The sequence below is a fragment of the Nocardia transvalensis genome (assembly GCF_015477765.1).
Classification (GTDB): domain Bacteria; phylum Actinomycetota; class Actinomycetes; order Mycobacteriales; family Mycobacteriaceae; genus Nocardia; species Nocardia transvalensis_A.
This window is the reverse complement of sequence record NZ_JADLQQ010000010.1, coordinates 1-56,735: the sequence shown is the minus strand read 5'-3', so window position 1 is coordinate 56,735 and position 56,735 is coordinate 1. Positions and strand designations below refer to the sequence as shown.

The following is a 56,735-nucleotide window of genomic DNA, read 5'->3' as shown; positions in this document are numbered from 1 at the left end:
TCGCTGTCCAGGTCGAACAGAACCGTGCCGAAGGCGAACGGGTCGCCGACGGCGAACCCGGGTACCCGCAGCACCGGAACGTTCTTGGTGAACGACAGCGGGCCGACCAACTGCGCGTTCTCCAGTTCACCCGGGGTGAACCGGGTGACCATGTGCGTTGGCATCAGGGTGTGCTCGAACAACGGCGCATTGCCTGGCGCGGCGGGAGCCCGCAGATACACGTACCGCCCGTCGGTGACGTTGACGTGCCCGCCGAAGACTCCGAACAGCGCGCCAACCCGGTGCCGGTCCGGGGCTGGATGCCGCAACAACGGCAGCAGGGACCGTCCCTGCATGTCCGCGGTGGGCTGAAGGCCGAAGAAATCCAGCAGGGTGGGGCCGAAGTCGATGGTCTGCACCAGTTCCCGGCAGGTGCCCGCTTTCGTCCTGGCAACCGGATCCCAAAGGAACAGCGGCGTGTGAATGTTCTCGTCGTACCACGGCTGCACGTTCTTTCCCCACCAACCGTGCTCACCCAGCAGGAACCCGTGGTCGGTGCACACGATCAGCAACGTGTCGTCCCACAGTCCCAGCTCGTCGAAGACATCCAGGACGCGACCGAGCGACGCGTCGCACATCGTCAGCAGCGCGGCGTACTCGGCCCGCGTACGGTGCACGGTTTCCGAATCTTCCTCCACCCGTTTGTAATCGGGCCACGCCGTGGACTCGCTCGCCGCCTCCAGCGCGGGATAGTGGCGTTGGTGGTCGCGGTGGGAGAAGTACGGTTCGTGTGGGTCGAAGCACTCGATTTGCACGAACCACGCGTCCTCGGCGTGATTGGTCCTGATGAACTCGAGACCGGCGTTCACCGTTCGGACCTGCGGGTGATCGGCCGGTTCGGTCAGATACTTCCGGTTGACCAGGTCCTGCCGCCACAGGTGGTGGCGAACCCGGCGCACGCTCTGCGGTTGCGGTGGATCGGCGACCTGCCCCTTCCACGCGTCGCCCTCCTGGCCACGGAAGAACTCGAAGGTACGGAATCGACTGTGGTACGTCGCTCCGCCGTCCTCCCAATAGTGTGGATGGTCGGTGACCAGATGCGGATATATCCCCGCCGCGGACAGCATCTCCGGCACGGAATCGTCGAAGGGTTCCAAGGGACCCCAGGAACGATGCAGAAAGTTGTGGCGGCCGGTGTGCATCTCGCGGCGGGCGGGCATGCACGGCATCGAGCCGCCGTAGCAATTGTCGAACCGCACAGTGTGCGCGGCGAGCCGGATGAAGTTCGGCGCGTGCACCCACTCGGCGCCGTACGGCGGCAGTAGCCGGCGGTTGAGACTGTCGAACAACATCAGGACCGCGCGCATCAGTTGCCCGCCTTGCGAATCCCGGCCTGCCCGGCCTCGACGGTGGCCGCGCGGGCCTCCAATTTCTCCAGCAACTCCTCGAGCCACGCGATCCAGCCGTCGATCTGCCGCTCGCCCTGGCGCCGGATCTGTCGTGCGATGAAATCCAGGGCCTCGGCATCGATTTCGGCCCGATCGTCGTCGGCCTCGGTGTCGTACGGGCGGTTTCGGTTGAGCCGCACCTGCTCGCGCCGCGCCGCCAGTTCTTCCCGCACGAGATCGAGCGTGCCTGGCTCGCCGAGCATCATGCTCACGCGCAGCCGGAACGCGAACTCCGGATCCTGGAAACGGCGCGGCGGCATGTACGAGGAGCGCACCCAGCGCCGCAGCCGCGCCATCCCGGCCTCGGTGACGGAGTAGATCTTCGCGTCCGGCCCGCCGTCGCGGGGATCGGTCCGCCACACGACGGAGCCCTCGACCTGCATGCGGTTCAGCTCGCGGTAGATCTGGCTGGCATGGCGGTCCAGGCCGACGAACTTGCCTTCGACATAGCACCACCGCTTGATGTCGTAGCCGCTCATCGCCCGGGCCGCCAGCAACCCAAGCAGAGGGTATTCGAGCTTCATCGAGCCCTTCCTGATGTAGGTGCAAAAGCACTAGGTGCAAAATCCTATAGCTTGAGCGCCGGTTCGTCGGCTTTTCGGTGCGAAATCCCTTACCGCCCAAGGCACCAGCCATACTCAAGCCCTGGTTTGTCACCTCGCCGCGAAGGCGATTTCGGGGGTCCAGGACAGTGCGTTGCCCATCGCGCTGAGGTACATCGAACGCGGCGTCAGCCACACGAGGCCGTTGCGGAACGCGACCTTCAGCGGATTGCGCCACTGCGCAACCCGTCCTGACGAGGCCGCGACCCGCGCCAGTTCCTGGGTCCGCGGACGCCGCGTCAGGTCGTAGTCGGCTGCCAGGGATTCCGCGGTCGACGCTTTCGCGGCGAGCCCACCGAATGTCGCGGCGTCCTCCAGTGCCTGTGCCGCTCCCTGCCCGAGATCGGGTGTGCTCGCGTGCGCGGCGTCACCGAGCAGGACCACCCGGCCGCGGGTATAGGTGGGCAGCGCTGTCTCCAGGGAATAGATGTCGTGGCGTAGTAGTGATTTCGGCGGGGTGGCGGCGAGCAGCCGCGGGATCGGGTCGTGCCAGTCGCGGAAACGTCGCGCGACCGCCTCGATGCTGTCGTGCGGGTGGGAGTTCGGCGGGGCCGACAGCGTCGCGTACCAGTACACCCGCCCATCGGTCAGCGGCATAATGCCGAACCGCTTGCCCCGCCCCCAGCTTTCGATCAACGAGCGGCCCACCTCGATGTCGGCGGCGGCCTCGGCTGGTACCACGCCGCGCCAGGTGAGGTACCCGGCGTAGACCGGCCCAGGGTGCCCGGGGAACAGTTGCGCTCTTGTCGGACTGTCGAGGCCGTCCGCGGCGACGACGAGGTCCGCTCTGAGAGTTGCGGACTCGCCGGATGGACGCTGGAACGTCACGGTGCCCGTTTCGGGATCGACACCGGTCACCCGGTGGCCGGTTTGCAGGTGGGCGTGCTCCAGCGCCCCGATAAGCATGGCGTGTGCGTCGGCCCGGTGCAGCATGTACCCGGAGACACCGAACCGGCGCCGGACCTCTGTTACGTCCCCCCGCAACAGCCACCGTCCGGATGCGGTCCGAACTCCCGTGGCGCCCTGCGCGGTATCCAACTCCCGGAGCCGGTCCGCAAGTCCCAGCCAGTTCAGCGCGCGCACCGCGTTGGGTGCCAGCATCAGCCCCGCGCCGACCGGCCGGAACTCCTGCGCGCGTTCCAGCACCGTCACCTTCCAGCCGGCGCGCTCCAGGCCGAGCGCCGCGCTCAACCCGCCGATTCCGCCACCGACCACCACTGCCCTGCTCATGTCTATCTGCTCCCGGTCTCGCGCGCGGAAACACCCGCGCCGCTAGGCAACAGGGACGCAGGCACGGGCTGCTCGATAGCGGGCAGTCGTTGCGAGTAGCGGGCGAGAACGATCATGACCGCGGGGAAGAGCAGGTCGCAGACCAGCACTCCACCGGTATTGCCGGGAGCATGGTCGCCATTGGCGGACCACTGGTAGACGTGGCCGATCGCCGCACCCCACAGGAACATGCCGGCGCCGAGGCCGATGGTGATGCGCTCGCGGGCGGTGGCCGAGGCGGCGCGGAATCCCATGACAGCGAGCCCGAGGTTGGCGAAGGCGATCTCGAACTGAAACGGGGTCCGGTCGAAGCCGATCGCGGTAGCCATCACGTCCGGGACGGTCAGGAAGGCGATCGTCATCCACAGGCTGCCGCAGCCGAGCGTGGCGATGGCCCACCACCGCTGCCAGGTTTCCAGGGCGGCTGCACGGGAGGCGCTGTGCCGTGTCCGGATCAGTGCGCCGACAACCGCGATCAGTATCCAGACCAGAGGGAAAGCTGACTGGGCGAGGTAGGACATCTCGTTCACGACCTCGAGTGTTGCATGGTTAATATTAACCAGTCAAGACTATTGTTCGTCGAGGTAGAAACATCCGAGGTGCCGGATCGAGCTATCGACGTGGCTCGAGAAGCTTGGCCAGCGTGGCAGTGTCGTGCAGGTAGCGTTCGTACGGAAAGCCCGCTTCGAGCAGCGCATCGCGCAGCTCGTTCTGCAGCGGCCTATCGCTGCCGTGGAAGGCGTTGCGGCCGGCTTCGGTGGTGCTGACCAGTCGTCGCCGTGCGTGCTCGGGGTCGGGCTCGACCGCGACGAATCCGGCTGTTTCCAGTGGGCGTAAGGCCCGGCTGACTGCCGGGTCCGACACTGCCAGCGCCTGCGCCAGCTGATGCTGGGTCACCGGCTCGATTTCTTCCAACGTCCCCAGCAGGCGTATCTGGCTGTAGGTCAGCGCACCGGAGTCGTCCACGCGTCGCCGCGCGGCCTCTCCGAGCAGGTACACCACGCGATGCAGCAGGTCCCCGAGTCCATCGTCCACAAGTCGAACGCATCAGAATCTTGCCCGGTTAACATTCATGGTTCGCCAGCCAGAAGTTTCGCCGTACCCTCGGGAGCCTCGACCTGGAAATGGTGGCTGGCCAGATTGATGAGCACGATCTCGAGGCGGTCCCCGTAGCGGTCGATTGTTTCTTGTGTCACCAGATCACCTATCGCGAACACGGTGATCGGCTGCTTCGTCTCGCGCAGCGCTGCGTCCATGTCCCAGCGGATCAAACCCTCGATGGCGCGCCGACCGGCGGGCTGGCGCACTGCGACCATCTTCTCGAAGTACGAATCCATGCGAACCGGGTCGGTCCCGGCCGGCGAACCACCCTCGACGAGACCCCCGTACCGCTGCGGCGAAGTCGTCATTGGTTTTGTCCGTGAATCACGACACCGTTCATCGGTGAATCTCGACACCACTCCTGCGCCGGAAGTTGTTGGTATCCGCGAATTTTGACACCACCTGACGGGTTCCGGTGGCAAGATCATCGTGCTATCAATCTGCAACGGCCCGTAGGAGTGGACCCGTGCCGCCGAACCAATCCAAGGCGCAGCTGTTTGCGGCGATCCGCCGGGACTCGCGAGCGGGCATGTCGGGCCGGGAGCTACGGGCCAAGTACAACGTCGGCTACCGCACGGTCAACGCCGCGCTGACCTCAGCGTTCCCTGAGAAGCGCAAGGAGTATCCGGCGCGGGCCTCGAAGCTGGATCCGTTCAAGGGGTTCATCGACGAGATGCTGCGCACGGATCTGGACGCGCCGCGCAAGCAGCGGCACACGATCAAACGGATCTACGAACGGCTGATCGACGAGCACGAGATGCAAGACGTGTCCTATCAGCGGGTCCGCGACTACGTCGACAAACGCAAGCCGCAGATCAGGGTCGAGGCCGGCCGCGAACCGCCGCAGGTGTTCATCCCGCAGACCCACCGGCCAGGCGAGGAAGCAGAAGTCGACTTCGGTGAGGTGACCGTCGAGCTAGCCGGTGAGCGGATGGTGCTCTGGCTGTTCTCGCTGCGAATGTCGTTGTCGGGCCGCTCTGTTCAGCGAGTGTCGGCTTCGGGCGGGCAGGAAGCGTTCCTGGAGGGCCACGTTCACGCGTTCACCGTGCTCGGCGGGGTGCCGCACGGGAAGATCCGCTACGACAATTTGAAGGCCGCGGTGGTGAAGGTTCTCGGGTTGAGCAGGGCCAGAACCGAATCCGAGCGCTGGACCGCGTTCCGCAGCCATTACGGCATAGAGGATCCGTTCTACTGCCTCCCGGGCATCGAGGGCGCACACGAGAAGGGTGGTGTCGAAGGCCAGATCGGGTACTACCGGCGCAACCACTTCGTCCCCGTCCCGAAAGTCGAGTCCCTCGAGGAACTGAACTCACTCGTCGAGCAGTGGGACACAGGCGATCTGGCGCGGCGGATCGGGGCGCGAGCGCGCACGATCGGCGAGCATTTCGCGCTGGAGGCGCCGACGCTGAAACGGCTGCCGGCCGAGGAATTCGAGACCGGGTCGTGGCTGCCCACGCGGGTGGATCGGTATTCGATGGTCGCGGCGCGGACAAGCCCGCCAGAGCGGGAAGTTCACCAAGAGCCACGACGCGTGGTGGGCCGCGGTCCGCAAAGCCCACGGCGAACGTGACGGAACTCGCGCGATCATCGAAGTTCTTCTGCTGCACCGCAGTATGCCCCATGACCAGGTCGCGGGCCTGGCCGCCGCGCTGCGCGCGGGAGCGCTGACCGCGGACGCGGTCGCGCTCGAGGCCCGCAAGGCCGCCGAAGCCACACCGCGGCTGGCCAACGTGGTCGATCTCGACGAACCCGACCCTGATCCTGATCCGGTTGCGTCGCTGACCGCGCGGCGCCTGGCGCACCTACCGCCCGACACTCGGCCCCCGCCGTCGGTCGCGATCTATGACCAGTTGCTTCGCATCACCAAACCGAGAACCGCAGAAGGGAATCCATAGAAATGACCAGCCCTACCCCGCGCCGCCACGGCATGACCGACCAGGCCGCCGACACTGCTGTCGACCAGGCATGCCGGATGCTGCGGCTGCCCAGTATCCGCACCCAGTTCAACGACATCGTCGAAACCGCGACCCGCGACCAGATGAGCTATCGAGCGTTCCTGGCCGAGCTGCTGCTCGTCGAATGCGACGACCGGGCGCGGCGCCGCTCCGAACGCCGCATCCGCGCCGCCGGATTCCCGCGCGATAAATCGTTGCGGGCCTTCGACTTCGACGCCAACCCCAACATCGACCCCGCCGTGGTCAACACCCTCGCCAATTGTGATTGGGTGTGTAAGGGCACCCGCTCTGCCTGATCGGTGACTCCGGGACCGGCAAGAGCCACCTGCTGATCGCGTTGGGCACCGAAGCCGCGATGCGCGGCTACCGCGTGAAATACACTCTGGCAACGAAACTGGTGAACGAGCTGGTCGAAGCCGCCGACGAGAAGGTGCTGGCCAAGACGATCGCCCGCTACGGGCGAGTCGATCTTCTTTGTATTGACGAACTCGGATATGGAGCTCGACAAGCGCGGCGCCGAGCTGTTGTTCCAGGTATTGACCGAGCGCGAGGAAAAGAACTCTGTCGCGATCGCCTCGAACGAGGCGTTCTCCGGCTGGTCGAACACGTTTCCCGAACCGCGGCTCTGCGCCGCGATCGTCGACAGGCTCACCTTCGGTGGGAAGATCATCGAAACCGGAACCGACAGTTACCGACTCACCCGCACCGCCGCACTCAACACCGCTACCACCACTGCGCAGGCGCCGACGCCGACGCCGACGCAACCGGTATTCACCGATGCTCAGCAGTCACTGGAAGTCGTGCCCTGACCAGCATTCTATCGGCGAATTGCGACACCACCCGGCGCCCGAACGCAGGCCAGCACCCGAAGGCACAACACCCCGTGACCACACCAGACTCTCATGACCAGGCCAGCCCCGCTCTTTTCCGGTCTCACCGTCGACGACGCGATCGAACTCGTCGAGATGCTGACTTTCATCGACAATTGGTTAACCAGCAGCGACCAGACCGTCGCGCAGTCCTTCCATGCCTTCGTCGGCGCGGAAGGCTACGCACTCACCGACCTACGAGGCGACCTGAACCGGTTCGCCACCCTGCTGGGCGGCCTCGAGATCCCGGGCCACGACCTCCACACCGAGCCTTTCTGACACCCTCAGCGACCGGACACACCGACCAGGGTGACGTCGAAATTCACCGATAAGTGGTATCAGGATTCGCACTTACGGCCACGTCATCGAACATCCGCAGCATCGCCTCGGCCTGTTCTTCGCTCATCGCCGGGAACAAAGAAAGGTAGTGCAGCGCGTCGAGTGCGACGCACCCGAACCACTCTCGCGCACAAAAACCCCGACCGCGGCGACACAAGCACACCGGCCGACACCCTGCGTGCCGATACGCACCTGCCCCGGCTGCGGATTGCCCGAGAGCTCGAGGGGATCCATTGGCCGATCGCCGCGGCCGGGCTGGCGAAGGCGACCGGTGAGCTCAGATCGACGAGGTGCCGCCGTCGACGGCCAGTTCCATGCCGTTGACATAGGATGAGTCGTCCGAGGCGAGGAACAGCGCGACCGAGGCGATCTCCTCGGGTCGGCCCATCTTTCCCCGCGGGATCAAGGCTTCGAACTGTGCCTTGGTCTCCGCGTCGAACAACTGCTCCTGGATCGGCGTGGCGATCTGGCCCGGGCTCAGTACGTTGACCCGGATCTGCCGGTCCTTCAGCTCGTACAGCCACACTCGGGCGAGTGCGTGCAGCGCGGCCTTGCTCGCCGCGTAGACGCTGTAGTCGGGCCAGCCCTTGACCGAGGCGATCGATCCGGTCATGAAGATCGAGCCGCCGTCGTTGAACAGCGGCAGCGCCTTCTGCACCGTGAACAGCGTGCCGCGGGTGTTCAGCCCGAATGTGGTGTCGAAGTGCGCTTCGGTGATCTCGCCGAGTTTGGCCGCCCCCGCGGTCCCGGCACTCGCGAACAGCACGTCGATGCTGCCCTTCTCCCGTTCGACCGTCTCGAACAGGCGGTCCAAGTCGGTCAGGTCGGAAGCATCACCCTGCACGCCGGTCACATTGCGCCCGATCAGCTCGACGGCCTCGTCCAGAGCTTCTTTCCGTCGGCCGGTGATGTAGACGTAGGCACCCTCCTCGACGAACAGTTTGGCGCTCGCGAGCGCCATGCCGCTGGATCCTCCCGTGATTACCGCGACCTTGCCATCGAGCTTTCCCATGATCATTCCTTCATTTCGCATTCCGTGACGCAGGACAGGTCTGCTCCAGCGTTCTTGCCGCCGACGCACTTCGCGTTGTCGGCGAACGTCATTCGGCAGGCTCTCGCCTGCACGAATCGTTCTATGTAAACAGAACGGTGTACGTAAGCTAGCAATCCGCCGACCGGCATGCAAGCTACGTACACCGACCGTTACCCCGGGCGGTAGGATGGTCTGGTGACCGAGCTGGAGAAGGGACCTCAGGGCCAACGGCGCGGCCGGGGCGCACGCGAGCGGATCCTCGGCGCCGCACGGCGGCTGTTCCGTGAACAGGGCATCAACAACACCGGCATGGACCAGATCTGCTCGGTGGCACAGGTGTCGAAAAGGACTGCATACCAGCACTTCACCAGCAAAGATGAGCTCGTTGCCGAGTACCTGCGCCGACACGATCCCGACACCATGCCCGAAGTGTTCGACCGTACTGATCTCACCCCCCGCGAACGGCTCCTCGCCGCCTTCGGTAAGCCGCAGTCCGTCCGGTCGCACGAGGCGACACCGCTGTGCCCCTTCATCGCGGCCGCTGTCGAGATCGCCGACCCGCACCACCCGGCACGCCGCCGCGCATACGACTACAAGACATCCGTCGCCGCCCGCTTCGCCGAAACCGCCCGCCAAGCCGGCGCCACCGACCCCGTGCAACTCGGCGAACAACTGGCGCTGCTTCTAGACGGGGCCACGGCCCGCACCCGCGCGCTCGACACCGAGGCCCTCCCGACCGCAGCCTCCATCGCCACGCTGCTCATCGACGACGCCCTCCCCACAGAGCCGCAGGAAGCACCGTTAACTCCGGTCCAACCGTGGGGCCGGAACCGACTGCCGACACTCACGACAAACGGCCAACCTGCGTAAGACATTGCCGACGAATGGGGCGTGTCTATGACGCACGATCCCCTTAACCGTTCGCTCATCGGCATTATGGTGCGCTCCCGACGCGCATGCAGGCAGGATTCACGGCGTCGTCATAGCCTCCCATGACGGCGCACGGATCGCTGCCGCAACCAGAAGGTCGAGCGGCGTGTCGCCTGGCGTAGTGCAGTGAAGTCGATGCCGCCCTCGACTGTGCCACGCGGTGCTGGTGCGGTGTCGATTAAACCGTTTGTCCCACATCGATATTCGCATCGGTGAGGTGATCCGCCGCTATGAGCATCCGCATCCGGGTCGCTGATTCACGTCGATGTCAAGAAGTTGGGCAACATCCCGGCCGAGGGCGGTTGGCGGTTCGTCGGATGTGCCACCGGCCGCCGGCACCGCTCGGCCACCCCCGGCGTCGCCCGCAACCGATACCGCAATCCTGTGATGGGAAACGCGTTTGTGCACACGGTGATCGATGATCACTCCCGTTTGGCCTACGCCGAGATCCACGACGACGAGACCGCGCTGACCGCGGTCGGTGTCCTGCAGCTAGCGGTGAGCTGGTTTGCGGCTCGCGGGGTCACTGTTGAACGAGTCTGTCCGACAACGGCAGCTGTTATCGCTCGAAACTGTGGGCAGCGACCTGCACCGAGCTGGGCATCAAGGTCAAACACACGCGTCCTTACCGACCTCAAACCAACAGCAAGATCGAACGATTCCACCGCACCCTGGCCGCGGAATGGGCCTTCACCCGCCACTACCAGTCAGAACTCGTGTCGGTGGACAGTTCCTCGGCGGTGTCCGTTTCGCGATCAAGCAGCGGTGCGTACCGGACGGTACCGGTGGACTCTTCGGTGCCCGCGGGTGCGGAGGGCCGGTCGATGGCGGGCGGGGCCCGGGTATGCCGCACCTGCGAGAGAACACCTGTCTCATCGCGCGCCCGAGCCTCTCCCACCGGCCCGGACACCGGCTTGACCTGCGCGGGCTCACCAGCGGCGCCACCCACCGCCCGCACCGCAGCTGTCGAGCCCGCGGCGGGATGGGTGGTGTCGATGGTGTCGCTCAGGTCGGCTGACTCCGTGGCCACTGGTCGGCCAACCTGTACTCCGGCCGAAGGTCCGGATCTTGCCGAAGGTCCGGCCCCTTGGCTCGTGATGGGCACAGCAGGTGGTGCGGTGGCGGAACCGAAGGCGAAGAGTGTGCCGGTGCCGCGGATCGACAGGAACCCGAATTTGGTCAGATGCGCGGCATCCAGGGTCAGAGTGCGGTCCGGGGCGTAGGTCAGGCCGTCCATCGTCTGCGGCACCGTCGGGTTGTCTTTATGCGGATTTCTCAGCACGAGCGCGATGCCTCCGGTGTCCGAGGAACGCACATCCACCAGTGAATACGGTCTAGCAGGCACCGAGCCCACCGAGCAACAGCGCCAGGCCGCGGCCACGCTGGTCGAGGCCGCGGAAGCTGACCGCCTTGTTCGATCACGGCGACAATATCGACGGTGCCATGTATCAGCTGTCACTGGCCGGCCTCACCCTCACCGACCCGAACCGATGCCCCCAGCATCACGATCATACTGGTGCGCGAATACCTCCTCGACCTCGGCATCGACACCACCGGCTACCCACTCGACCAACTCGTCGCCGACCGCCTCGAGGTCGGCTGGATGGTGTTCGTGCCGACCGAACCCGGCGAGATCGCCATCGGTCGCGCGATCTTCTACATCGCCGACGACGGAGTCATCGAACAATCCTCCTCATCGACACCACCCTCTCGCTACTCCGAAGGATTCGAAGAGCGTTTCCGGTATCACGCGTCGGCACCGATTTCGTAGCTGCGCGAAGAAGGGCAGCGATCGACCAGCTTCGACGCCGACAGGCCACGTCGATCTTGTCGACGGTGGCTATGCCGATCCGGCGTGCGTGCGGCGATATTCGGCCGCCCTTGCCAGATAGTTCTTGTGCTCCTGGGCGTGGTCCGGGGGCGGGGGTGTGGTGGCGAAGAACCGCGTGAGGGCGGTGTTCGAGCTGACGGCAAGTTCGCCGGATCGCGGGAGCATCGCTGTCTCGTAGCGGGAGATCGCGTCGTCGAGACTGTTCTCTTTGTTGATCGCGTGGGCGAGCTCGGCGCCGTCGAGCAAGGCGAGGTTGGTGCCGTGGCCACCGAAGGGCGCCATCAGGTGGGCCGCGTCGCCGAGCAGGGTGACGCCGGGAACGTGGTCCCAGGTCAGTGGGGCGGGTAGCGCCCAGAAGCTGCGCGGCAAGTAGTCGCTGTCGTTGTCGGTGATCAGCGGGCGCATGATCGGGGACCATCCACTGAATTCCCGCAATAGGTAGGACCGGACGGCCTCGCGGTCGGTGACGTCCACGCCTGCGGTGACATCCCAGTCGAGTTCGGCGCGGAAGGCCACGTAGCCGCGGACCACGCCGTTGCTGTTGCGTTGCACGATCACCGCCCGGCCGTCGCCGTCGGTCGAGAACATGTGACCGTCACCGACGATCGCGGCGATCTCGGGGTGGCGGGTGTCCACGTCATCGAAGCGGGCATCGAGAAAGCAGACGCCGAGATACTGCGGCACCGCATCGGTGAGCAGTCGGCGAATCGGTGACCATGCGCCGTCGGCGCCGATGACGAGATCGGCTTCCGCGCTGACGCCGTTGGCGAACTCCAGCCGGTGGACCCCACCGCCGAGTGGGATCGCCTGGCGGAGTTTGTGTCCCCAGCGGACCGTGCCGGGCCGCAGGTGCTCGTAGAGCATGGTCCGCAGTTGGCCGCGGTCGATCTCGGGCGCCGTCTCATCGCCAGCGGCGGGAACGAACTCGGCCAGGACGGTGCCGTGCTGGTCCCGGCGGCTTTTGGCCTGGCCCTCGACCCGGGCCAACGCCCGGAACGCGTCCATCAGCCCGGCGTCCTCCAAGGCGATCTGGCCGGCGTCGGCGTGCAGGTCGAGCGTCCCGCCCGGGTCACGGGAGTCCACGGCGGTGTCCGCGTCGTACACCGTCGACTCGATGGCATGTCCTTGCAGGACACGCGCACACATCAGGCCGGCGGGGCCGCCGCCGATGATGGCGATACGGGGTGTGGTCATGAGGGTGGACCTTTCCGAACTTTGTGCGGCGGTGCGGTTCTCGCCGCCGGGTGCGGGCCGGACGGCCCCACCCCACACAGCATGACTGAATCCGTTCGAAAAGTAAATCGACTCTGCTTTTTTATCTGTTTCACCTATGCGTGAGGGTGGGAACATGACCATGCCAGGACGCCGGGAGCGCAGGAAGGCCATCAACCGCCAAGCCCTGCCGATGCCAGTGATGTCAACTGGATCAGCGGTTGTTCGTGGTGCAGCCGAGAACTGTTGTGGAGTGCCGAATCGGCACTCCACAATGTGTCCGGGCGATAGTGCCAGTCGGAGTCGGCGAGGCCGCTCCGCCGACGGACGGCTTCGGGGATTCACCGATCGGGGTCGGTCGTTGTGGCGGTCCATCCGATGTCGAGGAGGGTGAAGATGCGGTCGAGGGCGGACTCGGCGTCGTCTCGTCCGTAGACGAGGGTGACGGCTTCGAGGGCGAAGTGGGCCAGTGCCTGGCAGGCGGAGTCGTCCTCGGGTAGTCCGCTGGCCGCGGCGATCGCCGCGGCCAGGGTGTTCTCGTGGCGCAGCCACATTCGGCGAGCGTATTCACGCAGTGCCGGTGTGGTGTCGATCAGGCGGCGGAAATCGGCGAAACGCGGGTGTTCGCGGACTTCCCGGGAACGTTTGCCGCGCAACAGTTCGCGCAGTGCCTGCGGGATGGATTGGCCGGTGCGACGCTCGCGGACAGCGGCGACGAGCGCTGCCTCGCGCCCGGCGTCCTGATCGAAGACCAGCGCTTCCTTGCCGTCGGGGAAGTGCTTGAACAACGTGGCCACCGAGACATCGGCGGCCTCGGCGATCTCCCGTACGCCGACCGCGTCATAGCCGCGCTCCAGGAAAAGCCGCAGCGCCGCGTCGGCCAGAGCTTGGCGGTTGGCGGCCTTCTTGCGCTCACGGCGCCCGATCTCGGTCACGCGCCCAAACCTAGCAGAGTGGTAGAGCGGAATTAAAACTATATCTGCTATACATTGATGACAGTTTCACCTATGCTTGGCCGCGAGGCCGTCCGGCCCGCGCCCAGCGGCGAGAACCACACCGCCGCAACAAGTCCGGAAAGGACTTCCCAATCGTGATGTCAAGCCGCAGCTGCGATAGGTGTGACTTGCATGTGCGGTGTCCAGGTTCGGTTGTCGCGGATGAGTGCCCAAAGGACGTTGAGGCGGCGGCGTGCCAGGCAGACGACGGCTTGGACGGGGCGTTTACCTTCGGCGCGTTTCATGTCGTAATAGACGCGGGATTCGGGGTGGCAGCGGATGCTGGTCAGCGCGGACATGTAGAACACCCGACGCAGGGATCTGTTGTAGCGGCTGGAGTTGTGCAATCGTCCGGTGCGTCTACCGGAGTCCCTGGGCACCGGTGCCAGCCCGGCCCACGCGGCCAAGTGATCGGTGGAAGCGATCAGGCCGGGATCGCCTACCGCGGCGAGGAATTCGGCACCGAGCCGGAATCCCATGCCGGGCAGGCTGGTGATCACCTCGGCCAACCGGTGGCGGCGAAATCGTTCCTCGATCGCGGCATCGATGTCCTTGATCCGCGCGTCGAGGTCGATCACCTCCTTCGCCAGCGCCGCGACCAGTCGTGCGGCAATTTCTTCGCCGGGCAACTCGACAGTCTGAGCCTTGGTGGCGACGACCGCCGCCTCGGCGATGTTCGCGGCGTTGCGGACACCAGCCTTGGCCAGCATCTGGGTCAGGCGGTCGGCCCCGGCACGACGGATCGCCTTGGGCCGCTGGTAGCGAGTCAACAGCACCGCCCAGCCACGGTGCTGGGTGACCTGCGCAACGCGTTCCAGAGCGGGGGATACCGCGATCGGCTACTGATGCAGCCGGTTGATGGTTCGGGTGCGGTCGGCGACCAGATCGGCGCGATGAGCGGTGAGCATCCGCAACTCGGCGATCAGGTCCTCACCCGGCCGCAGCACCGGCAAATCGGATCGCATCCGCGATTGATCGGCGATTACCCGGGCACCGCGGGCGTCGGTCTTGCCTTCCCCACGATAAGTCGTGGAGGCATGGTGCACCGATCTGCCCGCCAGATAGTGCACCGGCTGGCCGGTCTGCCACAGCATCGTCAGCAGCAGCGCGGCATACACCCCGGACAAATCGATCGCCCACGACACCTGCCCGGCCAGAGCGTTCACCGCCTCGATCGCCGCGGCGATCTCCCGCTCGTCGTTGAACACCTTGCGAGACAACACTACTCGACCCCTGCCGTCGACCACCACCACCACCCAGTGGTGCTCCTCGCCGACATCGACACCGGCCCACACGCGATCGGTCACGCCACCGTCCTCACGCCGTCGTTTCGGATCTTGCCCCATGGACTGGACAACCTCGCCGGCAGGTCCTTAAAGCAGCGACGAACTGGCAGATCAATCGGCGGCCGAGGAAGTCCGGGTGAGCCGGGCGGCCGCTGTGAGCCGGGCACGAGGATTCGACGCTCAGTGCCAATTTCCTCATGACAGAAAGGCGTGATCCGCAATGACCGAAACATCCCAGACCCCAGCCCTTCCGGTGACACGGCCAACCGGATGCCCCTTCGATCCCCCTGCCGCGTACGCCGCCCTGCGCACTACCGACCCAGTGGTCAAGGTGCGCTGCCCGACCGGCATCGACGCCTGGCTGGTGACCCGGTACGGCGACGTCCGTGCGGTGCTGGCCGACCCGACGATGAGCTCTCGGGGCGCGGCCTCGTTGCACATCCTGCCGAACGCCGGTCAGGATCCGGTTCTGCCCGGTAACGTCATCCAGCTCGACGGCAAGGACCATGCGCGGCTGCGCAAGATGGTGATCGCGGAGTTCACCGCCCGCCGCATCAAGACGATGCGCGAATACGTGCAACAAGTGGTGGACAGTCACCTCGACACGATGCTCGCGAAATCCGGCACTGCGGATCTGGTGCGGGACTTCGCAACACCGATCACGATACTGATGATTTCCGAGCTTCTCGGCGTGCCCGACAGCTACCGTGAGCAGTTCCAGAGCATGAGCGTCACGCTGCTCAGCAGCAATACCACTCCTGAGCAAACGCAGCAGGCCGCTGCCGGGCTGCGCGGTTATTTGGGCGAGCTCATCGCCGACAAGCAACAAAACCCGTGCGACGACCTGTTCAGCCGGATGATCGTGCGCGGCGAGGCCGACAACGACCCACTCACGACAGCTGAAATGGTCATGCTCGCGCTCAACCTCGTCGTGGCCGGACACGAGACGACGGCCAATATGATCGCGTTGAGCACACTAGTGTTGCTGGAACATCCAGAGCAGCGCGATGTTCTGCTCGAAGCGCCGCAGCGCGCGATCGACGAACTGTTGCGATATCTCACGGTGGTGCAGTTCGGTTTGCTGCGTTACGCCACCGAAGATGTCCAGGTAGGCGAACACGTGGTCAAGGCGGGCGAGTGGCTGGTCGCGGCCCTGAACTCGGCCAACCGCGACGAACAGGCGTTCCCCGAACCCGACGAGCTGGACTTGCACCGTCCGTCACCACGCACCCATGTCGCCTTCGGCTACGGCGCGCACAAATGCCTCGGGGAACAACTCGCCCGCGTCGAACTGCAAGAAACGCTCATCCGGCTGTTCCAGCGTGTACCGAACCTGCGACTCGCAGTGCCACGACAAGAACTGCAGTACAAGGACAACACACTGACATACGGCCTACGCCGACTACCCATCACCTGGGACCGACGGCTTCGAGCGACGTCGGACCGGCCGGATTCCGCTACGGCGTAAACGATTTCGACGTTCTCGCGGTGGCGCAGGCTATGCACGGGTTTCGGTCGGCCGCTGGACGACGGCACAGCTGAAGCCGAATCCACCACCAGAGCTGAACGACAACGCGATGTCACCGGGCTCCAGGATGTTCGTCAACTCCGCACAGTTGGCCGCGAGATCGCCCGCACCGAGATGTCCCGTCAGCTCGCCCAGGTCGAGCATTCGGGCAGGCGTGCATCCGTCCAAGCTCAGCCACCCATGACGGTGCACCGCTGCACCGCGGTGACTTACGTCCGGCCGACAGTGCCAGGAGTGATCGATCGCGGGTGGCCTACCGAAGCGCGTTTGCAGGGTTGGAGGTGTTGTGTTCCGCGATCAGCGCGAGCGCCGTGCTTGTCTCGCGCGCGGCGATGGCCTCGACGAGATCGGCGTGCAGCAGGTATCGGGAATGGATGTATTCCGGCAACGGGTGTTCGTCGGCGGCGAGAACCGACAGGGTGTGCGACTCGAGCAGGTCCAGCAGGCTCAGGTAGAGCGACCGCAGGATCGGACTGGGACTGGCCTCGGCGATCCTGGCGTGCAGTGCCCAGTTGGCGTGTACGAAGGCAACACTGTCACCCGCGTCGGCGGCCTCCTGCATGCCGCGCAGCTCCCGGCGCATGGCCCTGATGTGCTTCGCCTTGGCGTGAGTGAGAGCGTCCTGCACGAGCAGCGGATCGATGGCATCGCGCAGGCGCAGCGCATCGGTGACCGAGGCGGCGTCGTCGTCCAGGGCCAGAATGGAGTTTCCGAGCCGCACCATCGGCGACTGGCTGAGCACGAAGACACCACCGCCGGGTCCGGTCTTGACGTGTACGACTCCTCGCGACTGCAGCATGCGCAGCGCCTCGTTGAAAGTACCGACCGAAACACCGCAGCGGGTCCGGAGCTCGTCCTTGGTGCCGAGGCGATCACCCGGCTTGCCCAACGCGGCGAGTTCGGCGAGCTCTTCGGCGGCCTGTTCCGGCCGGGTTGGCGCACGCCCGGCTCTACGTTCCCGGTCTGCCCTGCGCAGGGCAGGAGGATCTTCGGTCACAGCTACCTCATTTCCCTGAACTCGACTCCAGTCTTCCTCAAATTTAGCATGGTGAATTTCGCCTCGGGTGTTGACATGCGGGGCTGGCTGTACGCACACTGGACTTACTAATTCAGCATGGTGAATTATCGGAGGTGCCCAGTGCTTGACCAGCAGTTTCGCGATTTGATGGCTGGGGTTTGCGCGCCGGTCAGTGTCGTGACGACCATCGACGAGGGTGGCCCCCGCGGCGCGACCGTCTCCTCGCTCGCGTCGGTATCGCTGCGGCCGGCGCTCCTGTCGATCGCGTTGGACGCGCGTTCGGGCCTGCTCGCCCGGATCACCGACGGCGGCCGGTTCGGCGTCAATGTGCTCAGCGCTGTCCAGGACGATGTCGCCACCGCATTCGCCCGCCGCGACATCGATCGGTTCGACGGCCTGTCCTGGTACCTGTCTCGAGGGCTGCCACGCCTGGCGGGCGCTGCGGGCTGGGCTGCCTGCGACCTGCAGCAGACCGTCGAGGCAGGGGACCACCTGCTGCTGATCGGCCGGGTGACGCACGCCGCCTCGGTACAACTCGCGCCATTGGTTTACGGCTATCGGACTTTCGGCACCCATTCCCGCTTCGCCGCGCGTCCGCGCCCGGCGATCGCCGACCAGATCGCCGCGCTTTCCCGCTGACCCCCGGACACCTACAAACTTAGGGAGAACCATGACCGCCACGACCGACGCGCCCGCCGTTGCCGGGCCGACCGCCGCCGAACTCGTCGCCCGTGCCCGCGAGCTGAAGCCGCTGATCACCGCGCGCGCCGCGGCCGGCGAGGCAGACCGCCGGGTAGCCGAGGAAACCATCCGAGCACTCACCGACGCGGGGCTGTTCAAGGTCTCGGTGCCTAAGCGGTACGGCGGTTTCGAAATGCCGATTCGCACACAGCTGGATGTCTCCGCCGAAGTAGCCGGCGCCGACGGGGCCACTTCGTGGGTGGTCACGCTCTACAACGTCTGCGCCTGGATGGCCGCACTGTTCCCGGCGCAGGCACAGGACGAGGTCTTCGGCGCCGACCCCACGGCCAAGGTCTCCGGTGTGCTCGCCACGACCTCCGAGACCGTCAAGGTCGCCGGCGGCTGGCGGGTGACCGGTAGGTGGTACTACAACTCCGGCTCCTGGCATGCGACGTGGGCGGTCCTCGGGATCCCGATCACCGATGAGAACGGTGAAGTCGTCGACCAAGGGCTGGCGCTGGTTCCGCGAGCGGAGCTGGGTCTGGAGGACACCTGGTTTGTTGCCGGGATGAGGGCCACCGGCAGCAACTGTCTCATCGCCGAGGACGTCTTCGTGCCCGAGCATCGAGTGCTGCGCACGCCCCCTGCCATCCTCGGCGACTACCCCACCGAACACTCCGGAACCGAACCGCTGTATCGCTCGGCATTCGTCCCCGTCCTGGAACTGGTGCTGGCGGGGCCGCTGTTGGGAATGGGCAGGGCAGCGCTGGAGTATGTGATGAGCAAAGCGGCCAACAAGGGGATCGCCAACACTTATTTCACCGCGCAACGCGACTCGGTCGCCTTTCAGCTGCAGATCGCCGAGGCCGCGCGGCTGATCGACACCGCGCATCTGCACGCCTACCGCGCCGCCGCCGACATCGACGACGCCGCGGCGGCGGGCTGCTACCCGGACTTCCTGGCCCGCGCTCGAATTCGGTCGGATACCGGGGTGGTCGTCGAATCCATCACGCGGGCAATGGATGTCCTGCTGTTCGCGCACGGAGCCGGATCCTTTGCTGAGGTGAATCCGCTGCAGCGGTTCTGGCGCGACTCCGCGACCGCCGCGCGCCACGGGGGCTTGCTGCCCGTGGTCGGCTACGAGGTGTACGGCAAGGCCCTGCTCGAAGTCGAGGAGAACATCACACCACTCGTGTGAATCCTGCTCGGTGCACCCAAATCCTTATCTCACCAACCATGGAGGCGTGACCGAATGGGCATGCATCGTCTCAGTAGAGTCATCATCGGTGTTCCCGACCTCGAAGCGAACACCGCCTATTACACCCAGTTCGGGCTCGACCATCGAGGCGACGGGGTGTTCGCCACCCAGGACGGTGGCGAACAGCTCCGGCTCGTGCGCACACCGACCCGACGCCTGGTCGGGCTCGGTATCGGCGTCGACGACTTCGACGACATCGCGCGCGTCGCCGCCCGCCTCGACAAGCTCGGCGTGTCCTACGACTTGGACGGCACCGGCCTTTGTACTACCGAGCCGCTCTCCGGGGCAGTGGTCCGCGTCGAGATCGCACCCCGGATCGTGCAGCGCGCGGTCTCGCCGACCCTCTACAACTGGCCCGGACGGATCGATCGCACCGGTCGTGCTCCGGGTGTCCTGCGCGAAACCCCGGTGCGGCCGAAGAAGCTGGGACACACCGTCATCGGCACCACCGACCTGCCCGCGACGATGGGATTCTTCACCGAAGGCCTCGGCTTCGAGATCAGCGACCATATCAGCGACCGGGGCGTATTCATGCGTTGCTCCACCGACCACCACAACCTCCTGGCGCTGGCCGCCCCGGTGAATTTCCTGCATCACACCAGTTGGCAGGTCGATGACATCGACGACGTCGGCCGCGGTGCGACTCACATGCTCGAAGGCCACCCTGAACGACACGTCTGGGGCCTGGGCCGCCACCACGCCGGCTCCAACTTCTTCTGGTATCTCAAAGATCCGGCAGGGAACTTCTCCGAGTATTACTCCGATATGGACAGCATCCTCGACGATCAACTCTGGCAACCTGAGGTCTTCGAGGGCGCACAAGGTCTCTTCAGTTGGGGCCCGCCACCGCCACCGTCGTTCCTCGAACCCGAAGACCTGGCCGCCTTGATGACCGGCCAGCACTCCGCGCGCGCCTGACTTCAGGTGCGATTGCACGGGCGGATTGCCAAGTGTCGTTCGATGACGGCCGTTCACTGGCGTGGTGATGCGCCCGCTGCAACTGCGGAGTCACGATCCGGCTGGCGTATCGACTGGTCGGGTTGATCGGGCGCGCAGCTGATCAGCAGTTGGGCGGTGGCTCCTTAGAAACTTGTGTCACGGCCGATGCCCGGTCAGGCTCGGTCGAGGTGTTCGGCGGGACGTTCTCAATTCGGCTGTCCACCAGTTGGGTGTGACTCTCTTTTGGCGTGCGTCCTCGCCGGGCACCGGGCGAGGTTGTGGCTCGAGAGGGGTTTGCCCAGCTCGAAGGAGCGTTGCCCTCCTCGCTGCACTGCCATTGGCTGTCGAAGGAGGACGAAGCTGTGACATCGGTCGTGATCGGAATGGATCCGCACAAGCGCTCAGCGACGATCGAAGTACTCGATCGCACGGAATCGGTTGTCGACCAGGGCCGATTCGCCACCGATACCGCGGGTTATCGGGACATGCTCGCCTACGGACGCCGTTTCCGGGAGCGGGTATGGGCGGTGGAGGGCTGCAACGGGATCGGCAAGCACCTTGCCCAAAGGCTGGTCGCCGACGGTGAATCCGTGGTCGACGTCCCACACAAGCTGTCGGCGCGGGTGCGGCTGTTCTCCACCGGTCAGGGCCGCAAGACCGCCGCCACCGACGCGCACTCGATCGCGGTGGCCGCAGTGCATGCGTCGGGCCTGGCACCGGTACGGGCCGACGACCATCTGCTGGCGTTGCGGATGCTGGTCGACCGCTGCGACGAGCTCGGCGCGGCCCGCACCAGTACCGTCAGCCGTCTGCATCGGCTGCTGTTGGAGCTGATTTCCGGTGGCGCCAAACAGTTTCTGTCGGCCACCCAGGCCCGCGCTCTGCTCGCCGGGGGTGCGGCCACGTGACCTCGTCGGCAAGACCCGCCGACGGCTCGCGTCCGAACTGATCGGCGAGATCGCGGTGCTGGACAAGAAAATCAAGGCCGCCGATCGGGAACTGACCGCGTTGCTCGCTGCGACTGGCACCACGGTGACCGCTCTGCACGGCATCGGCCCGTCGGGGGCGGCGCGGCTGCTCGGCGATATCGGCGACGTCCACCGGTTCGCCAGCGCGGCACCGTTCGCGTCCTGGAATGGCACCGCACCCATCGATGCCTCCAGCGGCGACCACCAGCGACATCGCCTGTCCCGCAAGGGTAATCGGCGCATCAACCGGGTCCTGCACATCATGGCCATCGTGCAGTTGCGCCATGACACCGCCGGCCGCGCCTACTACCGACGCAAACTCGCCCGGGGGAAGACCCCGATGGAAGCGTAGACCCGTATGCCGCCCGTCAGCGGCTGCCGAATCTGAATACGTTATCGGTCCCCTTTTCCGCCAGACACCGGTTATTAGAACCCTTCACATAATCGGTCGTGCGACGCTGACCGGATGAGTCGAACCAGTGCCCCCTCGCGGTCACGGTGACCGGTTTGAATTCCTTTGTGCACTTCTCGTCTAGGTGGCGCAGTTTGGAGAGGCCCCCTGCTTCTAGGGCACGGCGCACTTTGGGGCATGCGTCGTCTGGCTGCGGATGCGTGTTCCCGGTTTGGGGTTCGCACCTCAAGTTGACGCTGGCAATGGGGTTCCCACGAGCTGAGTGCGACTGATGAGGGTCCGGATAGATGCTCAGTGTTAGCGAGATCTGCGGTTTAGTTCCATCGCCCTGCGCCGCAGATTGCCCTGCAGAGACAGCGATCACGCTGACGGCGGCAATCGAAGCCAGGCCGAGACCACCGATGAAACGCGCAAGCATAGTTCCTCCAATCTCGATCCTCCCAGAGTTGGCGCAACGGTATCCGGCAGCGACGAACTGACCGGACACCATGTCGGCCCGCATCTGTATTCGTCCCCGCAACCCCCCGGGATGGGTGAACCAGCGTGCCGGAAACACAGGTGACAGAGCCAGCACTCATCTGTTACCGACGCGACCAAGTTCCACCGCCGCGCTTGTCACCTGGCCACCGACAAATGCAGACCCGGAGACCGTTGGCAACTTTCCTGTAATCGGCATTACCGCGCATTCGGGAGTGCCAACTGACGACCTCCGAAACATCATTGCCCTGGGCCTGACTCGTCGGCGGCCAGTGTTGTTGCGCACCAAGGGCAGCCACGATGGCAGCGTGCTGGGATGGCCGGGTGGTCGGCACGTTCGACGGACTTGATACCGATCCTCGCCGCCAGCTGGAACGAATGACCAGTTGGGCGGCTCGGAGACGTTGCCACGGCTGACCGTGGCTCAAATCTCTTTCGAGTGTGAGGAGCGTGATGGTATTGCGCACGTATGGCCGGGTAGTACTCGTGGCATTCGCGGTAGCGGTATCAGCTGGCGTCGTCCAGGCTGGCCCAGCGGTCGCTGCCGACCCCGTCGTCGAGTGTGGTCAGAAGGAGAGCTACGACGAGTTCAAAGAATGCATGACGGATGTGAAGCAGCAGCAGGACGATCTCGCGCAGCAACAGCAGCAAGCGTTCGAGGAACAGCAGAAGCAGAGGCAAGAACTCGTGGAACGCGCGAAGGAGATTTGCAGACTTGATCTGGAGCGGTGGGAGCGGGGGGAGTGGCCTACAGCTATTAATCCTCGTAATCAGACTGGGCCCTGTGAAACTCTTATGGACCTTGATCCCGACGCCTTTGCGGAACTTGTTGGAGACAGCGAACAGAGTGAGGAGAGTGAGGAGTAACCCGTAGGCGGTAAGTGATGGAAGCCGCGGTGGCGGGCCGCTCCCTCCGGTTCGCCACCGCGGGGCCACGCACACTTGCAAGGCAGAAAAATTCACCACCCCGGCCCTGACTCGTCGGTGGAAGTCCGGCGATCTCTTTTGACCGGCCATGCTGCGAGATACCGCAGCACGCCCGCCTTTCGGCATTTCAGTACGTTCCGCCTCCCGCCCACGAAGCCGCCGATGTTCGCCCCGGAACGTGGGATTTGATCAGCGATCACGTGCACGACACCTGTCGTGATTGCACACAGTTAGTGCGACTGCCTCTGAGCTGCGCAAACCTCAGGCCACGGCGCTTCGGAACCTCGCTGACCCCAAGAGAAGGGCCGTCCATCACGGCATGGACAACTCCATTGACCGCGAGGCTTCGATCGCCACTGCGATAGATCCCGACGACTCGGAAGAGGAGATCGATGGGCAACTATGGGTGAGCGACTGCTCCGCTGCGTTGGCATGTGGCGCAAGAACGGGCAGGACGAGGCCACCCGCGAATAGCAGCAGCCGCTCGGAAGTTGGAATGGCAGTCAGATCGCGGGCATGCAGTCCACTGGCGGGTATCAATGGCGATGCCCGCACGGGTTGATCGGCGTGCGCGGAGCCGCCCAGCCAGCAGGCGGCCCAAACCAGAATCACCACGACGGCCAGCGTCACCACCACGACACGGGCAGCCTTGATCACTGTGCGGCACCTTTCGCTGCGGGGCGCCGACCACCCAGCCGGCGCCCGACTGAGGGCCCGCGGAGGTTTCGCCAGCATGGTTCTGGGCTCGACCAGCACAGCCCTGCAGCACCTGGCGGAATGCCCGCGCCCGAGTGGCCGTGCCGGAACTCCGGGCGGCCCGGAGCAGCGGCGGCTGCGGATCGAAAACGACCAGCTGAACCTTGCTCTGGCCGAGGCTACGTACGACCGTCGAACGTATCTCGGCATCCGCCTGGGCGAGTTCGTCTTTCGGCAACCCCTGCAAGCGGCGTCGTCCCGGATTCGAATGTTCAGTGTTCGCGGGCGACGATCAGCGCGGTTCGAGGGCCGGAGCCGCCGCAACAGGTCTCGATGCTCGTAGCCTTGCCGGAGCCAACCGGTGCTGATGCGGATCGCCTTCGATCCGAGAACAGCAACGTGTCAGCCACGCCCGATAGGCTCTGCCACTTGCTGCCCACGAACCAGACAAACAGTATCCGAGTTGCGCCGCCCTCTCGGCGGTTCACATGCCCGCCCGGTTCGACAAGGCCGTCATTTGCCCGATTTGTCTTGGACCAATCGTGGACCAAAGCGATCCGGCACCAGCTGATCATGGACCACCCGTTCCGCCCGCTAGACCTGTGAGCTGCTGTTATGCTCGCTGCACACGCGAGCACAACGGGCATAGCGTGCACGAAATGTCCCTATCGAGCACTTCTTCTTGACTGGGGGTCAGGTGGTCGCAGGTTCAAATCCTGTCAGCCCGACCAGGTCAGACGGGTTTTTCCCCTCTACTGGTTGCGTTTTGTGGACCAAATGTGGACCACGGGCGGTAGCCCGGGTCTGTCGGGCCTGTCAGGCACAGCAGTCGGTATCGAGCACAGCGGGCGGTCCGTCGACGGCGTCTTCATCGCGGTACGACGCGCTCCCGGTTCGTCCTTGCTCTGGCGTGGCGGCCGTTCGGGAATGCCGGGTGGTTGCCAGTGCGTTATGGGCTGGCTTACCGTGGTGGAACGTCCCAGCTCATGGGAGTTCCCGGTAACCGCGTTGGCGGAGCCGGACGACACCGTCAGCGGGCGAGTCGTTTCAGCGGAGCCTTGTCGCGACGAATCCAGCAGGTAGCGGGCCCGGGTGTGTTTCGGCGTCGTGTTCGTTCGAGGGCTCGGTATCTCTGTCCGCCGCGCGGGCTGGTCGGTCGAAACCGACTGGGGTGTACTGGTTGCCCTCCGGCGGACATCGGGGACGGGAGGTCCGCGATGCAGCAGTCGGACAGCACACGCCAGCTTCTGGTGAACCAGCGGATGTACACCACCGGCGAGGTCGCGCAGCTACTGGGAGTCGATGCATCGACAGTGCGTCGGTGGCGCCGCGCGCAGCCGGTTCAGGGGCGGGTTTCATCCGCCTGTCGGAACGTGTCGCCCTGTATCCGGAAAGCGACCTGGAAGCGTATCTCGAAGCGCGGCATGTGACACCGGCTGCTTGATGTTCGCTTGGATGGCGAACTCCTCCGACTATCGGGGGAGTACGCAATGACGGCGGTATTGGAGATTCCTGTCGGGATCACCGTGTCGTTCGACATCGAGGAGATCCCCAGATCCCGTTCGGGGAAGCCGTTCCGGGCACGGGCGCGATGGACCAACCCGCATACGAAGAAGCGCGACACGAAGTCGGTTGCGTTCGAGACGACCGCACTCGCCGAGGACTGGGTCGATCGGATGCGCAGACTTGCCGCGCGCGGTATCGATCCGGTGCGGGCCAACCTCACCCTGCTCGACTACGCGGAACTTGTTCCGCTCGATTCGCAGAAATCGAACCTCGAGATCGCGCTCAAAGGGTTGGAGGACAAGACCAAAGACCCGTACCTGTGTGGCTGGCGCAAGCGGGTGATCCCCACTCTGGGGCATCTCCCCGTCCTGTCCATCACCAACGGGATCGTCGATCGGGCAGTGGTGCAGTGGATCGAGGAGGACGGCTGCGGTAAATCCACGATCAAGAACACCCTCGCCGTCCTGGTCCGTGTCATGGAGCAGGTCAAGCGGGATGGCCTGCGAGACGATAATCCGGCTCGTGTCCGGGGCTGGCAAGAGCTGTACAAGCAGATCGAAGACGAGCTGAAAGACCCCCGCGCGCTGGCCATTCCGGATTGGCAGGCGCTGGTGACGCTCTGCGATTCTTTGGTGGCGGCCTCGGCAGACCACTACCAAGGGTGGGGCGACGTCGTGATGTTCGCCGCCTGCACCGCGGCGCGGATCGGGGAGGTCTCCGGCTGCGGACTCGGTGACATCGACACCGAGCAATGGATCTGGACGATTCGGCGCCAAACCACGGCGGGCCCGGCGGCTTGAAAGACAAGGGGACCAAGGGGAAGCGAGCCCGTTTGGTGCCGATCATCGAGGAGATCCGGCCCATGGTGGCGGCCCGTGTCGGGGCCTGCCGAGGAAACAAGGACGCCCGGCTGTTCACCGGTCCCCAGGGCGGCCGCATCTCCACCGGATCGCTGCGCCGAGCCACCCACTGGGACGAGGTCGTGGCCCTCCTCGGCTACACCCATCTGGTCCGACACACGCTGCGTCACACCGGCCTGACCTGGTTCGCCGACGCCGGTGTCCCGCTACATCGCCTCCAGCAGATCGCCGGCCCGCCGATTCCCGCGTGACCGAGCGGTACATCCGACCCGACAAGTCCCAGCTCGCTGGGGACGCGAAACGGATGTCGAAATACCTCGGGTGCGGGCGCTATGAGGAAACGGTTCGACAGGAAATGAACCGAGCAGAAGGCGCGAGCCAGGCTGCGTCTTTCTCCCCACGTACGGCGTTGGTGGTCGCTGGCGAACTGAGCTTCTGAAGCACGACCGTGGTGGTGTACCGGCACGGTCTGTGTCGGTACACCGTTAGCCCTCAGCGTTTGGCCTAGTCAAACGCGCGGGCCAGCCACTAGGTCCTGTCGTGTAAGCCGAGTTTTCCCGGCCTCTGCTCGTCCCGATCTACAGTGGACTCAGTCCTTCTGCGGGGATGCGGCCGGGTGGCCAGGGTCTGGGAAGGGAGGGGTAGCAGGCCGGATCGACGGCAATAATCGGCCCGAGCGGGTTGTCGAGGGCGTGTGCGATGTGGGGCTGCGGGTTGGTAGCGGCTTCGCCGCCGCTGGCGAGCGGTGCTGCTGATGGCCCCACTCCAACGTCAGCGCCTCCGCTGATGTCGCCGCCACGGCGCTGTTCCAGTTCGCGCCGCCGCAGCTGATTGCCCGCGAGAATCGGACCTGTGCGCACACGCGATGACCGAGGAATTTCTCCGGCTAGGAACGGATCTCCTTCCTTTCGAGGTTCGCCGCGTCCGGCCGAACCCGTCAGTCGAAGGGCGGCCCACTATGGGAGACCTCGTGTTTGAGTACGTGGTCTTCCTTGATGTCGATCACTTCGGCCGAGTGCAGCCCCCTCGCGCGGAAGGCGGCTAGAGCCTCCGGCGACTCCCAGTACTCGAAGAGGTTTACCCGCCCCGGCTCGATCGGGTCGGCCGAGATAGACAAGTCGATGCAGCCCGGCTGGTTGCGGCCTGCCTCCATGATGGGCCGGTGGCCCTCGACGAAGCGGTCCCTGTCCATTGGGTCCACATACAACCTGCCAGCGACGATCACCGTCATGTTGCGGCTTCCCTTCTCGTGCTTTTGAGGAGTGCAGGCCCGGTGAGCCCGGGGTGGGACGGCAAAGGCATTGTTATGCGCCCGGATTCGCTGTGGACGCCTGGTAAGCAGGGGAGATGTGATCCTGTGAACCAGAGCCAACGGGGTAGCCGTAATTGGAGCCAGTGCCAGAACCGCCCCCGGCCCCGGCCCCTGAGCCAGTGCCAGTGCCGATGCCGGAGCCAGTGCCGGCGCCGGTGCCGGAACCGGAGGGCGGAACAGGGTAGCCCAGTTCATAGGAGAAGGGACCAAGAACGACCGGCGCCGTGGATTGGACGTTTGCCGGAGGGTGGGGTAGGGCAGGTCCCGCTTCGGCAGCGCCGACGGCACCGGCGGTCATCGTGGACAGCGCCAGCAGGGCCAGGATGCCGGTGGCGGTAAGCATGCGATTCATGGGGTCCTCCTCGAGATTTCACACTGTGGACAGGTTGAACTGTGCTGCAGAGAAGAAATCCGACGGCGTCGGGAGATTCGAACGACGGGCCACCCTCACAACTGCGGCGGGCCCTGCAGGATGCGGCGGCGGATGGGCTCGACGCGTTCGAGCCGATCGTCCAGGAATCGTTCCTGCCACCAGGTCGCACCCGCCTCGGCCACCGGCCCGATGATCTCGCGCGCGGTGCCCGGCTCGGTCGTGCCCCCGACCACCAGATCGAACGACTCGTCGGCGCCGCACCGGGTAAGGAACTCGCGCAGCTCCCGCACATCCTCGGCGCGCGGACCGTCGGGCAGGATCGGTACCGCCCCGTCCCAGCGGGCCGCCCGCCGCATCGGCGCCTTGTTCGGCCACACCCCACCGACCCAGATCGGCACCCGCGGACGCTGCACCGGCGTCGGCCGGAACACCACATCGTCAATCACCACGTGCGAACCCTTATAGCTGACCTGCTCGCCGGACCACAGCAGGTTCAATGCCTCCAGGCCCTCGTCCAGTCGTGCGGCGCGGATCTTGGGATCGGCGGGCTCGCCGAAGCTGCTGTATTCGGCCGCACCGCCCAGCCCGACGCCGAGCACCATCCGGCCGCCGGTCAGCCGGTCCAGCGTGGTCACTTCCCGGGCCAGCTTCTGGGGACGCCGCCGGGCCACGGGTGTGACCATGGTGCCCAGCCGGATGCGCTCGGTGACCGTCGCGGCTACCGCAAGCAGTACCCAGGGGTCGGCGAACTCCCGGTCCTGCCGTTTGTCGAAAAGTACGTGGTCCCAGAGGAATATGTGATCCCAGACGAACAGGCCGTCCCACCCGGCCTCCTCGGCGCTGCGGGACAGGTCGGCAAACACCTCCGGATCGGCGAAGTCACCGAAGTTAGGAACGTTGACCAAGTAGCGCACTATCCCACCGATCCTTCCCAGCCCACCGCTGCCGACTCCGTCGACCGATCGGGCCCAGCCTCACATCGCAGAAAGGGGACCGCGAGCTCAGGCATATCAGCAGAGATGGAGCGTGTTCGCACCTGATGGCGGCGCACGACTTCCGCTCCGAGACACCAGGCTTCAGCTTCTTGTCCCGACGAATGCGCTCGAACGACTCCACACGAGATAGAACACCCGGCACGTCGACGTCCGCGGTCTTGAAAAGCCGCCGCGGAGTTCTCGTGCACCGAACCGGGCACGATCACCGTAACAGGTGGGACCGGGTGGTGCGCCTTCGCGCCGCCGGGCCGGTGCGGGTGTTAGCGTTCACGGCACGACGGGTTACAGCCTGAGGTGCGGCTGTGACGATGAGCGAAGGCAGTTGCGGTTCAACGGTGAGCCGGGTGGGTCGGTTGTGGCTGATCGGCATGCCCCAGGGTCTGGGAAGGACCACATGGCGGAAACTGTCGGTCCCACGTTCAGCGGGCGGCTGTACCTGTCCGGCGATCCGGGCTACGACGAGGCGGTGGTGGACCGTGTGTTCAACGCGCGGTTGCCGCAGCACAGGCCCGCGGCGGTGCTGCAGGCGGCGACCGATCAGGATGTCGTGGCCGGGGTGCGGCTGGCCCGCGCTCGCGGGTGGAAGGTCGCGGTCCGTGCGGGCGGGCACAGTTGGGACTCGTGCAGTGTCCGCGACGGCGGCCTGCTCATCGATGTCGGCGGTCTCAAAGACCTTGCCTACGATGCCGAGAACGCCATCGTTTCCGCCGGGCCTGCAGTGAACGGCGGCGAGCTCAGCCCCTTCTTGGCGAGGTACAGCCGGTTCTTCAACGGCGGCCATTGCCCGCAGGTCGGCCTCGGGGGTTTCCTGCTGCAGGGCGGGCTGGGGTGGAACGCGCGTGGTTGGGGCTGGGCGGCCGAGCACATCGCAGCCATCGATGTGGTGACCGCCGGTGGAGAGCTGGTGCGAGCATCGGAGACCGAGAACAGCGACCTGTTCTGGGCCGCCTGGGGTTCCGGTCCCGGCTTCTTCGGCGTCGTCACCCGGTTTCACCTGCGCACCGTGTCGCTGCCCCAGGCGCTGCACGAGACCGTGCACACGTATCCGGGCGAGCTGTACGACGAGGTGATGACCTGGCTGTACGAGGTGCACACGACGATCTCGCCGGATGTGGAGGTCGTCGCCCTCGCGCAGACCACGCCGGAGCCGATCGACGGCTACACCGGGCAGGTCGTCGTGGTGAGCGGACTGGCGCTGGTCGACACCTCAGCGCAGGCGTCGGAGGCGCTGGCGCCGTATACCACGTGCCCGGTTCTCGACCAGGCACTTTCGCGCGTCGACGCGGCGCCGACGACGCTCGACGTGCAGTACGACCGTCAGCGCGCGGCGTATCCCGGAGGATGCCGATTCGCGGTGGACAACGCCTGGGTGGACGGTCCTACCGAGGTGGCCGTGCCGGCGATGCGTTCGGCGTTCATCGACCTGGTCACCGACCGCACCCTCAGCACGCTCATCAGCATGGGGCCCACCCGCGAACTGCCCGATATGGCGCTGTCGGTTCAGACGGACTTTCTTCTGGCCACCTATGCCGTGTACGACGATCCCGCGCAAGACGACCAGGTGCGCAGCTGGCTCGATGGCGTCATGGCCGACCTCGCGCCGGTCTCTGCCGGGCAACAGCTCGGTCACCTCGACATAGCCAACCGCGATAGAGCCAACCGTCCGTTGCGGGTCTTCGGCGAAGCCCAGTCACAGCGACTGGATCGGATCAGGGCAGAGCGCGATCCCGACGGCCTCTTTCCCATCTACCCCTCGTGAATGTTGTTCTGTACCAGCCAAGTTGGCCTTGGTGATACTCTATGGTTACGGGTCGGCCCGCAAGGGTGGGATGGCCGGTACTTCGGGGGCGTTGCGGATGTCGTCTTCGGTCATGCGGAATTGCTCGGGATAGTGGGCGCGCTGGGTGCGGCGGGCGGGTTCACTGGTGCGCCACATGTACAGGCAGCGGGCGCATTGCAGGACGTCCCAGACGCCGGGATCCGGTGAGGTGCAGATGTTTTCGATGGTGTCGAAGGCGCAGCGGGGGCAGATCTGGTCATCGGTCATGAGGGCCTCCTGGTGGATGGATGGGTTCACCGTGTGGTGAGTGCGCGCAGCCGCTCGATCCAGGCGGCGGTCTCGGGGAGGTCGCGCACTTGGGTGCCGTAGTGACCGCGCCGATCGGGAGAGACGGGGGTGGTGGCGTCGATGATTAGTTTGTCGACGATACCGGGAGTCGTCGCCTGCGGTGCCAGTGCCAGGACCGGCAGATTCGGGATGACGACCAGGTCGCCGCTGGGGTTCATCTTCGTCGACAGCGCCCACATGACCTGCGGCAGATCGAACGGGTCGACGTCCTCGTCGACGACGATCACCGTTGCCGCATAGCCGAGTCCGTGCGGCGTGGTCAGCACGCGCGTGCCGACGGCCTTGGCGAATCCGCCGTATCGTTTCTCTGTGGAGACGATCACCACCAGCCCGTGGGTGTACATGGCGTTGACCGCCTGCACCTCCGGAAAGTCCTTCTTCAGCTGTTCGTACAGCGGGACACAGGTGTTGGCGGCCATCAGGTAGTCGATCTCGGTCCACGGCATGCCCAGATACAGGTGTTCGAAGATCGGGTCGGTGCGGTAGGAGATCTTGTCGACGCGGATGACGGGCATGCTGCGGCCGCCGGAGTAGTGGCCGGTGAATTCGCCGAAGGGGCCCTCGATTTCGCGTGCGCGGCCCTCGATGACGCCTTCGATGACAACCTCCGATCCCCAGGGCACGGGTAGTCCGGTCAGCGGTGCGGTGGCGATGGGCGCCGGTTCGCCTCGCAGCGCACCGGCCAGTTCGTACTCGTTCTCGTCGTAACGCATGGGGGTGGACGCCACGATGCTGATCACCGGTTCGTTGCCGAGGGTGATGGCGATCGGCAGATCCGCGCCTGCCTGTTCTGCCTTGTTCAGGTGCTGGGCGATGTCGTGCATGGGCACCGGCTGCAGCGCCAGTTTGCGTTTGCCCTTGACCTGGATGCGGTAGATGCCGACGTTCTGCTTGCCGCTGTTGTCGGGGTCCTCGGGATCTTTCGACACGACCGCGGCCTTGTCGATGTAGAACCCGCCGTCGCCGTCGTTGAGCCGGATCAGCGGTAGCACCCCGAAGAGGTCGACCTCGTCGCCGTCCATGGTGTTTTCCGCCCAGGGCGGATCCTCGCGCTGCTGCGGCGGCACCGGGAACCGGCCCCATCGTTCGATGAATTCCCGGACCTGATCCTTGGTGCCGGTGTGCTTCGGAAGGCCCAGGGCCAGAGCGTGATTGGGCCAGGAGCCGTGCACGTTCATCGTGATGCGGGCGGAGGTGAAACCGGCGATATTGTCGAAATACAGGGCCGACGACTGTTGGCCGAGCCGAGCCACGGCATTCGCGGCGGCGGCGATATCGGGTTCGGGCATGACCCGATCGGTGATGCGCAGCAGCTGCCCCTCCTTGTCGAGCCGATCGAGGAAGCTGCGCAGGTCATCGTATGCCATGTGGAATTCCCTTCTCGGGAAACGGATGTCACGCCACCGGATTCATCACCACGAGGTCGAGCTGGGGGAGTGGACCGAGAAAGGGCTCTCACCTCTATGTCGCACCTGCTCCGGCACGAAGTGTAGCTGCCAAATTGCTAGAAATAATCGAGGTCGGCTCGTTCGAGGCGGCATCAGGTAGCGCGTCCGTGGTATTCACCGTCATATAGCTGTCTGATTGCTATGGTCGGGCACTAGGCGATCGGCAGTTCCGTGCGGTCTGTGACCTCGAGGAGTCGATATGCGGCGGTTCGTAGTTGGTATGACCGGGGCGACCGGTGCGGTACTCGGGGTGCGGTTGCTGGAGGAATTGCGGGCGCAGCCGGAGGTGGAGTCGCATCTGGTGATCAGCCGGTGGGCGCGCTCCACGATCGAGTGGGAGACGGGGATGAGTACCCGGGAGGTGTCGGCGCTGGCCGATGCCACCTACAGTCCCGACGATGTGAGCGGGCCGCTGTCGTCGGGGTCGTTCCGCACCGACGGGATGTTCATCGTGCCGTGCAGCGTGAAAACGATCGCCGGGATAGCGACCGGATACGCGGAGGGCCTGATTCAGCGGGCCGCCGATGTCACGCTGAAGGAACAGCGCAAGCTGATCATCGTGCCGCGGGAGGCGCCACTGAGCGCCATCCATCTGGAGAATCTGCTGACGCTGGCGCGGTTGGGGGTGATGGTGATCCCGCCGATGCCGGCCTTCTATCAGCATCCACAGACGGTGGAGGACGTGGTGAACGTCTTCGTTGCCCGGCTGCTCCGGCATTTCGATCTCGACTCGCGCTACGACTACGAATGGACCGGGTTCACCGACGCTCGGCAGCAATCCCCGGACGAAGGCGGAGACCGCCCGAAATCCACTGCTCACGGCCCCCGCCGCAATGGGCGGAAGTCGAACTAGTGATCAACGCGGTGATGTTAGGCTGTCCGGGATGTCCAGAAGGTCGTTCGTTATCTAGGACGAGTGATTCTGCGGCCGCCGTGTGTCTGTCATGATCGCGACGGTGCTGGCGGGTGTGTGCCGGAGTGCTAGCGGGTGCAGCAGTTCTCACCGAACACCATGGAGTCTTTCTGCGATTCGAGGCTTGGGTGGGTCGGTTGGTGTTGGCAGAAGTGGTCTCAGAAGGATCCTGGAAAGGATGAATGGGATGTTGCGCCAGATAGTCGACGTTTCCAACTTCGGTGACTTCGCTGATCCAGAGGTGTTCACCCTAGGGTGCATGCGATGAACCGGGCCAGTCGCAAGCTGGAACGCGAGCAGCACTTATCTCCGCCGTTGACCCGGGATGTGGTCATCGAGCGTGATCTGCGGGTGCCGATGCGCGACGGGGTCGTGTTGCTGGCCGACCGCTGGGCCCCGAAATCGGGTGGTGACGGTCTGCCGACCGCGTTGGTGCGTTGCCCCTATGGCAGGAGGGGCCAGGTCGCGGTGGAGGCGGCCCTGCCGCTGGCCGAGCGCGGATTTCAGGTGCTGGTGCAGAGCACCCGCGGCACCTTCGGTTCCGGTGGGCGGTTCGATCCGTTCCGGTGCGAACGCAACGATGGCCTGGACACCTTGGACTGGGTGGTCGAACAGCCCTGGTTCGGCGAGTCGATGATCCTGGTGGGCGCCAGCTATCTGGGCTGCGTCCAGTGGGCCGTGGCCGACCAGCTGCCGCCTCAGGTCAAGGCCATGATCCCGGTCGTCTCGGAATCGGCTTTCACCCTGGAGTTTCTCCGCAAAGACGGGTTCGCCCTGGAAACCCCGTTCAGCTGGGGCATCAAGATGGCCACCCAGGAACGCATGTTCGCGCAGCTGCGCAACAAGGGCAACGACCGCAAGGTGGCACGTGCTCTGCTGCGGACACTGCCGCTCGACCAGGCTGACGCTGCCGTGCTGGGCCATCACGACGACTACATCCAAAACTGCCTCGCCCATGACGCCGACGACCCGTTCTGGTCATCCGCCGACCACCGTGGCCAGGTCGCCGACATCACCGTGCCGGTCAGCATGGTGGACGGCTGGTACGACATGTTCGTGCCCGGCCAGCTCCGCGACTTCCAGGTGCTGCAGAAAGCCGGGCGCACCGCCCGGATCACCGTGGGGCCGTGGCTGCACTACTCGCCAGGAGTGGCCGAGTCGACCTCCAAGGAGGCTCTGGAGTTCGGTTTGGCCTACGCGCGTGGGGAACAGCCCCCAGAGCGCGCGCCGGTGCGGTTGTATGTGATGGGTCAGGAAGAATGGCGTGACTTCCCGACGTGGCCGCCGCCGGGGTACGAGCCGCAGCGGTATCACCTCCAACCAGACGGCGCCCTGGCCACCGAGCTTCCGCAGGAGTCGGCTCCGGACGGGTATCACTACGATCCGGCCGATCCCACACCCGCTCTCGGGGGACCCAGCACCTACTCCCTCATCGAACCCGGCCGCGTCGACAACGCCGCACTGGAAGCCCGGTCGGATGTGCTGACCTACACCACGCCCACCCTGGCCCGGGATGTCGAGGTGATCGGGGAGGTCAGCGCCGAGATCTGGTTCCGCTCCAGCCTGCCGCACGCCGACGTGTTCGTCCGGCTGTGCGATGTCGACGACCAGGACCGCTCCTACAACGTGTGCGACGGCCTTGTCAGCCGCACCGACGCCGACCGAACAGGCTGCGCCACAGTCCATTTGTGGCCCACGGCGTACCGCTTCAAACGCGGCCACCGCATCCGCGTCCAGGTCTCCAGCGGTGCCTTCCCGCGTTTCAACCGCAACCTGGGCACCGGCGAACCCCGGGCCACCGCCACCACCCTCCGCGCCGCCGACCAGCAGGTCTTCCACGACCCGCAGCACCCATCCGCGGTGATCCTGCCGGTCCGGCAAGCAGGCTGAGAACCGGGGGGTCGGATCGCCGGAATTCCCTTGGGCATGAACCACTCATAACGAAAGACCACGCACGTGCGACCCGGCGCGACCGATGGACACAGAAGGAGCACCGGCGATGCCCTCGACCGATATGCGCGTATCCGACCCCGCCTCGAACGTGCTGGCAAGCCTGTCCGCTGAGGAGATCGACATCGTGCGGACGGCGGTGGAGGCGGCCGGGTTGCTCGCGGAGACCACCAGGTTCGTCTACGTCGGATTGGCCGAGCCGGACAAGCAGGCGGTGCTGGCGTATCAGGAAGGGGCGGCAGGGGCGCCGGAGCGGATGGCGCGAGCGTTGCTGCTGGACACCGCAACCGGGGCGGGCGGCGATCTGCTCGTGTCGATCTCCCGGGCGGTGATGCTCGAGCGCTCGACGATCGATGCGGAGCTGGGGCAGGTGCCGGTTTTGGTGGAGGAGTTCGCCAAGATCGGGGAGATCATGGCCGGCAACGAGCGATGGTGCGCCGCGCTACGTGCCCACGGCGTCGACCCGGCCATGGTGGCGTATGTTCCGTTGTCGGCCGGGCATTTCGATATCTCGAACGAACGAGGTCGGCGCGTCATCAGAGTGCTGGCGTTCCGCCAGGATCATCCGCAGGACCACCCGTGGGCACACCCGATAGACGGCTTGAGCGCCTATGTCGACATGACCTTCGGCGAACTGATCGACATCATCGATCACCGCGTCTTCGACGTTCCCGCAGAACCGGGCAATTTCCAGGACCCGCCCAGGTGGGGCCGCCGTTGGAAGGTCTGCGCCCGATCGCGATCACCCAGCCCGACGGGCCGAGTTTCCGAGTCGACGGTGAGTGGATCGAGTGGGCGAACTGGCGGCTGAGCATCGGATTCGACGCACGGGAGGGCCTGATCCTGCGTCAGGTGAGCTATCGCGACGCCGGGGTCCACCGGCCGGTGCTGTATCGGGGGTCGATCGTGGAGATGGTGGTGCCCTATGGTGATCCGTCGCCGAACCGGTTCTGGCAGAACTACTTCGACACCGGCGAGTACCTGTTCGGGAGGTTCGCCAATTCGTTGCGGCTCGGGTGCGACTGCTTGGGCGAGATCCACTATTTCGATGCGACACTCGCCGACGAGTTCGGCTCCCCGCAGACCATCGAGAATGCGATATGCCTCCACGAAGAGGACTACGGCACGCTGTGGAAGCACACCGACCTGTTCACCGGGGTCAGTGAGGTACGCAGGCAGCGGCGACTGGTGATCAGCTTCTTCACCACCGTCGGCAACTACGACTACGGCTTCTACTGGTATCTGTACCTGGACGGGACCATCGAGTGTGAGGCCAAGCTGACCGGCGTCGCGTTCACCGCTGCCTATCCGCCGGAGGGCTCCCCCTACCAGACCGAGGCCGCACCCGGCCTCGGCCTGCCCTACCACCAGCATCTGTTCTGCGCACGGTTGGACATGACGGTGGATGGTGTAGCCAATGCCGTGGACGAGGTCGATGTGCAGAGGCTGCCGATGGGCCCGGACAATCCCTACGGAAACGCCTTCACCACCAAGACCACCAGGATTACCAACGAGAGTGACGCTGCCCGCGGCGCGGACGCCGCGGTCGCCCGAACCTGGCACATCCTCAACACCGAGAAGACGAACCGTCTGGGTAGGCCGACCGGCTATGTGCTCTATCCGCAGCAGAACCCGACCCTGCTGGCCGACCCGGCCTCGTCCATCGCCGCCCGCGCGGCCTTTGCCACCAAACACTTGTGGGTCACCCGGTACACCGCCGACGAACGCTACCCGGCGGGCGAGATGGTGAACCAGAGTCCGGGCGGCGCGGGACTGCCTGCCTACCTGGCAGCGGGCCGGTCGTTGGATGGCGAGGACATCGTCCTGTGGCACACCTTCGGGCTGACACACATCCCACGCGCCGAAGACTGGCCGGTCATGCCGGTCGACTACTGCAAATTCACCCTGAAACCCTACGGATTCTTCGCCGCCAACCCGGCGATGAACGTGCCCGTCACAACGAACGACTCCTGCCACACCCAGCACGAGGACGGGCATGGCACGACCAACACCCCCAACAGCTGACAGCGGCGAGCGACCCGTAGCGACGTCGGTCACGTTACGGGATGACTCCTGAATATTGGTGGCAAAATAATTTTGCTATCAAAACAAGCTGCTCGCGCGTCCGCTGCCTGCACCTATCCGCAGCCGACGTTGGCAGCCGACCGGGAAGGAGTCGATGATGGCGACGTTTGTGCTGGTACATGGTTCGTATGCCGGGGGCTGGATGTGGGGGCGGCTGCGGTCACGGCTGGAGGCGGCGGGGCATCGGGTGTATGCGCCGAGCCTGACCGGGCTCGGGGACCGCCACCATCTCGCGGGACCGGAGATCGGGCTGGCCACGCACGTACAGGACATCACCAATCTGCTGGTGTGGGAGGACATCACCGATGCGGTGCTGGTGGGCAACAGTTATGGCGGCATGGTGATCAGTGGGGTGGCCGAGCGGGTCCCGGAGCGAGCAGCCCATCTGGTGTTCGTGTCGGCGTTCGTGCCTTATGCCGGTCGGTCGGCGTTCGAACTCATCCCCGAGGTACGCGACATCTTCGCGTTCACGCCGAAGGTGCCCGACTGGGCGGTGGCGCAACCGACCGATCCCGCCTCGATCGGTGCGGGCATGGGTGTGTCGGATCCGGACGATCAACAGTGGATGGCCTCGCGCCTGGTGCCGATGCTGCGGCGCACACACGAGGACACTCTCGGTGCCGGGATGGAGAAGGCTCGGTCCGCGCTGCCATGCACTTATGTGCATTGCACCGAGGATCATATGTTCGATCCGACCGCCACCTATGCCGCCGAGCAGGGTTTCCGGATCGTCACCATCGACGGTTCCGGTCACGTGCCGATGATCTCGCACCCGGACGAGCTCGCCGAACACCTCGTCGACCTCGCTCCCGGACGCGTCGAGGCGTTCGAAGGAGGGGAACGATGACGACATCGGACCGGCACCCCACGGTGCCCGCCGTAGCTCGAGAGGACTTGGAGGCCGCTCTCACCTGGCGGGCGTGGACCGATCCCGGATTCGCCGACCAGTGCGGGCGCGACCCGCACGCCGCCTTGGCCGCACTGGGCGTGCAGGTGCCCGAGGGCACCCGGGTGCGGATCCGGGTGCAGCGGCGCGACACTCTCTACTTCGTGATCCCCCCGGCACGGGAACCGGACCAGCCGCACACGCACGAGGTGGTCAATCAGATGGATTTGTGGCGCAGTAGCGATCTGTTCGTGTGGCTGCTGCCCGAAGACCGCAAGATCGACCTGCTCGCCATGCGCCGCAGCTTCCGCACCGGCGCGTCGAGCGACTCCGCTCCCCGCCCAACCGATCCGAGGACGTGACCGTCATGGCGAACGAATTCCTGGCAGCGTATTACAACCGGCTCAGCAACGATCTCGACTACCGCGCCGAACTGCTGGCCGATCCGAAAACGGTGCTGTGCGCGGAATACGGATACCCCGCGCGGGACGACTTCACCGTCGAGGTCGTCGACGAGCGCGTCGACACCATCGAGATCCTGCTCCCGGCTCCACCCGAGAATGGCGCGGATCTCGAACAACGTCTCGTCGAGGTCACCCAGCGCAGCTACGACCTGCTGTTCTCCTCCGGCGTCGGCGGATTCCTCATCCCCGACGACCGATTGAAATGGACCCTGCGCGACATGCGCACCACCTGGATGGCCAAAAACGACGACCGTGAGCGTGACCTATGACCACACCGACGCCTCGCGTGGCGCTGCCGGCCCAGGATCCGTCCGGACTGGTGGGCATGCATTTCATCCATACCTACGCCCCCGAGAAGTGCACGTGGGAGATGTATGTTCGCAACGCCACCACCATCGACTACCGAGCCTTGTCCGGACGACTACGAGGGCATCATGTCACCGGCCGAACCGTGGACCTGGCCCGGCTCGACACCGATCTCTACGCGCTGTCCTGGGCCGATTCCATCGGTTGCTTCAGCCTCACTATCCACCTCGGCCGTCGTTATATGCACGCGGTGATAGCCATCCTTCGTGATACCGGCAGTGACCCCGCGCCGGTGTGTCGGTTCGACCTGACGACCGAGTCCCGGGAAATCACCTTTCTCGAAAACCACGGGCCCGACAGCGACGGCGTTCTAACGGCCGTTCCCTGCGACATCGGTTGAGACAGTGAGACAGATGGACACCGCCGATCGACTCAGTCGATTGTTCGGACCGCTGCGCCGGGCGCTGCTGCGATCGATCCGCCGCAGCGGCGAGGTGCCGGACGTGCCGGAGAGTCAGTTCGAGTTGCTGCGCGCCCTGCCGGAATCCGGAACGGTCACCCCCCGCGCCGTCGCGGCACAGCTGCGACTGGCCCCGCCCACAGTGAGCAATCTGGTCAAATCCATGACCACCGCCGGCCTGGTCGCGCGCACACCGGATCCGAACGACCTCAGGACCGTCGGACTGTCACTCACGCCCCGGGCAACTCAGCTGCTGGACAGTTACAACCGGATCAGCGCATCCATCCTGAATCAGGCGTTGAACGACCTCTCGGCGGCCGACCGACGCACCCTACACGGCGCACTCCCCGCCCTGGAAAGGCTGCTGGCCGCACTCGAACGCCTCGACAGCACAGCCCCGAAATCGGAGCCTCCCTCACCCACCCACAAGCCCTGACACTCGGCGGAGTCGGTCGGCGGTGTCCACCTATCCCACTGTCTCGATCTGTGTTGCGGGTACGTCGCCGAGTACGGTGTCGTCGTTGGGGCAGCGGGTTTCGAGGAAGGTGATGTCGCGGAACTCGGTCAGCAGTTCGATCCAGCACGTCGGTGCGGGGTCGCGGCTGGTGCTGTGGAGCAAGGTGACCACTTGGTGGATGTAGCGTCGGGCGGGGCGGATGATCAGGCTGAAGCAGCCGATGGATTCGCCCCAGGTCAGTCGGTAGTCATCGTCGCCGAGCCGGACCAGGTCCACGGTTTGGCCCAGCACGCGACGGCCTCGTAGTCGTCCGCCCAGGGCTCGGTAGTCGATGGTGGTGGCGTTGCGGATATACACCTCCCATATGCAGCCCGTGGCGGCGTGGGTGTGGATGAAATGTGCGCCCACCAGCCCGGACAGATCCTGGACAGGCAATGCGGGAGAAGGTGTCGGTGCGGTCATGGTCACGCTCCAGTTCGACGGTGGCCGGTTCCGGCCGCTTGGGGGAAGCTCACTTGTGGTCGTGGTTGGCGATCCACGCCGTGCGCATTTCTTTCTTCGCCGGATGATCAGGAGTGAGCGGCTTTGGCGAACCAGCTGCTGCGCATGTCTCGCAGCGTCCATTTGAGCTGGTTGTCGGGAATCAGGAAACCGCCGATGCCGCTGGTGAGCAGCATGTCGTAGACGAAGCTGGTGGTCTGGAACAGGCGTTGTTCGAAGTCCTGCCCGGGCTGCGGTGAGGCAGGCAGCAGCATGACCATGGTGTTGTCGAGCTGTTGGATGACCTCGACGGCGAAGCTGTCGTCGGGCGGGTAACCGGATGTCGCACACAGTGTGGCTTTCGGATCGGCGATCAATTGCTTGCGGTACTCGGCATCGGCGTTGAGCCGTCGGTAGAAGGCATCGAACACGGCATCGAAATCAGCGGTCATGACCGGCCGCCCTTCTCCGGGTGAAAACCTTTGCGCATGGCCAGCCCCAACGGGGCAACCTGCAGGGGCATCGCCCAGACGAACATCTCGGCGGTGCCCCACAGGTCCATTTGATTCACCATTCCGTGATCCGACTGCCTCGGCACGGGCGGCAGGCAGAAGTACAACGTGTTGCGCTGTTGCACTCGGATGTCCACCGCGAGACCCTTCGGGACCTCGATCCCGAGTGTCGACAGTGCTTCGACCGGGTTGTGCCGCACCTGCTCGGGGAATTCCGGATCCGTCCATCCGCGGCGGGTGATCGCCGCTTCCATATCGTCTGGCACGTTCACCACTCCTCTCGCATCAACCCCGCCGTAGCGGGGTCACCGACATGTGTGGTCCTGCTCCTAGCTCCGTGCAACAATTCATGGGATGAATTGGTCCTGTGAGGTATAGTACCCATCAGGGACCGTTCGGCAAACCTTTGGCAATTGAATATCTGGTTGCAGTGGCGACGACCAGCGCACCCTGCCTTCCCGGGCGAGACAAGACTCGCCTCCGAAAACACGCCGTCATCGATTAGCAAGCGAGACAACAGGCCCACCGAATGCCTGGCCGCTGGTGATCAGCCCATCGGCCGACCCGTGCGCGGCGAAATGCGGATCCATGTGCTCGGCCCGGGTAGTCGGGCGGTATGGCGCTAGCACACTTGTCGATGTGCCGCTGCGGGAGATCGGCTTCACTCGGGCGCTGTGGTTTGTGTCTTCTGCCGGAGTCTCTCATAGGGCGTCTGTCCGTCCAACCCGCCGTGTGGCCGGTCGAAGTTGTAATAGTCTTGCCACTCTTTGAGTTTCGCGTTGAAGACGTTCACATCATCGAGGATGACGCCGTCGAGGAGCCGGTAGAACTCTTCGACGGCGATGCGGTGCGAACGCTCGACCTTCCCGTTCAGCCGCGGTGTGCGGGGCTTGATGTAGACGTGGCCGATGCCCTTGTCCAGCACATGCCAGTGGAACTGCGTGCCGAATTCTGTGCCGTTGTCGGTCTGGATCTTCTCGACCGCGAAAGGCAGCTGGGACAGCACGTAGTCGAAGAACTGGATCGCGGTCTTCTGGTTGAGCTTCGGGTAGATCTTCAGCACCCGCAGGCGGGTGCCGTCGTCGATCGCGGTGAACTGGTAGAACTTGCCTCGCCGTCCCGCCGGCTCGAGGGACACGCTCGTCTTGCCGGCCTTCGGGAGCGGTTCGACGAACTTCACGTCGATCTGCACCTGATGGCCCGGACGCTGTTTCTCGTAGCGTTTCCAGCGTCGGTCGTGCCGCTGATACCGCTGCGACGCGGGCAGGCGGCCCATGTCGAGGCGATGCAGGATCCGCCAGACGGTCGCGACGCTGATCGTGACGTCGTGGTAGCGCTGCAGGTACATGGCAATCTTGCCCGGCCCGAAGTGGTAATTACGACGCAGGTGAATGATCTTGTCCACCACCTCGGCGCGGGTCGCGTTCGGGCTGGTTCGCGGTCGCCGCGAACGGTCCCGCAGCCCGTCCACTCCCTCGGTCTCGTAGCGCCGTAGCCACTTGTAGTACGTCGGACGGCTGATGGTTAGTACCGGCACGTCATCGCGACGCTGCCGGAGACTTCCTCGACATGACGCAAGACCGCGAGGCGCCGACGCACCTCGCGGTCCAACACAGGCTCACTCACCCGGAACTCCCTACGATCAACAAGCCCGGGTGCCAACCAACTCCTGCAGTTTTAGATTGACAACGTCACGCCCGCGACCTGCTCGCCCGCCCGGAGAACAACGTCACCTCAATCGCGAAGCTGCTCGGTGTCTCCCGCAACACCATCGTTCAGCAGGCGCAGGCTGGGCCTTGCGATGTTTCGGCGGCGGTGATGTGGACCTCGGTCGCGCCGAGGACGCGTCCGTTGGCCTGGACCTCGATGCGGTGCGGGCCGGGGTGGATCGTGCGGACCGAGAGGCTCTCGAACCGGTGCCGGCGTGAGAAGCGGACCGCCTGGCCCGCGGGGAGGTCCCGGACGGTCAGCTTGAACACCTTGCCCGCTTTGGGGCCGCGAACCCCTTGGTAGTGGACTATGTAGTCGATCGCCGCTCTCGTCGCGTCGGTGGCGTGCAGCGTGAAGGTGACAGTGGTCGCCTCCCCGATGGAGATGGTGGCAGGCGAGCAGGCGAGGTCGGTGATCTCGATCGGAGCATGGTGATCGAACCCGAGAACCGCGAGAGCCTGCGGGTGCCCTCGCTTGAGGAGTGTCCGCAGGCCATGGCGTACGACGAAATCGCCCTGCGTGCTGCCGCAGGACCATCGCCGGGCGGTGTCGAGGACGAGGTCGGGGTGGTCCTTGCTGATGTCGTTGAGGTGGTTGGCCACGGAACGGCGGACGTAGACGGACTCGTCGTTGACGAGGGGCTCCAGCAGCGCCAGCGTGGGAGCGGGGTCGGCGACGAACCGCGAGAGCTGTGACGCCCAGGGCAGCCGCGGGCGCGTTCCCTCCGAGACGAGCCGCCGAACGTGCTCGTCCGGGTCGGTGGTCCACGCCCTGAGCTGGTCCATCGTGACCTCGTAGTGGGCTTCGACGAACGGGCGGATAGCGAACTCGGCGGTATAGCGGGAAGTGAGCGCGGCCAGCAGCGGCAGCGCGACGTCGGGGCGGTCCAGCATCGCGGAGGCGAGGTAGGCGTTGACGGGCATGGAAGCCCACCCCGTGAGGCCCCCGCGGTCGAGGGCACCACGGATCACCCGGTCGGCTTCCTCGGGGGACGTCGGCATCGTCGCCGCGAGGGCGCGGGCGATCCAGTCGATACGGGCCTTCAGCTCCAGGTCACCGATACCGGTGCCCGCGAGCTGCTCGAACGCCGTCCGGTCGAACGAGGCCGAGGCACCCGCGAGGTCGCCTGCGAGACGCCCGATGAGCTCCGGCGACAGTTCATCTTTGAAATCGGCCATCTCAACGCCCGCCCACGGTCACGTCGAGGTCCCCGACCGCTCGCCCCGTACAGCTCTCGGCCGGCCGGAGGAGGGCCTCGATGCGCTCCCACTGTTCGTTCGGGAGCGGTGTGAATCTCGACCTGGGCCTCATGATTTCGAGTCTGCCACCGACCACTGACACACAGCCGGTACCTCAGGAGCTATGAAATGCGATGTCACCCGCCTCGCGTAGCCTGCCGGGCATGAACGATACCGATGCATCCGACCTGGAGGCCGAGGTCGTCGCTGTGAACCAGTTGCTGGCGACGTGGTTCGGAACCGACGCAGACCCGGAGATCCTCGATCGCGTCGCCGCGACCCAGGCCGAGACGTTCTCGATGCTCAGCATCGACGGCGTCCCCGTCAGCCAATCCGAGCTGCTGGCCGAACTGCGGCGGAAACGCAATTCCCGGCCCGGCCTCAAGATCGAGATCTCTGACTTCGAGGTGTTGTTCGCCGAGGGCGACATCAGGGTGATCCGCTGCCTGGAGCGTCATCTCCTCGACGGGAAGCGCAGCGATCGCTGGACGACCGCAGTACTGACCGCCCAGCCGACGACGCCCCGATTCCGCTGGCAGGTACTGCACGAGTCCGCGGCTGGCTGAAACAACGCTGCCGCCGCGATTCCTGGACACGGTCGCGCCACGCGCCTCCCCGAGCCGAACCTCAGGCCCTCGATGCCGAGCTGCCCGGCCAGGTACTCCACGGCCTTCCACGGCACCGCAAGCGGGTCCTCTCCAGCGAGGGGACCCCGATCAGATGCACCTCAGTTCGGCTAGTTAGAGACTGGTATCAGGATCGGATCCCGGCCATTTCCGTGCATTGCAGAGGTCGAGATGGTCTCCGCACGTTGATCTACCGGTGGGTAACGCGGCCGTCGGGGCCGCGCGGAACGCGGCAATATCGAATGTTCGGCCGGGGATCGGATGTCTGTCGGGCAGTCGCTCAGTGTCCCGGCTCGGGGAGGCTGAGCCACCGCATCGTGAGTGGGTACGCGCCCGTTTACGGGGGCGGGCTCGATGGGCGCGCGCGATACTCGAGTGGTGACGGAGAGAGCGGCGTCCGAGGGGGCACCGGCCGGCGACGGTGGTGGCGGGGGCAATGGCAGTCCCACTGCGCGCGTGCCGGACAGCGGTCAGGACTCTGCGTTGAAGGTCATCCATCCCAGATACCTCCCCACCATGCGGGCCGCATCCCACGCCGCCCCTCCGTCCGGGACGCCGACAACGACTGTCGCCGATGACCGGATTCCCTCGGCGGCGGCAGGCAAAACCAACTCACCCCTCGAAGGAGGGTGTCCGCCAATAAGGTTCAGATAACGACGCACCACACGACAATCACGGTTTCATAAACTGCGATCCGGGTAACACTTAGTCATGACAGTCAGGAAACACACCTCCACCCCGATGGTCGAGCCGTGGGTTCCTGGCTTGGCTGGATTTCAGTAGTCGGACGACCGATACGCGGACATCGGCAGTGGAACATCAGCGAAAGGCCCGAAAGACGCTGGCGTGTCCTGCAGTTCAGCGCGCCGCTATTACATCGATTGCCTGGACGGTTGGCTGTCGAGAAAAGGCACCGGCGTCTCCCTGATCAATGGTTGAGGACGGGAGGTTGCATGCCATGACCCAGTACCGATGGCGCTCGCCGCGCCACACGATTGGCTCCCAACGGTCGCGCGACACGAAGCGGTTGCGTGTCCGGTACCGAACCACCGGATCGGCGGTCGTGCTGCATGTCGACGGAGACGTCGACCAGAGTACAAAGGCCGCTCGGCACAACGATCTCGAGCTCGCCGTCGCCGTGGTCCCGGTCGGCGGTGCGGTGGTCATCGATCTATCGCGGCTGGGCTTTCTCGGTTCGGTGGGTCTGCACATCCTGACCGATGCCTGCAGCCTGGGCAAGGCAGCCCGAAAGACCCTGTGTCTGGCGCAGGTACCGCCGGTGGCGGCCTGGATGCTCACCGTCGCGGGCCTGGACGAACAGATCCCCCAGTACCCCGACATCGCAACCGCGCTGCGGCGTACCGACACCGATACATGCGATAAGCCACCCCCGCCGTCCCAATGACTATCGAAGACTCAGGGTGGGAATGTCGAGATCGCCTCGCGCCCAGGCGCTCTCCATACGGGCCGCAGTGCAGGGGAGGTGTAGATCCGCGGGAGGACGTGTAGACCATGGACACCGATGATCTCGGTCGCAGACTCGACGAGCTGGCGGCACGCGCGGCAGCGACGGCGGAGAGCATTCGCCTGGAAATTGCCTACCAGGGTCCGGAAAGCCCGAACGCCGCGGAACTGAACCAGTTGCTGCTCCTTCTGGAAGAGGCCATGGCAGTGATTCGAGGTCTGCAGCAGTCTCCGTCCGACTAACCCCTCGACGGCCGACGTAGCCGATGCAGGTCCCCTGCCATCGGACCACCACGCTTGTCGGGCAGGCCCTGAGCGCCAAGACACCACTTGGGTCTTTACTCGTGAGCACTGCGACGGCACTCAACAGCTAGAACATCCGCTCATCGGCTACTTAGCATTGGCGTCAGGGCCAGTTCCCGGCCAGGATCTGGTCCAGGTGCCCGGTGGGCCGCTCTCTAATCGGCTGCCCGCCTGAGGTTTTGGTGTGGCTCTCTAATGGCTTGCGTCCTACCGGGTGCCGTGCGGGGTGTGGCTGGAAAGGGGCGTGCCCTGGCTCGAAGTAGCGGTGCCTTCCCGCACGAACACCTACTCGGTTCGACGGAAGGACACCGGTGACGGTCATCATCGGCATGGACCCCCATAAACGCTCGGCCACCATCGAGGTCATCGACCACGATTCGAAGGTGTTGGCCATCGGACGCTACGACACCGACACTGCCGGCTATACCGAAATGCGCACTGCTGTGGAGGATTTCCCGGATCGAGTGTGGGCGATCGAGGGCTGCGACGGGATCGGCCGACACCTGGCGCACCGACTGGTGCACGACGGGGAGACGGTGATCGATGTACCGGCGAAACTGTCGGCGCAGGTGCGGGTGTTCGCCACCGGCAACGGCCGCAAGACCGATCCGGTCGACGCGCACTCGGTCGCACTGGCGGCGTTGCGGGCTCCGAATCTGCGGCGGATCCAGGCCGATCCGGAGTTGGAGGCGCTGGGAATGCTGGTCGATCGTCGCGACGAGTTGGGCCGTGCCCGCACCGAGCTGATCAACCGGATCCATCGACTGCTGCTCGAGCTGGTGCCTGGTGGCGCCAAGCGCTGGCTGTCGGCCCGCCAGGCCCGCGCCTTGGCAGAGGAACTCACGCCCACCGGGCCCGCGGCGCGGCTGCGGTTGCGGGTAGTCCTGGAATTGATCAGCGATCTGGAGGTCGTCGACGCCCGCATAAAGGCCGCGAACAAGGAGTTGCGGCAGTTGGTTACCGCGACCGGGTCCACGCTGATGGAGTTGCCCGGCACCGGTCCGACCGGCGCGGCAAGGTTGCTCTCCGACGTGGGCGATATCCACCGTTTCGCAACCCGGGACCGATTCGCGTCCTGGAACGGCACCGCACCCCTGGACGCGTCGTCGGGAGATCAGAAGCGACACCGGCTGTCTCGTGCCGGGAACCGTAAGGTCAACCGGGTGCTGCACATCATGGCCGTGGTTCAGCAGTGCGGTTACGGCGACGGCCGCGCCTACGTCACGCAGCGCAAAGCCGAAGGCAAGACCCACAAGGAAGCACTACGTGCCCTGAAACGACGACTGTCCAACGTCGCCTACGCCCGCATGCTCGCCGACCAACGGCGACGGGAGAAGGCAAGCCCGGGAGGGCAATCGGGGGCGTCTGCTGACTCCTGCGCGACCGGCTTGACCCCGCATGCCGGTTCTTCGGATAAGCCACAACCCGGATCCGCCGCCCACCAGCTTAGCGAACTACGAACTGCCCCTTGATACTAAAGGGGAGCCATTTTCGTGCTTTCCCGAGGTGCCTGGGGTCATTGCGTGGAGATGGTTCGAAGTTGTGTGCAGAGCTTCTGGTAGATGGCGAGGAGGCTGGCGTCGGTGTGGCCTGCGGCGTGGGAGTCGACCCATTCGTTCACGGCCGCGCCCACCACGGCATAGGTCACTGCCAGCACCAGACGCGTTCGGGAACGTTCGGCGGGGTCGGCGACCGATTCGACCACCGCACCGACGCGGGCGCTGTGCTCGGCGAAGGCCGCTGCCCGCAGCTGGGGTGTGGTGGTTATCACTCGGTATGTCAGAAGCACGTCCTCGGCGGCGCCGGCGGGCCCTGAGTCGTTCTCGATGACGGTGTCGATGACCTCGGCCACGGCGGCTTCGATATCGGCCAGCCGCATCGTGGGCGGGTCTGCTGTCGTGAACCGCGATTCGATAGCGGTGGCGATGCCCCACCGGTCGTATACGACCGCGCTCTCCTTGGTCGGAAAGTAGCGGAAGAACGTCCGCGCAGCCACGCCCGCTCGGGCGGCGATGTCGTCGACCGTGATGTTGTCGAAGCCGTGCTGGTCACTCAGTTCCACTGCTGCCCAATGGATCTCGTCCAGCGTCTGGGCTCGGCGCCGTGCCCGTAGGCCGGGCCGGTCACTCGCGAGCCGATCTGCGGTGCTCTCCATCACCCCATCCTCTCAAAAGAGACACAGATAACCTAATTGGCATTACCTGACTAATTGTCAGTCTATGACAGTTGATGGTAGCGTAGCCGCATCGGACAGTGCGGCCCAACCGACCGCCATAGACGGGACTCCGCGAACTGGTTGTCGATCCGGTTCATCAGCCGGAGGCGAACATTCCGAGGACAGATATGAGGACAGATATGAGGACAGATATGCAGTCGTCAGCTGTACTGATTCGCCCTCTCGCTCCCAGCGAAGCATTCCTGGGCGAGACCGGCGGCTACATCGGCTACTCCGCTCGCGTGCGGGGGCATCTGGATCGGGCCGCGGTGTGGGAGGCGTTCGAGGCCCTGCGACGGTCCTACCCGGTGCTGGCCAGCAGAATCGCATACGACGCGACGGGCCGAGCCGTCATCGAAGAAGACCAAGACTTCCTGCCCGTTGTCAGCCGGCACGACATCAGCCCCCAGGAGAAGGGAAGCGACGATCCGCTACTCGGACTGCCCGACCCGCAGGGCCGAACCGCAGCCGTGCATATCGCGCAGGACGACCCCGACCAGGCATGGGTGACCCTGCTGACCCATCACGCGATAGCCGACGGACACCATTCCCTGCAACTACTGGCCGACCTGTGGAGGTTCTACGCCGACATCGTCGACGGCCGCGCCGTGTGGCCGAACAGGCACGGCTACCCCCGGCCCCTGGAGGAGCTGCTGTCCGAACGAGGCATCACCACAGACACCCCGACAGCAACCGATTCCACGACACCGACCACACCGGTTGCACCGATCAACCTGGACCACCCCCGCACTCCACAGCCCACGACAGAACGCATCCGACTCACCATCGAGGAAACGCAAGCCCTGGTCGAGTTCGGTCACCAGGCGAATACGACGATCAACGGCCTGGTATCGGCCGCGCTGCTGAAAGCCACCGCCGACACCCTCGATGTCGGCATCGGCGATCTGACCTACCAATATGTAGTAGACCTGCGCACACGGCTGACCCCGTCAGTGGGCTACACCGAGGGAACAAATGTGCTCGGCATGGCTCATTTCACCGCCGACACCGATGCAGACACCGGCATTGCCACACTTGCGCGCGCCGTTAGCGGCAAACTCGCCCGCGACCTCGCCGCCGGTGAAATTCAGCGATCCGCCCTCCGACCCGACGAACACACCTATATTTCCGCCCGTATCGTTTCGACGAACTGGGGCAAGATCCCTCCACTCAACACCCCCCAGCGCCTGACCATCGAGGATTTCCGACCCACCATCCACCCGACGAACCCGCAACCAACACTGCCCGATCGCCCGTCGAACATCGGCACCTTCTACGTCATCACTACATTCAACGGGCAACTCACCATCGAGCCGCTACTAGCCCCCCGTCCCGACGCCACCGTAGCGGCCGATCGGATCCGCGCACTCCTCACCGACATACCGCACTGAACCAGGACCGCAACAGCCAACCGGGCAGTGACGGCAGCGCCGAAGATCCTCATCTTCTCGCGGTCCCACTGGTACGTACATCCACCACGAGAACGCTGACGCCAGCGTCACAGCGACAGTGACAGTGACACCGATCAGTTTCAGCATTCTTGAATGCGGCCGGTCAATGTCGCCGTCCGCGCGAAGGAGTCGAAATGATCCGCTCCCCACGGCCTTTCATGCCTGCCACGGGTCTCAGCGAATCCGGCGTCGTCTCGGTCAGTGTCGACCGCGGCCGGGAAAATTGCCCGGCTGGTAGCGCTAACCGTTACTCGCACCGCGATCACGCGCCACCTTCCGGGACCGGACCGTCCGGTCGACCGGCTGGACACCGCACTCGCGGATCTGAAGGTCGCCTACGACCAGCTCGTCACCGAGCTGATGATCGGACGGCGCCGGTTACCGCGCTACCAGACCGCCCGCTCATGACATAAGAGGACAACCTTCGAAGAGAGGGAAGGGGCACGATGTCTGTCACTCTCGACACCTACCGGCTGCTCGGCCGCTCCGGACTGCGAGTCTCGCCGCTGGCGCTGGGCACCAGGTTCTTCGGCGCCGACTCGGGCTGGGGCACCCACACCGACGACGCCCGCAAACTGTTCGACACCTACGTCGAGCGGGGCGGCAACTTCATCGACACCGCCAACACCTACGCCGACGGCAACTCCGAGAAACTGGTAGGCGAATTCACCCGCGACAACCGCGAAAGCCTGGTGCTGGCAACGAAATACACCCTGCTGCGCCGCCCGGTTGACCCGAACTCCGGCGGCAACCACCGCAAAAGCATGATCGCGTCGGTGGAAGCGAGCCTGCGGCGGATGAATACCGATTACCTCGATCTGCTGTACCTGCACTGGTGGGACTTCCTGACCCCGGTCGAGGAGATCCTGCGCGGCATGGACGATCTGGTCCGCCAAGGCAAGGTGCTGTACGTGGGCATCTCCGACACCCCGGCCTGGCAGGTCTCGCGCATGCAGGCCATCGCCGACCTGCGCGGCTGGTCACCGCTGGTGGCGGTGCAGATCGAATACAGTCTCCTCGAGCGCACCGTGGAGCGCGATCTGATCCCGATGGCCCGCGAGATGGGACTGGGGGTGGTCCTGTGGTCACCGCTGGCCAACGGCGTGCTCACCGGCAAATACAGCCGCGCCGACCTGACCGAGCCGTCCGTCGACGCCATCCGCGAGCGCAACAACGACGAGGCCACCCGCAAAAACATCGCCCTCACCTCCGGCCACCTCACCGAGCGCGGCCTGACGATCGCTGAGGTGGTGAAACAGGTCGCCACCGAGCTGGGGAAGACACCGTCACAGGTCGCCCTCGCCTGGACCCTGCACAACCCCGGCGTGACGGCCCCGATCGTCGGTGCGCGGACCTTGGCCCAACTCGAAGACAACCTCGGTGCCCTCGACGTCGAATTCGACACCGCCCACCTGGCCCGCCTGGACGAGGCCAGCGCCATCGACCTCGGCTTCCCCCACGAGCTTCTGGCCCGCCACGGCGCGGAAGTCTTCGGCAGCCACATGATCGAACCCCGCCGCTGATGTTTCACACCGGGAAGCCGTCGAAAAGTAGATCGAGTTGTTCAACCCGGCCTGCTGTCGGACTGTCTTGCGATGGGTCCTACTTACACCCTCTGGGGCCTCCGATGAGCTGTTCGCGATCCAGCGCCTCGGTCGCAGGTGCGCTGCCGACGTGCTGGAGCAGGCCGGATCCGGCATTGCAAGGGATCTGCGCCGCAGCCACACCAGGTGCGCGAGCACATCGCCCGGCGGTTGGTGGCAGGATCACTCCGATAAACGGCAGCGCCTCGGTGTCGACGTGTCGGACTGTTGATTGTCTACAGCATTGATATGCATCGGTGGTATCCCTTCGATCGCTCGGGGTCGCGATAAACACGGGGATTCCAAGATTTCAATCGAGCGAGATTTCAGTCGAGAGGAGATCGTGATGGAAGACCGTCCACAGCGGCCGGGATGGCTGCCCGAGCAGCTGTACCCGTTCGCCGACCACTACGCCGACATCGACGGCGCGCGGGTGCATTACGTGGACGAGGGTACCGGCCCACCGCTGCTACTGCTGCACGGCAACTCGGCCTGGTCGTTCCTGTACCGCGACATCATCATCGGGTTGCGTGACCGCTTCCGCTGCATCGCACCGGACTACCCCGGATTCGGGCTTTCGGTGGCGCCGCCCGGCTATGGCTACACCCCCGCCGAGCACGCCAAGGTGATCGAGGCGCTGCTGCTGCACCTGAACCTGCGCGACGTGACGATGATGGTCCAGGACTGGGGTGGGCCGATCGGTTTCGCCGCCGCAACGCGGCAGCCGGAGCGGTTCAGCGCGTTCGTCATCGGCAACTCGTGGGCGTGGCCGAAGACGGACCCCTCCACGCAGATATTCTCCCGGCTGTTCGGCGGCCCGATCGGGGGATACCTGATCCGGCGCCGCAACATTACGGTCGAACGCCTCATTCCCGGCGGGGTCAAACGCAAGAAGCTGCCCGACGCGGTGATGGACGCCTACCGCGGCCCGTTCTCGACCCCGGCCTCCCGTGAGCCGACCCACGTGTTCGCCCACGAACTCCTCGCCAGCAAGGCATTTCTGCGAGAGATCAGCGATGCGCTGCCGAAACTCAGCGACCGGCCCGTCTTGATCGTGTGGGCCGACCAGGACATCGCCTTCCGCGACAAGGAACGGCGTCAGTGGGAGACCACCTTCCCCGACCACCACACCGTCGTGCTCGCAGGCGCCGGACACTTCCTGCAGGAAGACGCCGCCGACGAAATCGTTACCGCGATCGGGGACTGGCACGGCAAAGCGAACAACGCCTGACCGCGCTGCCCCGGCGCTGAGAAGCACCGGGGCAGACGCGCGTTCGATGCACGCGATATGCGGCAGTAGTGCAGATGCACTAGCCGGAACGGCACCCGATGGGAGGCAAGCCAATTAGAGAGCCACGCCACCGGAAACGGCCGCGAAACCGACCCCGTCGACGCTCACTCGGTCGCACTGGCGGCCCTGCACGCCCCGAACCTGCGACGGGTCACCGTCGATCCGGAACTGGTCGCGCTCGGGCTGCTCGCCGACCGCCGCGACGGCCTCGGCCACGCCCGCACCGACACCCTCACCGCCTGCACCGGGAAACTGCTTGAACTGATCCCCGGAGGCGCCAAGCGATTCCTGTCGGCCCGGCAAGCCGGTGGTCTGGTCACCGCGATCACAAGCCGAGGTCAACCAAACTCCGATCCACACAGGAGGACCATCGACCAGAAAATGCCGTGTAATCGGCATGAGCGCGCGTCGGAAACCCCTGCCAGCCAAACGATCCGGACGGCCGACCCAGCGGCACTGTGGGATGCGCTCGTTGTCCTGTCCCGTTGATGTCGAGGCCGTCTCACTGATCTGAGGTATCTGGCGCGTCGTCTCATGCAGTTGAGGCATCGGTCGCCGAAGTGCGTTGTCCGTAGGGGGACGAGCCCGGGATGGCACCGGGGCGATGGCGGCAGACGCCTGTCGGGCGGGAACCATGGGTGCGGTTGGGCTGGGTCAAGGTGTTGCGCGCTGAGCAGCGCGGTGGATGCCCCACCAGGCGGAGCCGAGCAGCAGAATCCCGGGGGCGACCCCGGCAATCACAGCGATGGTCGCGGCGGAGGATCGGTAGGTGGCCAGGATCAAGCCCATCGCCCCGCATGTTGTCATCGCTGTGCCGAGCCAGCGAAACGCCGGTCGTCGCCACACGGTCGCGAGCCCGAAGAAGTGCAGCCCCACTACGAGCGCGATCCACGCCACGGTTGCTCGGGGCGTGCCCAGCACCCCATTGATGACGGCGATCCCTGCCAGTCCGATGACTGCCTCGATGACCACCACGAGCCAGTAGCGTCGTCCGAAGTTCGTTCCTGGCACGGTGCTCGGCGGCAGACGAATGCGAGCACACCGCAGCACGGCAAACAGTCCAAGGAACACAGCGATCGCGAACACCCGCAGGACGACACTGACGATCGACGGCAGGGCGCCGGCATTCACCACGACGAACACGAGTCCGAATACACCACCGATGAGTCGACCGGCCTGATCGCTTGTCATGGCCGCCAGCTTCACCGATGTGTGTCTGCCACGCAAAGCGAACGGCGTCGTCGACGGTGAGGAAGGCGATGGCCATTACGCTGCCGCGGATTCTGGCGTTCGAGCAAAACGCCGCACTATAAGGGTGCGCCTGGCTCGGACTGCCTGAAGATCAGCAAGACAACGCGGCCCGCTGCTCGTCTCACCGACTCGAGGCACCGCAGCTAGGACTGTCGGAACAACGGTTGATCTGATCTCGGTCTGACCGATCGAACCTTTGTGGTTCGGCAGGAAGGATCAACCGATGTCAGAGACCATCGATGCCGTGGCAGACGGTGTGGTGGACACGAAGAAGCTGGGCGAGCAACTGCTGGCCCAGGCGAAGGAGCAGGGCGTTGACCTGGTCGGGCCGGGCGGGTTGCTGAACCAGCTCACCAAGACGGTGCTCGAGACCGCGTTGGAAGCGGAGATGACCGAGCACGTCGGCTATGAGAAACACGACCCGGCTGGGCGTGGAAGTGGCAACTCCCGCAACGGAACTCGCTCCAAGACCGTGATCACCGAGATCGGGCCCGTGGAAATTGATGTCCTCCGGGATACGAGTTCCTCGGTCGACCCGAAGATCGTCAAGAAGCGCCAACGGCGCCTGTCCGGGGTGGACGAGATCGTGTTGTCGCTGACGGCAAAGGGGTTGATTACCGGTGAGATCTCAGCGCACTTCACCGAGATCTATGGGACCTCGGTGTCGAAAGACACCGTCTCCGCGATCACCGAGAAGGTCGTCGCGGAGATGACCGACTGGTGCAACCGGCCCCTCGATGCCGTCTATCCGGTGAGGCCATCGATGACGGTGTGGTTCACCGGTCTGATGGTGGGGAAAGCGTAGCGGGAGAACACTATTCGCCCGAAGTCGATGCTCCCGAGTAGGCGCAGCGCCTCGGTGATCGAGATGGCGCGGGCGTTTGGCGCATTATGCACAGAACGCTCCTGTTCCCCGAGGTCGAAGCGATTCTCGCGGTGCCATTGGCAGAGTAGGGTGGTGGCCAACGTCTTCTCGAGAGGCTGACCCCCGTCATGGCTTGCCGTTCGCAAGGCCCGGCGCGCGAGACGAGCATAGCGAGCCCGGCATCACGAATCAGCAGATCCAGATCGTCGAGGAGACCGGAGATCGCGGCACCCACCGTACCGAGATCCGCAGCCGACGAGGCGCGATCGAACGCTAACGGGCGGACGAGGTGCGCCCGAACAGCTTGCCCATGCCGCGGGGCCGGGCTGGTGTCTGGTTGCCGGTTCCCTGCCCGGTGACGGTGCCGGATGTATTGGGTGCGACATCGGTGGTGCCGGTGTTGCCGTACTGCGTAGAGGTGTCGTGGCGGGTGGCTTTGAGTTCGCGGCGAGCGACGCGGCCGCGGCGGGCAGTGCGGCGTGCGCCGGTCAGCAGCAGGCCCAGCCCGGCGATGCCGATGCCACCGACGACGATGCCGTAGAGGAACAGCACACCGGTGGATCCGGTGACGTGGTAGCCGAAGACGGCGAAGTTGTCGGTCAGTGCGTGGTTGGGGCCGCTGTTGGCGAATACTCCCGCGACGCCGATGAGGACGGCGGCGATGAGGATGACGAGCCCGATGATGACGATCATGGTGATCCCTCGGATCTGTTGGTTCTTTCAGTAGACGCCGAGCGACACCAAATGTCAACACCGTAGGTCTACATCGTCGGCGCGAGCCCCGATCATCGTGAGCATCGCATCGCGGCTGTGTTGGCGCGAAGTGTCACGCGCGGGGATGTCGGACCCATTCGAGTCGGTCCCGCCAGCTCGGGTGGGTGCGGATGTGCCGGGAGCCGCCGGCATGTTCGTCGCGGTCGCGCGTGATCGCTGATTGCGGTCGGCCGTGGTCGCGTCCGGTTTCCCGCCAGGGGCGAGGGATCCGGAGGCTGGTCGACAACAGACCCAGTCCGGCCGCACCGATCGCGCCGACGACGATGCCGTAGACGAATGGGCCGCCGGTGAGCACACCGACAACGCCGAGAATGACGGCGGCGGCCAGGGCGGTCAGGCCGATGAAGATGATCATAGGAGGAACTCCCGAATTTCTTTGGTGTCGAGGCGATACGTCGCCGGTAGGTTGGTCACGGCCGCTCACGCTGCCGTCGCGCGGAGCGCTGAGCGCAACCCGCGCCGTCGGGATGGCCGGTCTGCATCGGCAGCGAATTCCTTGCGGTCGTGGAATTTTCGTTCCGAGGCGGTTTCGGGGGCGTCGTCGGAGGTGGCGGTCAGGAAGCGGTCCGGCAGGGCCAGTTTGTGGATGGTGCGCATCGTTAGTAGGTATTGGTGCAGCAACGGGCCGCTCGTGTAGGGGAGATCGTATTTGTCGCATAGTGCCCGTACTCGCTCGGCGATTTCGGCATAGCGATTGCTGGGCAGGTCGGGGAACAGGTGGTGTTCGATCTGATAGCACAGATTCCCGCTCAGGAAGGCCAGCACCGGTCCGGCGTCGAAGTTCGCGGTGCCCAGCATCTGCCGTAGATACCACTCGGGCTTGGTCTCGTGTTCGATGGCGGCGCGGGTGAATTTCTCTGCGCCATCGGGGAAATGGCCGCAGAAGATCACGACATAGGCCCAGAGGTTACGAAGTAGGTTGGCCGTGAGGTTCGCGGCCAGGGTACGGCGCCAGCGCCGACCGCTCAGCGCCGGAAACAGCACATAGTCCTTGCCGATCTGCCGCGCGAACTTCCTGATCAATCCCTTGGACTGCGCGGCCTTCTCCGTCTTCGTCGCGGCGCGGGTGTGGTCGG

At 65.2% G+C, this 56,735-nt stretch carries 56 protein-coding genes and 8 pseudogenes (1 of these 64 running past the window's edge); 32 read left to right on the top strand and 32 right to left on the bottom strand.

Features of this window, described 5'->3' with window-relative positions; all coding sequences use genetic code 11:
- The 6 genes from IU452_RS27515 to IU452_RS27490 all read right to left on the bottom strand — a co-directional run.
- Positions 1-1,346: the 5' portion of a sulfatase gene (locus tag IU452_RS27515; protein WP_195112094.1), read on the bottom strand. 451 nt of this gene lie to the left of the window's left edge; 1,346 of the gene's 1,797 nt are visible here — the first part of the coding sequence; the start codon lies at positions 1,344-1,346; its stop codon lies off the left edge, out of view.
- The gene (locus IU452_RS27510; protein ID WP_195112093.1) at positions 1,346-1,951 is read right to left on the bottom strand and encodes a PadR family transcriptional regulator; all 606 of its coding nucleotides are present in this window, start codon (positions 1,949-1,951) and stop codon (positions 1,346-1,348) included. Before IU452_RS27510 ends, IU452_RS27515 begins: the two co-directional genes overlap by 1 nt.
- Positions 1,952-2,080: 129 nt before the next feature.
- Positions 2,081-3,259, bottom strand: a complete 1,179-nt coding sequence (locus tag IU452_RS27505) for an FAD-dependent oxidoreductase (RefSeq protein ID WP_228818878.1) — start codon at positions 3,257-3,259, stop codon at positions 2,081-2,083.
- A gap of 2 nt (positions 3,260-3,261) precedes the next feature.
- Positions 3,262-3,819: a DUF6790 family protein gene (locus tag IU452_RS27500; protein ID WP_228818908.1), complete on the bottom strand. Its 558-nt coding sequence runs from the start codon at positions 3,817-3,819 to the stop codon at positions 3,262-3,264.
- Between the two features lie 91 nt (positions 3,820-3,910).
- Entirely contained in the window at positions 3,911-4,333 is a 423-nt protein-coding gene (locus IU452_RS27495; protein WP_195112091.1) for a MarR family winged helix-turn-helix transcriptional regulator, read from the bottom strand.
- A 35-nt stretch (positions 4,334-4,368) separates the two neighbouring features.
- A complete protein-coding gene (locus IU452_RS27490) occupies positions 4,369-4,707 on the bottom strand; it encodes an alpha/beta fold hydrolase (protein WP_195112090.1) in 339 nt (112 codons plus the stop codon).
- Between the two features lie 221 nt (positions 4,708-4,928).
- Between IU452_RS27490 and istA the strand changes: the two are divergent.
- From istA to IU452_RS27475, 3 genes and pseudogenes are all read left to right on the top strand, one after another.
- Positions 4,929-6,294: pseudogene (istA, locus tag IU452_RS27485) on the top strand (IS21 family transposase).
- Between the two features lie 2 nt (positions 6,295-6,296).
- Positions 6,297-7,163: pseudogene (istB, locus tag IU452_RS27480) on the top strand (IS21-like element helper ATPase IstB).
- A gap of 93 nt (positions 7,164-7,256) precedes the next feature.
- Positions 7,257-7,502 carry a hypothetical protein gene (locus IU452_RS27475; RefSeq protein ID WP_195112089.1) on the top strand — a complete coding sequence of 82 codons (246 nt, stop codon included), beginning with the start codon at positions 7,257-7,259 and terminating at the stop codon, positions 7,500-7,502.
- A gap of 337 nt (positions 7,503-7,839) precedes the next feature.
- Here the strand turns inward: IU452_RS27475 and IU452_RS27470 are convergent, their stop codons facing one another.
- Positions 7,840-8,574 (bottom strand): SDR family NAD(P)-dependent oxidoreductase, encoded by a 735-nt coding sequence (locus IU452_RS27470; RefSeq protein ID WP_195112088.1) that lies wholly within the window; start codon positions 8,572-8,574, stop codon positions 7,840-7,842.
- Between the two features lie 216 nt (positions 8,575-8,790).
- Between IU452_RS27470 and IU452_RS27465 the strand changes: the two genes are divergently transcribed.
- Both IU452_RS27465 and IU452_RS38490 read left to right on the top strand, forming a co-directional pair.
- Complete coding sequence (locus IU452_RS27465) at positions 8,791-9,465, top strand: TetR/AcrR family transcriptional regulator (protein WP_195112087.1); 675 nt, start codon at positions 8,791-8,793, stop codon at positions 9,463-9,465.
- A gap of 214 nt (positions 9,466-9,679) precedes the next feature.
- A pseudogene (locus IU452_RS38490) lies at positions 9,680-10,238 on the top strand (DDE-type integrase/transposase/recombinase); the annotation flags it as partial.
- Here the strand turns inward: IU452_RS38490 and IU452_RS38485 are convergent.
- Complete coding sequence (locus tag IU452_RS38485) at positions 10,226-10,840, bottom strand: hypothetical protein (protein WP_228818954.1); 615 nt, start codon at positions 10,838-10,840, stop codon at positions 10,226-10,228. The pseudogene IU452_RS38490 and the gene IU452_RS38485 overlap by 13 nt on opposite strands.
- A gap of 201 nt (positions 10,841-11,041) precedes the next feature.
- Here IU452_RS38485 and IU452_RS27455 point away from each other — a divergent pair, with 201 nt between their 5' ends.
- Positions 11,042-11,296, top strand: a complete 255-nt coding sequence (locus tag IU452_RS27455) for a hypothetical protein (RefSeq protein ID WP_195112086.1) — start codon at positions 11,042-11,044, stop codon at positions 11,294-11,296.
- Positions 11,297-11,365: 69 nt separating this feature from the next.
- Here the strand turns inward: IU452_RS27455 and IU452_RS27450 are convergent, their stop codons facing one another.
- The 3 genes and pseudogenes from IU452_RS27450 to IU452_RS27440 all read right to left on the bottom strand — a co-directional run bounded on the left by IU452_RS27450 (position 11,366) and on the right by IU452_RS27440 (position 14,909).
- On the bottom strand, positions 11,366-12,550 hold the full coding sequence (locus IU452_RS27450) for an FAD-dependent oxidoreductase (protein ID WP_195112085.1): 1,185 nt from the start codon (positions 12,548-12,550) through the stop codon (positions 11,366-11,368).
- 359 nt (positions 12,551-12,909) lie between these two features.
- A complete protein-coding gene (locus IU452_RS27445; RefSeq protein ID WP_195112084.1) occupies positions 12,910-13,503 on the bottom strand; it encodes a TetR/AcrR family transcriptional regulator in 594 nt (197 codons plus the stop codon).
- A gap of 161 nt (positions 13,504-13,664) precedes the next feature.
- Positions 13,665-14,909, bottom strand: a pseudogene (locus tag IU452_RS27440) (IS110 family transposase).
- A 262-nt stretch (positions 14,910-15,171) separates the two neighbouring features.
- Here IU452_RS27440 and IU452_RS27435 point away from each other — a divergent pair.
- A complete protein-coding gene (locus IU452_RS27435; RefSeq protein ID WP_324192850.1) occupies positions 15,172-16,317 on the top strand; it encodes a cytochrome P450 in 1,146 nt (381 codons plus the stop codon).
- Positions 16,318-16,347: 30 nt separating this feature from the next.
- Here IU452_RS27435 and IU452_RS27430 read toward each other — a convergent pair whose 3' ends face one another.
- Positions 16,348-16,521 (bottom strand): hypothetical protein, encoded by a 174-nt coding sequence (locus IU452_RS27430; RefSeq protein WP_195112082.1) that lies wholly within the window; start codon positions 16,519-16,521, stop codon positions 16,348-16,350.
- Positions 16,522-16,630: 109 nt separating this feature from the next.
- The gene (locus IU452_RS27425) at positions 16,631-17,374 is read right to left on the bottom strand and encodes a FadR/GntR family transcriptional regulator (RefSeq protein ID WP_195112081.1); all 744 of its coding nucleotides are present in this window, start codon (positions 17,372-17,374) and stop codon (positions 16,631-16,633) included.
- 141 nt (positions 17,375-17,515) lie between these two features.
- Between IU452_RS27425 and IU452_RS27420 the strand changes: the two genes are divergently transcribed.
- From IU452_RS27420 to IU452_RS38475, 5 genes are all read left to right on the top strand, one after another.
- Positions 17,516-18,034, top strand: a complete 519-nt coding sequence (locus IU452_RS27420; protein WP_324192849.1) for a flavin reductase family protein — start codon at positions 17,516-17,518, stop codon at positions 18,032-18,034.
- A gap of 31 nt (positions 18,035-18,065) precedes the next feature.
- Positions 18,066-19,274: an acyl-CoA dehydrogenase family protein gene (locus IU452_RS27415; protein WP_195112080.1), complete on the top strand. Its 1,209-nt coding sequence runs from the start codon at positions 18,066-18,068 to the stop codon at positions 19,272-19,274.
- A 54-nt stretch (positions 19,275-19,328) separates the two neighbouring features.
- Entirely contained in the window at positions 19,329-20,252 is a 924-nt protein-coding gene (locus tag IU452_RS27410; RefSeq protein WP_195112079.1) for a VOC family protein, read from the top strand.
- Between the two features lie 383 nt (positions 20,253-20,635).
- A complete protein-coding gene (locus tag IU452_RS38480) occupies positions 20,636-21,181 on the top strand; it encodes an IS110 family transposase (RefSeq protein ID WP_324192847.1) in 546 nt (181 codons plus the stop codon).
- On the top strand, positions 21,168-21,593 hold the full coding sequence (locus IU452_RS38475; protein ID WP_324192846.1) for an IS110 family transposase: 426 nt from the start codon (positions 21,168-21,170) through the stop codon (positions 21,591-21,593). Before IU452_RS38480 ends, IU452_RS38475 begins: the two co-directional genes overlap by 14 nt.
- Before the next feature lie 16 nt (positions 21,594-21,609).
- Here the strand turns inward: IU452_RS38475 and IU452_RS39640 are convergent, their stop codons facing one another.
- The 3 genes from IU452_RS39640 to IU452_RS27390 all read right to left on the bottom strand — a co-directional run bounded on the left by IU452_RS39640 (position 21,610) and on the right by IU452_RS27390 (position 23,714).
- Positions 21,610-22,071 (bottom strand): SSI family serine proteinase inhibitor, encoded by a 462-nt coding sequence (locus IU452_RS39640; protein ID WP_195112078.1) that lies wholly within the window; start codon positions 22,069-22,071, stop codon positions 21,610-21,612.
- Positions 22,072-22,637: 566 nt separating this feature from the next.
- Positions 22,638-22,811 carry a hypothetical protein gene (locus IU452_RS27395; protein WP_195112077.1) on the bottom strand — a complete coding sequence of 58 codons (174 nt, stop codon included), beginning with the start codon at positions 22,809-22,811 and terminating at the stop codon, positions 22,638-22,640.
- A gap of 558 nt (positions 22,812-23,369) precedes the next feature.
- Entirely contained in the window at positions 23,370-23,714 is a 345-nt protein-coding gene (locus IU452_RS27390; RefSeq protein ID WP_195112076.1) for a hypothetical protein, read from the bottom strand.
- Positions 23,715-25,243: 1,529 nt separating this feature from the next.
- On the opposite strand from IU452_RS27390, the gene IU452_RS38470 reads away from it, so the two are divergent.
- Positions 25,244-26,059, top strand: a complete 816-nt coding sequence (locus IU452_RS38470; protein WP_228818877.1) for a hypothetical protein — start codon at positions 25,244-25,246, stop codon at positions 26,057-26,059.
- 35 nt (positions 26,060-26,094) lie between these two features.
- Positions 26,095-26,370 carry a hypothetical protein gene (locus tag IU452_RS38465; protein ID WP_324192845.1) on the top strand — a complete coding sequence of 92 codons (276 nt, stop codon included), beginning with the start codon at positions 26,095-26,097 and terminating at the stop codon, positions 26,368-26,370.
- A gap of 686 nt (positions 26,371-27,056) precedes the next feature.
- On the opposite strand, the gene IU452_RS27380 is transcribed toward IU452_RS38465, so the two are convergent.
- Both IU452_RS27380 and IU452_RS27375 read right to left on the bottom strand, forming a co-directional pair.
- Positions 27,057-27,350: a putative quinol monooxygenase gene (locus IU452_RS27380; RefSeq protein ID WP_195112075.1), complete on the bottom strand. Its 294-nt coding sequence runs from the start codon at positions 27,348-27,350 to the stop codon at positions 27,057-27,059.
- Between the two features lie 528 nt (positions 27,351-27,878).
- Positions 27,879-28,718: a TIGR03619 family F420-dependent LLM class oxidoreductase gene (locus tag IU452_RS27375; RefSeq protein WP_195112074.1), complete on the bottom strand. Its 840-nt coding sequence runs from the start codon at positions 28,716-28,718 to the stop codon at positions 27,879-27,881.
- 475 nt (positions 28,719-29,193) lie between these two features.
- Here IU452_RS27375 and IU452_RS27370 point away from each other — a divergent pair, with 475 nt between their 5' ends.
- Entirely contained in the window at positions 29,194-30,558 is a 1,365-nt protein-coding gene (locus IU452_RS27370) for an FAD-binding oxidoreductase (RefSeq protein WP_195112073.1), read from the top strand.
- Between the two features lie 45 nt (positions 30,559-30,603).
- Here the strand turns inward: IU452_RS27370 and IU452_RS27365 are convergent, their stop codons facing one another.
- On the bottom strand, positions 30,604-30,846 hold the full coding sequence (locus IU452_RS27365; RefSeq protein WP_195112072.1) for a non-oxidative hydroxyarylic acid decarboxylases subunit D: 243 nt from the start codon (positions 30,844-30,846) through the stop codon (positions 30,604-30,606).
- A 26-nt stretch (positions 30,847-30,872) separates the two neighbouring features.
- Positions 30,873-32,294, bottom strand: a complete 1,422-nt coding sequence (locus IU452_RS27360; protein WP_195112071.1) for a non-oxidative hydroxyarylic acid decarboxylases subunit C — start codon at positions 32,292-32,294, stop codon at positions 30,873-30,875.
- Positions 32,295-32,574: 280 nt separating this feature from the next.
- Between IU452_RS27360 and IU452_RS27355 the strand changes: the two genes are divergently transcribed.
- From IU452_RS27355 to IU452_RS27320, 8 genes and pseudogenes are all read left to right on the top strand, one after another.
- The gene (locus IU452_RS27355; RefSeq protein ID WP_195112070.1) at positions 32,575-33,228 is read left to right on the top strand and encodes a UbiX family flavin prenyltransferase; all 654 of its coding nucleotides are present in this window, start codon (positions 32,575-32,577) and stop codon (positions 33,226-33,228) included.
- Positions 33,229-33,552: 324 nt separating this feature from the next.
- Entirely contained in the window at positions 33,553-35,178 is a 1,626-nt protein-coding gene (locus IU452_RS27350) for a CocE/NonD family hydrolase (protein WP_195112069.1), read from the top strand.
- 124 nt (positions 35,179-35,302) lie between these two features.
- Positions 35,303-37,263 (top strand): annotated as a pseudogene (locus IU452_RS27345) (primary-amine oxidase).
- 157 nt (positions 37,264-37,420) lie between these two features.
- Complete coding sequence (locus IU452_RS27340; protein ID WP_195112068.1) at positions 37,421-38,170, top strand: alpha/beta fold hydrolase; 750 nt, start codon at positions 37,421-37,423, stop codon at positions 38,168-38,170.
- Complete coding sequence (locus tag IU452_RS27335; RefSeq protein ID WP_195112067.1) at positions 38,167-38,571, top strand: nitrile hydratase; 405 nt, start codon at positions 38,167-38,169, stop codon at positions 38,569-38,571. The genes IU452_RS27340 and IU452_RS27335 overlap by 4 nt, the downstream gene beginning before the upstream one ends.
- 5 nt (positions 38,572-38,576) lie before the next feature.
- On the top strand, positions 38,577-38,942 hold the full coding sequence (locus IU452_RS27330) for a hypothetical protein (protein ID WP_195112066.1): 366 nt from the start codon (positions 38,577-38,579) through the stop codon (positions 38,940-38,942).
- Entirely contained in the window at positions 38,939-39,379 is a 441-nt protein-coding gene (locus IU452_RS27325; protein WP_228818873.1) for a phenolic acid decarboxylase, read from the top strand. Before IU452_RS27330 ends, IU452_RS27325 begins: the two co-directional genes overlap by 4 nt.
- A gap of 13 nt (positions 39,380-39,392) precedes the next feature.
- The gene (locus IU452_RS27320; protein WP_195112064.1) at positions 39,393-39,875 is read left to right on the top strand and encodes a MarR family winged helix-turn-helix transcriptional regulator; all 483 of its coding nucleotides are present in this window, start codon (positions 39,393-39,395) and stop codon (positions 39,873-39,875) included.
- Positions 39,876-39,905: 30 nt separating this feature from the next.
- Here the strand turns inward: IU452_RS27320 and IU452_RS27315 are convergent, their stop codons facing one another.
- The 5 genes and pseudogenes from IU452_RS27315 to IU452_RS27295 form a co-directional block, all read right to left on the bottom strand.
- Entirely contained in the window at positions 39,906-40,358 is a 453-nt protein-coding gene (locus tag IU452_RS27315) for a phenolic acid decarboxylase (RefSeq protein ID WP_195112063.1), read from the bottom strand.
- Positions 40,359-40,465: 107 nt separating this feature from the next.
- Positions 40,466-40,828: a hypothetical protein gene (locus IU452_RS27310; RefSeq protein ID WP_195112062.1), complete on the bottom strand. Its 363-nt coding sequence runs from the start codon at positions 40,826-40,828 to the stop codon at positions 40,466-40,468.
- On the bottom strand, positions 40,825-41,160 hold the full coding sequence (locus IU452_RS27305) for a nitrile hydratase (RefSeq protein WP_195112061.1): 336 nt from the start codon (positions 41,158-41,160) through the stop codon (positions 40,825-40,827). The genes IU452_RS27310 and IU452_RS27305 overlap by 4 nt, the downstream gene beginning before the upstream one ends.
- 389 nt (positions 41,161-41,549) lie before the next feature.
- Positions 41,550-42,502 (bottom strand): annotated as a pseudogene (locus IU452_RS27300) (IS481 family transposase).
- A gap of 161 nt (positions 42,503-42,663) precedes the next feature.
- Entirely contained in the window at positions 42,664-43,776 is a 1,113-nt protein-coding gene (locus IU452_RS27295; RefSeq protein ID WP_195112060.1) for a DNA alkylation repair protein, read from the bottom strand.
- Positions 43,777-44,000: 224 nt separating this feature from the next.
- On the opposite strand from IU452_RS27295, the gene IU452_RS27290 reads away from it, so the two are divergent.
- From IU452_RS27290 to IU452_RS27275, 4 genes are all read left to right on the top strand, one after another.
- Positions 44,001-44,402 carry a hypothetical protein gene (locus IU452_RS27290; protein WP_195112059.1) on the top strand — a complete coding sequence of 134 codons (402 nt, stop codon included), beginning with the start codon at positions 44,001-44,003 and terminating at the stop codon, positions 44,400-44,402.
- A gap of 1,018 nt (positions 44,403-45,420) precedes the next feature.
- Positions 45,421-45,867 carry an STAS domain-containing protein gene (locus IU452_RS27285; protein ID WP_195112058.1) on the top strand — a complete coding sequence of 149 codons (447 nt, stop codon included), beginning with the start codon at positions 45,421-45,423 and terminating at the stop codon, positions 45,865-45,867.
- Positions 45,868-45,974: 107 nt separating this feature from the next.
- Positions 45,975-46,169, top strand: a complete 195-nt coding sequence (locus IU452_RS27280; protein ID WP_195112057.1) for a hypothetical protein — start codon at positions 45,975-45,977, stop codon at positions 46,167-46,169.
- A gap of 371 nt (positions 46,170-46,540) precedes the next feature.
- Positions 46,541-47,701 (top strand): IS110 family transposase, encoded by a 1,161-nt coding sequence (locus IU452_RS27275; RefSeq protein WP_324192844.1) that lies wholly within the window; start codon positions 46,541-46,543, stop codon positions 47,699-47,701.
- Between the two features lie 44 nt (positions 47,702-47,745).
- On the opposite strand, the gene IU452_RS27270 is transcribed toward IU452_RS27275, so the two are convergent.
- The gene (locus IU452_RS27270; RefSeq protein ID WP_195112056.1) at positions 47,746-48,384 is read right to left on the bottom strand and encodes a TetR family transcriptional regulator; all 639 of its coding nucleotides are present in this window, start codon (positions 48,382-48,384) and stop codon (positions 47,746-47,748) included.
- Positions 48,385-48,596: 212 nt separating this feature from the next.
- Here IU452_RS27270 and IU452_RS27265 point away from each other — a divergent pair, with 212 nt between their 5' ends.
- The 4 genes from IU452_RS27265 (at position 48,597) to IU452_RS27250 (ending at position 52,709) form a co-directional block, all read left to right on the top strand.
- Positions 48,597-49,835, top strand: coding sequence for a phthiocerol/phthiodiolone dimycocerosyl transferase family protein (locus IU452_RS27265; RefSeq protein WP_195112055.1), 1,239 nt, complete (start codon positions 48,597-48,599; stop codon positions 49,833-49,835).
- Between the two features lie 261 nt (positions 49,836-50,096).
- Positions 50,097-50,303: a hypothetical protein gene (locus IU452_RS27260; RefSeq protein WP_195112054.1), complete on the top strand. Its 207-nt coding sequence runs from the start codon at positions 50,097-50,099 to the stop codon at positions 50,301-50,303.
- A gap of 38 nt (positions 50,304-50,341) precedes the next feature.
- Entirely contained in the window at positions 50,342-51,418 is a 1,077-nt protein-coding gene (locus IU452_RS27255; RefSeq protein ID WP_195112053.1) for an aldo/keto reductase, read from the top strand.
- Positions 51,419-51,824: 406 nt separating this feature from the next.
- On the top strand, positions 51,825-52,709 hold the full coding sequence (locus IU452_RS27250; protein WP_195112052.1) for an alpha/beta fold hydrolase: 885 nt from the start codon (positions 51,825-51,827) through the stop codon (positions 52,707-52,709).
- Positions 52,710-52,823: 114 nt separating this feature from the next.
- On the opposite strand, the gene IU452_RS27245 is transcribed toward IU452_RS27250, so the two are convergent.
- Positions 52,824-53,129, bottom strand: coding sequence for a hypothetical protein (locus IU452_RS27245; RefSeq protein ID WP_195112051.1), 306 nt, complete (start codon positions 53,127-53,129; stop codon positions 52,824-52,826).
- Positions 53,130-53,423: 294 nt separating this feature from the next.
- On the bottom strand, positions 53,424-53,975 hold the full coding sequence (locus IU452_RS27240; protein ID WP_228818872.1) for a hypothetical protein: 552 nt from the start codon (positions 53,973-53,975) through the stop codon (positions 53,424-53,426).
- Positions 53,976-54,243: 268 nt separating this feature from the next.
- Here IU452_RS27240 and IU452_RS27235 point away from each other — a divergent pair.
- Positions 54,244-54,768: pseudogene (locus IU452_RS27235) on the top strand (transposase); the annotation flags it as partial.
- An 8-nt stretch (positions 54,769-54,776) separates the two neighbouring features.
- On the opposite strand, the pseudogene IU452_RS38455 reads toward IU452_RS27235, so the two are convergent.
- From IU452_RS38455 to IU452_RS27220, 4 genes and pseudogenes are all read right to left on the bottom strand, one after another.
- Positions 54,777-54,878, bottom strand: a pseudogene (locus tag IU452_RS38455) (pyridoxamine 5'-phosphate oxidase family protein); the annotation flags it as partial.
- Between the two features lie 280 nt (positions 54,879-55,158).
- Positions 55,159-55,578, bottom strand: a complete 420-nt coding sequence (locus IU452_RS27230) for a hypothetical protein (RefSeq protein WP_195112050.1) — start codon at positions 55,576-55,578, stop codon at positions 55,159-55,161.
- 133 nt (positions 55,579-55,711) lie between these two features.
- Positions 55,712-56,014 carry a hypothetical protein gene (locus tag IU452_RS27225; RefSeq protein ID WP_195112049.1) on the bottom strand — a complete coding sequence of 101 codons (303 nt, stop codon included), beginning with the start codon at positions 56,012-56,014 and terminating at the stop codon, positions 55,712-55,714.
- A gap of 65 nt (positions 56,015-56,079) precedes the next feature.
- Positions 56,080-56,735 (bottom strand): fatty acid desaturase family protein (locus IU452_RS27220; protein ID WP_195112048.1); only part of this gene is annotated, 656 nt, incomplete at its 5' end.

Bases quoted from the DNA above. Each gene is read 5' to 3' on its own strand.
- IU452_RS27510 (WP_195112093.1), bottom strand. From the start codon at position 1,951: ATGAAGCTCGAATACCCTCTGCTTGGGTTGCTGGCGGCCCGGGCGATG.
- IU452_RS27505 (WP_228818878.1), bottom strand. From the start codon at position 3,259: ATGAGCAGGGCAGTGGTGGTCGGTGGCGGAATCGGCGGGTTGAGCGCG.
- IU452_RS27500 (WP_228818908.1), bottom strand. From the start codon at position 3,819: ATGTCCTACCTCGCCCAGTCAGCTTTCCCTCTGGTCTGGATACTGATC.
- IU452_RS27490 (WP_195112090.1), bottom strand. From the start codon at position 4,707: ATGACGACTTCGCCGCAGCGGTACGGGGGTCTCGTCGAGGGTGGTTCG.
- IU452_RS27475 (WP_195112089.1), top strand. From the start codon at position 7,257: ATGACCAGGCCAGCCCCGCTCTTTTCCGGTCTCACCGTCGACGACGCG.
- IU452_RS27470 (WP_195112088.1), bottom strand. From the start codon at position 8,574: ATGGGAAAGCTCGATGGCAAGGTCGCGGTAATCACGGGAGGATCCAGC.
- IU452_RS27450 (WP_195112085.1), bottom strand. From the start codon at position 12,550: ATGACCACACCCCGTATCGCCATCATCGGCGGCGGCCCCGCCGGCCTG.
- IU452_RS27430 (WP_195112082.1), bottom strand. From the start codon at position 16,521: ATGCTCGACCTGGGCGAGCTGACGGGACATCTCGGTGCGGGCGATCTC.
- IU452_RS27415 (WP_195112080.1), top strand. From the start codon at position 18,066: ATGACCGCCACGACCGACGCGCCCGCCGTTGCCGGGCCGACCGCCGCC.
- IU452_RS27410 (WP_195112079.1), top strand. From the start codon at position 19,329: ATGGGCATGCATCGTCTCAGTAGAGTCATCATCGGTGTTCCCGACCTC.
- IU452_RS39640 (WP_195112078.1), bottom strand. From the start codon at position 22,071: ATGCTTGCGCGTTTCATCGGTGGTCTCGGCCTGGCTTCGATTGCCGCC.
- IU452_RS38470 (WP_228818877.1), top strand. From the start codon at position 25,244: ATGACGGCGGTATTGGAGATTCCTGTCGGGATCACCGTGTCGTTCGAC.
- IU452_RS27380 (WP_195112075.1), bottom strand. From the start codon at position 27,350: ATGACGGTGATCGTCGCTGGCAGGTTGTATGTGGACCCAATGGACAGG.
- IU452_RS27370 (WP_195112073.1), top strand. From the start codon at position 29,194: ATGGCGGAAACTGTCGGTCCCACGTTCAGCGGGCGGCTGTACCTGTCC.
- IU452_RS27365 (WP_195112072.1), bottom strand. From the start codon at position 30,846: ATGACCGATGACCAGATCTGCCCCCGCTGCGCCTTCGACACCATCGAA.
- IU452_RS27360 (WP_195112071.1), bottom strand. From the start codon at position 32,294: ATGGCATACGATGACCTGCGCAGCTTCCTCGATCGGCTCGACAAGGAG.
- IU452_RS27355 (WP_195112070.1), top strand. From the start codon at position 32,575: ATGCGGCGGTTCGTAGTTGGTATGACCGGGGCGACCGGTGCGGTACTC.
- IU452_RS27350 (WP_195112069.1), top strand. From the start codon at position 33,553: ATGAACCGGGCCAGTCGCAAGCTGGAACGCGAGCAGCACTTATCTCCG.
- IU452_RS27340 (WP_195112068.1), top strand. From the start codon at position 37,421: ATGGCGACGTTTGTGCTGGTACATGGTTCGTATGCCGGGGGCTGGATG.
- IU452_RS27335 (WP_195112067.1), top strand. From the start codon at position 38,167: ATGACGACATCGGACCGGCACCCCACGGTGCCCGCCGTAGCTCGAGAG.
- IU452_RS27330 (WP_195112066.1), top strand. From the start codon at position 38,577: ATGGCGAACGAATTCCTGGCAGCGTATTACAACCGGCTCAGCAACGAT.
- IU452_RS27325 (WP_228818873.1), top strand. From the start codon at position 38,939: ATGACCACACCGACGCCTCGCGTGGCGCTGCCGGCCCAGGATCCGTCC.
- IU452_RS27320 (WP_195112064.1), top strand. From the start codon at position 39,393: ATGGACACCGCCGATCGACTCAGTCGATTGTTCGGACCGCTGCGCCGG.
- IU452_RS27315 (WP_195112063.1), bottom strand. From the start codon at position 40,358: ATGACCGCACCGACACCTTCTCCCGCATTGCCTGTCCAGGATCTGTCC.
- IU452_RS27310 (WP_195112062.1), bottom strand. From the start codon at position 40,828: ATGACCGCTGATTTCGATGCCGTGTTCGATGCCTTCTACCGACGGCTC.
- IU452_RS27295 (WP_195112060.1), bottom strand. From the start codon at position 43,776: ATGGCCGATTTCAAAGATGAACTGTCGCCGGAGCTCATCGGGCGTCTC.
- IU452_RS27290 (WP_195112059.1), top strand. From the start codon at position 44,001: ATGAACGATACCGATGCATCCGACCTGGAGGCCGAGGTCGTCGCTGTG.
- IU452_RS27285 (WP_195112058.1), top strand. From the start codon at position 45,421: ATGACCCAGTACCGATGGCGCTCGCCGCGCCACACGATTGGCTCCCAA.
- IU452_RS27280 (WP_195112057.1), top strand. From the start codon at position 45,975: ATGGACACCGATGATCTCGGTCGCAGACTCGACGAGCTGGCGGCACGC.
- IU452_RS27270 (WP_195112056.1), bottom strand. From the start codon at position 48,384: ATGGAGAGCACCGCAGATCGGCTCGCGAGTGACCGGCCCGGCCTACGG.
- IU452_RS27265 (WP_195112055.1), top strand. From the start codon at position 48,597: ATGCAGTCGTCAGCTGTACTGATTCGCCCTCTCGCTCCCAGCGAAGCA.
- IU452_RS27255 (WP_195112053.1), top strand. From the start codon at position 50,342: ATGTCTGTCACTCTCGACACCTACCGGCTGCTCGGCCGCTCCGGACTG.
- IU452_RS27250 (WP_195112052.1), top strand. From the start codon at position 51,825: ATGGAAGACCGTCCACAGCGGCCGGGATGGCTGCCCGAGCAGCTGTAC.
- IU452_RS27230 (WP_195112050.1), bottom strand. From the start codon at position 55,578: ATGATCGTCATCATCGGGCTCGTCATCCTCATCGCCGCCGTCCTCATC.
- IU452_RS27225 (WP_195112049.1), bottom strand. From the start codon at position 56,014: ATGATCATCTTCATCGGCCTGACCGCCCTGGCCGCCGCCGTCATTCTC.